The following is a 56,710-nucleotide window of genomic DNA, read 5'->3' as shown; positions in this document are numbered from 1 at the left end:
CAGCCTGCACGTGCTCGGCTACAGCGTGCCGGTGTCGGCGACCATGCCGCTGGCGGAGCTGCGCGCACATCTGCACACCCTGCCGGACCACCCGTCCTGGGTGCCGTACCGCACGAGTTACTACCAGCCGGAGTGGGGGTTCTGCCTGGCCCAGGAGACCCTGGACGCGCTGCCGGACGGCGAGTACGAGGTGCGCATCGACTCCACGCTCGCCGACGGCCACCTCACCTACGCCGAGCACGTGGTCCCCGGGCAGGTCACCGACGAGGTGATCGTCTCCTGCCACGTCTGCCACCCGTCCCTGGCCAACGACAACCTGGCCGGCATCGCGGTGGCGACGTTCCTGGCCCGGGCGCTGGCGGAGGAAACGCCGTACTACACCTACCGGTTCATCTACGCGCCCGGCACCATCGGGGCGATCACCTGGCTGGCCCGCAACGCGGAGCGGGTGGACCGGGTCAAGCACGGGCTGGTGCTGGCCTGCGCCGGCGACCCGGGCCGGCTGACGTACAAGCGGAGCAGGCGCGGCGACGCGGAGATCGACCGGGTGATGCGGCACGTGCTGACCGCCTCCGAACGCCCGCACCACATCACCGAGTTCACTCCGTACGGCTACGACGAGCGGCAGTACTGCTCGCCCGGGTTCGATCTCAGCGTGGGCTCGCTCAGCCGGACCCCGTACGCCGGTTACCCCGAGTACCACACCTCGGCGGACAACCTGGACCTCGTCTCCCCGGAGGCGATGGCGGACACGCTCGCCGTCTGCCGCGAGGCATTCGCCGTGCTCGACCGCAACCGGCGGTACGTCAACCTCAGCCCCTACGGCGAGCCGCAGCTGGGCCGGCGTGGGCTGTACGACTCGCTCGGCGGCCGCAGCGACGCCAAGCAGGCCCAGATGGCCATGCTCTGGGTGCTCAGCCTCGCCGACGGGGAGCACAGTCTGCTGGACGTCGCCGAGCGGGCCGGGCTGCCGTTCGACACCGTCGCCGCCGCGGCCGGTGCCCTGCGCGGCGCCGAGCTGATCGAGGCCTGACGCGCATGACCACCGAGGGGGAGAAGACGACGGCGGCGGCCCCGGGCGGGCACGCCCGGCGGACCGGCAAGCGGGCCATGGCCGGCCGGCTGTCCTGGGGTCTGGCCGACCAGGCGGCCTCCAGCATCAGCAACTTCGCGGTGGGGATCTACGTGGCGCGCTCGCTGGGGGTGACCGCGTTCGGCGTGTTCAGCCTGGCCTGGGTGACCTACGGCGTGGTGCTCAACGTCTCCCGGGGGCTGGCCAGCGACCCGCTCGTGGTGCGCTTCAGCGGCGTGCCGGAGGCGTCCTGGCGCGGGGCGGCGGCCCGGGCGTCGGGTACCGCGCTCGGCGTGGGTGCGGCCATCGGCGCGGCGTGCCTGGTGATCGGCCTCGCTCTCGGCGGTCGGCTGGGGCCCGCGTTCGCCTGCCTCGGCGTCCTGCTGCCGGGGCTGCTGCTGCAGGACGCCTGGCGGTTCTCGTTCTTCGCCGCCGGTGCCGGGCGGAAGGCGTTCGTCAACGACCTCGTGTGGTGCGCCGCGCTCGTCCCGGCCCTGGTGGTGGCGGCCCGCGTGGGCAGCGTGGCCGCCTTCGTGCTCGCCTGGGGCGCGTCCGCCGCGGTGGCCGCCGCGTACGGCTGCCTCCAGTCCGGCATCCGGCCCCGGGTGACCGGGGCCCGCGGCTGGCTGCGCGAGCAGCGCGACCTCGGCTACCGGTACCTGGTCGAGAACGTCAGTCTCAGCGGTGCGAGCCAGCTGCGGGCGTACGGGCTCGGCGCGATCGCCGGGGTCGGCGCGGTGGGCGCGGTGCGGGGCGCGGAGCTCCTGATGGGCCCGTTCCTCGCCGTACTGATGGGACTGTCCCTGGTCACCGTCCCGGAGGCGGCACGGGTGCTGCGGCAGGCCCCGCGGCGGCTCGCAAAGTTCTGCCTCCTCCTCGGCGGCGGGCAGGCCGCCGCCGCCCTGCTCTGGGGCGGGGCGCTGCTGCTGCTGCCCGACCGGCTCGGGAAGTTCGCGCTCGGAGGGGTCTGGCACTCCGCCGCCGAGCTCATCGTGCCGATCACCCTCGGTGTCGCGGGCGCGGGCCTCGGCACCGGCGCGGCGGCCGGGCTGCGCGCGCTCGGCGCGGCCCGGCGCAGCCTGCGCTGCCAGCTGTTCGCCTCCGCCTGCTACGTCGGCGGCGGGCTCGGCGGGGCGGCCGCCGCCGGCACGGTCGGCTCGGCCTGGGGCGTCGCCGCCGCGACCGTCAGCGGCTCGGCCGTGTGGTGGCTGCAACTGCGGTCCGCCCTGCGCGAGCACCGCCGGAATCCCATCCCCGAAGTGAGGACCTCATGACCGACCGCCCCAGGCTGAGCATCGGCCTGCCCGTGTACAACGGCGAGGAGTACCTGGCCGAATCGCTCGACGCCCTGCTCGGCCAGACCTACGAGGACTTCGAGCTGGTCGTCTCCGACAACGCCTCGACCGACGGGACCCAGGACGTCTGCCGCCGGTACGCCGCGAAGGACTCGCGCATCCGGTACATCCGGCTGCCCCGGAACATCGGCGCGACACCGAACCACAACCATGTGCTCGCCGAGGCCCGCGGCGAGCTGTTCAAGTGGGCCTCGCACGACGACCTGTACGGCCGGGACCTGCTGAAGCGCTGCGTGGAGGCACTGGACGAACGGCCGGAGATGATCCTCGCGCACACCGGCCAGGCGGTCGTCGACGGCGACGGCAAGGTGAAGGTCCCCTACGAGTACACGCTCGCCACCGACTCGCCGCACGCGCCGGAGCGCTTCCGCAGTCTGCTGTTCGAGCCGGGCGGCGACGACTTCTACGGGGTGATGCGGACCGACGTGCTGCGCCGGGTGAAACCGATGGACAGCTACCACCACGCGGACCGCACCTACGTCGCCGAGATCACCCTGCACGGGCCCTTCCACCAGGTGCCGGAGCTGCTGTACTTCCGCCGCGACCACCCCACCCGCGCCGAACGGGCGAACCCGTCCAAGCGCGCCCGGTGCGTCAACCTGGACCCGCGCCGGGCCGGCCCGCTGCACCCGACGCCCCGGCTGCTCGCCGAGTACGTCTGGGGCTTCGTCTCGGCGATCCGGCGGGCGCCGTTGTCCGCGGCCGACCGGCGCGCGTGCTACCGCCACCTGGCCGCGTGGATGACCAGCCGGGCCCGGCCGGGCGCCGGCGAGCGGGTCGAGGACCGCGCCCCCGTCGAACCCGGCCTGCTCACCGTCTCCGTCGACGCCCTGGTCGCCGGCCGTGAGGGTCGTGCCGGGGGGCAGGCATGACGTCCGCGCACGGGAACCCGGTGCGCGTCGGGGTGTTCGGCCTGCTCGGCTCCGGCAACCTCGGCAACGACGGGTCGCTGGAGGCCGTGCTCGGGTACCTCCGCGCCGAGCACCCGGAGGCGGTCGTGGACGCGCTGTGCGGCGGACCCGAGGCCGTCACGGCCCGGTACGGGATCCCCGCGACGCGGCTGCACTGGTACCGCGGGGAGTACCGGACCGCGTCGCGTGCGGGCGCGATCGCGGCCAAGGGTCTGGGCAAACTGGTCGACGTCGTCCGCACCGCCGCCTGGGTGCGCCGGCACGACGTGGTGATCGTGCCGGGCATGGGCGTCCTGGAGGCCACGCTGCCGCTGCGGCCGTGGGGCTTCCCGTACTCGCTGTTCCTGCTCTGCGCGAGCGGCCGGCTGCTGCGCACCCGGGTCGCGCTGGTCAGCGTCGGCGCCGCGGTGATCGGCAACCGGCCGACCCGCGCCCTGGTGCGCTGGTCGGCGCGGCTGGCCGCCTACCGGTCCTACCGGGACGCCCAGTCCCGGGACGCGATGCGGGCGATGGGCGTGGACACCGCGCGCGACGAGGTCTACCCGGACCTGGCGTTCGCCCTGCCGACGCCGCCGGGCGCCCCCTCGGGACCGCCGGGCCTGGTCTGCGTCGGCGTCATGGCCTTCCACGGCGGCGACGACGACCGTGCCCGGGCCGAGGAGATCCACCGGCGCTATCTCGACGGGACGATCCGCTTCGTCCGCGCGCTGGCCGAGGACGGCAGGCCGGTCCGGCTGCTCACCGGCGACGGGGTCGACGCGCCGGTGGTCGCCGCGATCCTCGACGCGGTGGACTCGCCGCTGGTCAGCGCGGCCGAGGCGGCCTCCCTGGCCGACCTGATGAAGGAGATGGCGGCTGCCGGCACCGTGGTGGCGATCCGCTACCACAACCTGATCTGCGCACTGAAGACCGGGACGCCGGTGCTCGCACTCAGCTACGCGGCGAAGAGCGACGCGCTCATGGACCGGATGGGGCTTGCCGGGTACTGCCACCCGGCGCGCGAGGTCGACGCCGACCGGCTGCTGGAGCAGTTCCGGGCGCTGGAGAAGCGTGCACCGGAGCTGCGGCGGACGCTCGTCGAGCGGAACCGGGACGCCGCCCGGCAACTCGATCTGCAGTTCGCCGCCTTGACCGCGGCCCTGTTCCCGGCGACCGACCGCACTCCCGCCCACGCCCGCCAGGAGACTCCATGAAAGCGACCGAGGTCCCGGAGATCGCCGGCGCGTACCTGTTCGAGCCGACGCCGTACGCCGACGAGCGCGGCTTCTTCTGCCGCACCTTCGACGCCGACGTGGTCCGCTCGGTGGGCCTCGACCCGGACGCCTTCGTCCAGGACAGCCTGTCCCGTTCGGTCCGGGGCGTGCTGCGCGGCCTGCACCTGCGCTCGGGCGCCGGCGAGGCCAAGCTGGTGCGCTGCTCGTACGGGAGGATCTTCGACGTCGTCGTGGATCTGCGGACCGACTCGCCGACCTACCGCAACCGGGCCTTCTTCGAACTGTCCGGCGAGACGCAGGCGACCCTGTACATCCCGGCGGGGTGCGCGCACGGCTTCCAGGCGCTGACCGGGACCGCCGACACCTCGTACCGGATCGACCGCCCGCACGATCCGTCGGAGGACGTGACGATCGCCTTCGACGACCCGGAGCTCGCCATTCCCTGGCCGCTCCCGGTCGGTTCGATGTCCCGGCGGGACCGGGAGGCGCCGAGCCTCGCCGAGGTCCTGAAGCACCGAGAACGTCAGGAAAGCAAGGAAAGCTGAGGTCGACGTGGACACCGAAGACACCGCAGAGCGCCCTCTGCCCCGGTCGCGGAGGGCGAACGAGCGGCTGCACGCCCTGATCCCCGGGGGTGCGCACACCTACGCCAAGGGGGACGACCAGTACCCCGAGGACCTGGCCCCGGTCATCAGTCACGGCCGCGGCGCCCATGTGTGGGACGTCGACGGCAACCGCTACGTCGAGTACGGCTCCGGCCTGCGGTCGGTCAGTCTCGGGCACGCCCATCCCCGCGTGGTCGAGGCGGTGCGGCGGGAACTCGAGCGCGGCAGCAACTTCGTCCGGCCGTCCATCGTGGAGGTCGACGCCGCGGAACGCTTCCTGGCCACGGTGCCGACCGCCGAGATGGTGAAGTTCGCGAAGAACGGCTCCGACGCCACCACCGCCGCGGTGCGCCTGGCCCGCGCCGCCACCGGCCGCCCGCGGGTGGCCCTCTGCGCCGACCATCCGTTCTTCTCCGTGGACGACTGGTTCATCGGCACCACGCCGATGTCCGCCGGCGTTCCGGCGGCGACCGACGAGCTCACCGTGACGTTCCCGTACGGGGACCTGGCCGCCACGGAGGAACTGCTCACCCGGTACGAGAACGAGGTCGCGTGTCTGATCCTCGAACCGGCCACCCACACCGAGCCGCCGCCCGGCTACCTGGCCGGACTGCGCGAGCTGGCCGACCGGCACGGCTGCGTGCTGGTCTTCGATGAGATGATCACCGGCTTCCGCTGGTCCGAGGCGGGCGCCCAGGGCCTGTACGGCGTCGTCCCCGACCTCTCCACGTTCGGCAAGGCGCTGGGCAACGGATGCGCCGTCTCCGCGCTGGCCGGGCGCCGTGAGCTGATGGAGCGGGGCGGGCTGCGTCACTCCGGCGACCGGGTGTTCCTGCTGTCCACCACGCACGGTGCGGAGACGCACTCCCTGGCGGCCGCGATGGCCGTGCTCACCACCTACGCCGAGGAGGGTGTCACCGCACGGCTGCACGCCCTCGGCGAGCGGCTGGCGGCCGGGGTCCGCGACGCCGCGGCGAGCATGGGCGTCGGCGGCCACCTCGTCGTCCGGGGCCGGGCCAGCAACCTGGTCTTCGCCACCCTCGACGAGAACGGGCAGCCGTCGCAGGAGTACCGCACCCTGTTCCTGCGCCGGCTCCTAGCGGGCGGGGTGCTGGCCCCGTCGTTCGTGGTGAGCAGCGCGCTCAGCGACGCCGACATCGATCACACCGTCGACGTGGTGGCCCAGGCGTGTGCGGTGTACCGGAAGGCACTGGACGCCGCCGACCCCACCCCCTGGCTGGGCGGACGGCCGGTGAAGCCCGTGTTCCGCCGCCTGGCGTGACGTGACGTGACGTCAGGGACGTTCCCGCAGGCCGGCGTCGGCCGTCCGGTCGGCCGTCCGGTCGGCCGTCCGGTCGACCAGCCACGCGGTCGCCGGTGTCACCGCCAGCGCGGTGCACCAGCCGCCGAGGACGTCGGTCGGGTAGTGCGCGCCCAGGGCGACCTGCGCCCATCCCATGGCGGCGCCGGCGACCAGCGCCGCGGCGAGCACGAGTGACGCGCCGGCCGTCCTGCCGAGGCCGAGCCGGCCCGTCGCGAGCAGCGCCACCACGAGGGCGAGCGCGGTGAGGAAGGCGGTGTGCCCGCTCGGGTACGACAGGTTCCCGTCGCCGTGGATGGTGCGTCCCGCCACGTGCTTGAGCAGCGTCGCCGTCGCCACGGTCGTGCCGGCGCCCGCCACGACGAGCACCGCCGCGCGAGGACGCCGAAGCAGCAGACAGCCCGTCACGGTGGCCACGACCAGCGTCGCCGCTCCCGCGGGCTCCCCCAGGAAGTCCGTGGCCAGAGCGATGTCCCGCCACGGCGGCCCCACACCGTCCGCCGCCGCCCCGATCCGCGCGTCCACCCTGCCGGGCCCGCTGTCGCCGGCGTACAGGACCCCGAGCACGACGACCACCAGTGCGGCGAGGGCCGCCGTCAGCCCGGCCCACCCGCGCAGCGACGGGGGCAGCACCGCGGGTGCCGGCCTCCCTCCGACCGCCTCGCGTGAGCCCGACGCCCTCAAGAGACCACGCCCTTCGCCGACGTCACGCGGCGTGCCCGCGGTCCGGGGAGGATCCTGGACGACCCGGCGGTCCTGGAGAGTGCATGAGAAAAACCTAACGCGGCACGGTCCTCGACGTGGGCGAAAGGCCCATGTGCGCAGGTCAGAGCCGTCTGAAAGGGAACGCCGGCCCGTGGGAACGGCGGGTGGGGTCCCCGCCGGTCAGCTGCCGGCGGCGGCCAGGGGGGTGGACCGGACGTGGGAGCAGGTCCCGTGCACGGGCGCCCTGCGGATGCGCATCCGGCGCAGCAGATCGCGGGTGAAGCGGGTCTCGAGGGTGGTGCGCCAGGTGACGCCGGGGTACCGGGAGCGCAGGTGCGACAGCGCCCTCGTGCCCAGCCCGCAGTCGCGGAACGGCTCGTCCAGGACGACCTCGGTGATCACGCCCTCGGCGCACTCGTCGCACGCCCGGTAGGTGACCCGTCCGACCACTTTGCGGATGTGCACCAGCAGCAGACATTCCTCGCCGGCCCCCTCCGGGGAGGAGGACGGCAGCAGCTCGACGTCGCGGTAGGCCAGGAGCCTGCGATGCCGGCGTCCTCCTCGTCGTCCGGTGCGCCGATGCCTTCCCTCGGCCCGGCGGGGTGAGGCGGCCGACCGGAGTCCGGGCCGTCCGTGCGCGTCGCTCATGACATGCGTCTGGTTTCCCTGCATGCCGTCGCGGGTGCCCGGTACGGCGGGCCCCATGTCCCGGCGCCGGCACCGCGTCGCCCGCGCGCGCTCCGCGCTCAGCCGGCCAGGGCCTCTTCGACGGTCGCGCGGCAGGGCACGAGGGTTCGACGCCCACGAGTTCCAGGACGTGCCGGACGGAGTCCCGCACGCCGGCCAGGCGCAGCCGGCCCCCGGCGTCCTCGGCGGCCCGGTGGGCGGCGATGAGCACGTTGATGCCGCTGGAGTCCGGCTGCGTCCCCACCCATCCGATGGGAACCGACCTGGGCCTTCCCGTGACCCTGTGCCGGGAACAGCTGGAGCCCGGCGACCAGCTCCTGCTGTACACCGACGGCATCACCGAAGCCCGTGACGCCGCCGGGCACGAGTTCGGCCGCGACCACTTCGTCGACTTCGTCATCCGTCACCAGGCCGACGGCCTGGCCGCTCCCGAAACGCTGCGCAGGCTGATCCGCGCCGTGCTGGAGCACCACGACGGGCACCTCAACGACGACGCCACCGTCCTGCTGTGCGCATGGCACGGCGGCGCCGGGACGGCCTCGGCGCCGCACCACCCCGGGTGACGAACGCCGCCGCGGGGGCCGGGGGCTGCCGTGGGTCCGCGCCGGACCTCAGCCGGTCAGGTGGCGCTCCAGCCAGTCCGCGGCCGCCAGGCGGAACAGCCGCCGGTTGTCCGCGCGCAGGAAGTCGTGGCCCTCTTCGCGCAGGGTGAGGAGCTCGGCGGGGACGCCGCGTTCACGGGCGGCCCGCACGAACTGCTCGGACTCGCCCGGCGGCACGTTGGTGTCGTGTTCGCCGTGGACGGCGAGCACAGGGACGCGCAGCGCGTCGATGCGGGTCATCGGCGAGAGCCGGCGCAGCAGTTCGCGGTCGCGCTCGGGGTGGCCGTACTTGTGGGCCGCCGACTCCGCGAGCCAGGGCTCCGTACCGGCGAAGAAGGTCGAGAAGTCGGACATGCCGCAGACGGCGACCCCGGTACGGAACAGGTCCGGGTGCCATACCAGGGAGGCGAAGGTCAGGTACCCGCCGTACGAGCGTCCCATGACCGCCAGCCGGGTCGGATCGGCGGGGCCCGCCGGTACCGCGTGGGCCGCGCAGTCCGCGACGTCGTCCAGCGCGGCGAAGCGGCCGGTGCCGAGGTCGGCGTCGACGAACGTCCTGCCGTGCCCCGAGGAGCCTCGGACGTCGGGGGCGAAGACGTCGAGGCCGCGGCCGGTCAGTTCGTGGTAGAGCGGGTTGAAGACGGGGCGTTCCTGTTCCTCCGGACCGCCGTGCAGGTGGATCACGCAGGGTGCCGGCTCGCCCGGAGCCCGGCCCGGCGCCCTGTAGTACCAGCCGCTCAGGGGCAGCCCGTCACGGGCGGTGAGCCGCTGGAGTACGGGCCGCACGGGGGGCCGGCCGGGCGGGGCCGCGTCCTCGTCGCGGGAGGACCAGGGGGTGCGCAGCAGGGACCCGTCCGCGGAGGCCCACCACACCCCGGGCCGGCGCTGCGACCCCGACAGCGCCGACAGCAGGCGCCGGGGGCCGGCCGCCACGAGGCGTGTGACGACCTCGTGGGGCAGGGGAACGGGGGTGGTCGGCAGGGGGCCGCCGGGTGCCTGGTGCGCCGGGGCGGTCTCGGCGAGTTCGAGCCGGCTCGCGCCCCGAGCGTTCCAGGACAGCGCGGCCGTGCGGCCGTCGTGCGACAGCTCCAGGAGATCGAGGTCGCTGTCCTGGCGCTCCGCCACGACGGACACACCCTGCGGCCGGCCGTCGGTGCCGAGGGAGACGGCGAGGAGCGCCGCGTACTCGCGGCCGGCGTCGCTGCGCAGCCACAGCGTCCGCCCGTCGGGCGAGAACCGTCCGATCCACGGGTCGCCGTCGGCGACCGGAAACGTGCACGTCGTCGCCGAGTCGGCGGTGCGCCGGACGACCGCCTCCCGCCGTCCGCGCGGGCCCCGGCGCAGCAGCACGAGTCCGCCGTCGCGGCTCATGTCGCACACCCGCAGGGTCGCGGCGTGCGTCTCGGTGGCGAGCAGGACGGGGGACGCGAGACCGTCGGGATCGATCAGGTAGGCCGACAGACCACCGTCGGCCCGCACCGCCGGCACACCGGCGGCCACGTCCCCGACCGCCCCCGCCGGACGCTGCCCCGCCGCCACCAGGGGCTCCCCCGCCCCCGCCGCAGGCTGCCCCGCCGCCGCCCATGACTGCCCCGTCGCCGCCACGGGCTCCCCCGGCGCCACCGGGGGTTCCCCCGCCCCCACCAAGGACTGCCCCACCCCAACCAGGGGCTCCCCCGTTCCCGCTGCGGGCTGCCCCGTCCCCGCCAGGGGCTGCCCGGGCGTCGTCGCCGTTTCGTACGGGGTGCCGCCCAGCAGGGTGGCGTGGCCGTCGCGGTCGGCCCAGGACGGCGGCGGCACGCCGTCGCCGTGCGTCGGGCCCGCCCCGTCCGTGAGCTGAGGGGCGGCCGGTGCGGACAGGGTGACGGCGACGGCGGAACCGTCGTGCGCCCAGCGGCCGAGGTGGGCGGTGCTGCCCGGGTCGGCCCCGGCCAGGACGCGGCGGCCGGTGCCGTCGGGACGTACGCAGAGCACGCGGGTGTGCTCACCGCCGCCCGGTGCGGTGGTGTAGGCGATCCAGCGGCCGTCGGGAGACCAGGCCACCTCCTTGACGGGATCCGGGGAGGAGTCGAGCAGGCGCACCTCGGCACCGTCCACGGGCCCGGCCCACAGCTGGGGAACGCCGCCCCGGTCGCAGATGAAGGCCACCTCGGAACCGTCGGCGTCGGCGGAGGGATACCAGCAGCCGTGAACCCGCAGACGGGTCACGGCGTCCCGCGGACCGCTCGCCTCCGGCAGGGGGACCGGCGCGGGCGCCGGGGCGGCGGCGGGGGCAGGGCCGTGCGCGTCCGCCGGCCGGGTGCCGGGGGGCGGCGGGGCGAGCGGGGCGCTGCCGGGCCGGGGGCGGGCGTCGAGGTACGGCGAGGTGGACGCCGCGCCGGACGGGGCGGCCGGGGTGCTCCGCGCGTCGGTCATGTGATCCCGTGCGTCTGCAGCCATATCTCCAACAACGCTACCTGCCACAGGGCGTTCGCTCCCCGTCTGGTGCGGTGCTGATCGGGCGCCGCGAGGAGCTCGGACACGTACGACTCCCGGAAGAGGCCGCGCCCCCTCGCCTCGGGCGCCTCGAGGGCCTCCCGCACCCTCTTGAGGACCGGACCCGCCATGTTCTTGACGGCCGGCACCGGGAAATAGCCCTTGGGGCGGTCGACGACCTCGCGGGGCAGCAGCCCGCGGCCCGCCGCCTTCAGCACGCCCTTGCCTCCGTCGGCCAGTTTGAGTCCGGGCGGGCAGGCCGCCGCCAGCTCGACCAGGTCGTGGTCGAGGAACGGCACCCGGGCCTCCAGTCCCCAGGCCATGGTCATGTTGTCGACCCGCTTGACCGGGTCGTCGACGAGCATCACGTGCGTGTCCAGACGCAGGGCCGCGTCCAGGGCCGTCTCGGCCCCCGGGGCCGCCATGTGCTCCCGGACGAAACGGCCCGAGACGTCGGTGCCGGGCAGCATGCCGGGCTCCAGCATCCGGGCGAGGTCGGCGTGCGGCCGGTCGAAGTACGTCTCGGCGTACCGCTCGGCGGCGTCCGCGCGGGCGACTTCGGCGAGCCGCGGGTACCAGTGGTAGCCCGCGAGCACCTCGTCGGCGCCCTGTCCGCTCTGCACGACCTTCACCTCCTTGGACACCTGCTCGGACAGCAGATAGAAGGCGACCACGTCGTGGCTGGTCATCGGTTCGCTCATCGCCGCGACGGCACCGTCCACGGCCGTCGACACCCGGTCGGAGGGAATCATCAGGCGACGGTGGTCGGTGCCGAACTCCCGGGCCACCACGTCCGAGTACCGGAACTCGTCGCCCTCCTCCCCGCCCTCCGACTCGAACCCCACGCTGAACGTCATCAGGTCCCGTTGTCCCTGCTGCGCCAGCAGCGCGACGATCAGGCTGGAGTCGAGACCGCCGGAGAGCAGGACACCGACCGGGACGTCGGAGACCATGCGCCGGCGCACCGCCGTGCGCAGTGCCTCCAGCAGGGCGTCCCGCCACGCGTGCGCGTCCATCCCCGCGTACTCGGCCCGGCGCGTGTACGACGGCTGCCAGTAGCGGTGGTCGTGGTGGGTGCCGTCGGGTTCCACGACCCGCACGGTGGCCGGCGGGAGCTTGCGCACGCCGGTCAGGACGGTGCGCGGGGCCGCGACGGTGGCGTGCCAGCTCAGGTACTGGTGGAGGGCCACCGGATCGAGTGAGGTGTCGACGTCTCCGGCGGCGAGCAGGGCGGGGAGGGAGGACGCGAACCGGAGGCGGCCCGGCGTCCCGGCCAGGTACAGGGGCTTGATGCCGAGCCGGTCACGGCCCAGCACCACGCGCCCGGACCGGTGCTCGACCAGGGCGAAGGCGAACATGCCGCGGAAGCGCTCCACGCAGGCGGGGCCCCACTGCCGGTAGGCCTTCAGCACCACCTCGGTGTCGGACGTCGAGGTGAAGCGGTGTCCGAGGCGCCGCAGTTCCTCGCGCAGCTCCCGGTAGTTGTACACACAGCCGTTGAAGACTCCGGTGATCTGGCCGCGGGGGTCGGTCATCGGCTGTGCTCCGAGATCCGACAGGTCGATGATCTTCAGTCGCCGGTGCCCCAGCGCCACCGCGCCCCGCGTCCAGGTTCCCCGGCCGTCGGGGCCGCGGTCCGCGAGCCGGTCGTTCATGCGCTCGACGGCCGCGAGATCGGGCCTGCGACCGTCGAAGCGGATCTCCCCGCTCAGACCGCACATGCCGTGCCGCCTCCCATCCGTTGGGCGTGGCCCGGCCGCCTCGGCGCGGCGGCCGGATCCTCTGCGTAGGGGGACAGAATGTCGGTGCCCATGGCGTTCACCTGCGGGTCAGGGGTTGCACGGACCGGGTCGCGGAGCCTGGCGCGCCGGCCGTGGGCGGAAGGTCCTTGCGTCGGGCGGGGTCGGTGCGGCGTACGCGTTCCCCCCGGGTCTCGGCGATCAGCAGGTCCGCACAGGCCAGCAGGTCCTCCTCCTGCGCGATCCGGCGGATGCGGCGGGCGGCGCTGCCCTCGGCGAGGGCCGCCTCCGCCAGCGCGCCGACGGTCTGCCAGTCGCCGTGCGCCTCCAGGGCGGGACGCAGTCGCGTGAGCAGCTTGCGCACGACCTGCCCGGCGGGCGCCTCCCGGTGGGTCTCGGGGTCCACCAGGCCGCCTTCGAGCCCGGACCGTGCGGCCCGCCAGGAGGCGCCGCGCAGCCATTCGTGCCGGCCCGTGCAGTCCGGGGCCCGGCCCGTCCCCAGCCGCTCGCAGGCCTCGGTCACCAGGGCGCGGAACAGTCCGGCGACGAGCACGACGGTCTCGGCGCGCGGGCAGGAGTCGCAGATGCGCAGTTCCAGCGTCTTGAGGTGCGCGGACGGGCGGAGGTCGTAGTAGATCATCCCCGCGTCGCTGATGATCCCGGTCTGCACGAGGTCGCGGACCGTGGCGTCGTACTCGTCCGCGTCCGCGAAGCAGCCGACCGGGCCCGCGGTGGGCCAGCGCTGCCAGAGCATGGTGCGCCAGCTCGCGTAGCCGGTGTCGGACCCCTGCCAGAACGGCGAGCTCGCGGAGAGGGCGAGGAGCACGGGCAGCCAGGGCGAGACCGCGCACATGACCCGTACCGCCGTGTCGCGGTCGGGTATGTCGACATGGACCTGGGCGCCGCAGATGAGCTGCTCGTCGGCGACCGTGCGGTAGTCCTCGACCATGTGGCGGTAGCGCGCGCCGGCGGTGGGGTGCGCGGCCGCGGCGGGCGCGAGCGGCGCCGTCCCGGCGGCCACGACCGCGAGGCCCAGCGAGGAGGCGGCCGCGTCGAGCCGCCGTCTCGTTCCGGCGAGGTCGGCGTAGAGATCGTCGAGGGACGCGTGCACCTCGCTGTTGGTCTCCACGGTGGACTGGTGCAGTTCCGTCGTGAAGGTACGGCGCGGGAGGCGTCGCAGGAGGGGGTCGGCGCGCGGCACGAGCAGCCCGCTCTCCACCTCCAGGACGTGAAACTCCTCCTCCACTCCGATACGAACGCTCACGGTCACTCCTCGGGGCGATGCGGAACGGCTGCCCGCCGTCGTGGTGAACGGCGCCTCACCGGCGGGCAGGACCGCGGGTGAGGACATCCGAGTCACCAGGACGCCGTTTTCCAACCCCACGCCGCCCACGTGACCCAGGCGACACTCGGATGAGCGGCCGCTGCGCGGGCCCCGGACCCGGTGCCGGCGGCGGACCGGGGCGGGGCCCCGGCCCGGGCGTCTCCTATAATTTGGCTCCGAACGATCGAAGGAGCGTGCCTGTGCCCGGCCACCGGTCCATCACCGAAGCGGAGAAGCTGGCAGCGGCGAAGCTCGGCGGGATACCGATCCGGCGCGAGCAGATGGCGGTCGTCGCCAACATCTACCGCGCCGCCTCGGCCGTCCGGCAGCACCTGGAGAACTCGGTGCTGCGCGGCGCCGATCTCACCTGGACGGCGTTCGTCGTGCTGTGGGTGGTGTGGGTCTGGGGCGAGTCGGAGACCCGGCATGTCGCCGAGGAGGCGGGGATCTCCAAGGGGACGCTCACCGGGGTGGCGCGGACGCTGGAGGGGCGGGGGCTGCTCGAGCGGGCCGGTCACCCCTCGGACGGCAGGCTCGTGTTGCTGAGCCTCACCGACGAGGGGGAGGCGCTGATGCGGCGGCTGTTCCCGGAGTTCAACCAGGAGGAGGCGTTCGTCGCCGCCCGGCTCAGCGACGAGGAGTGCCGGAGCGTCGCGGAGGGGCTGCGGCAGGTCGTGCGGCAGGTCGAGGAACTGGGCGAGGAGCGCCGGCTGGCCCTCCTCGACGGAGCCGAGCCGGCCCCGCGCCGCAGTGGCCGGCGGCCGAAGGGCTGAGGACCCGCCGCCCGCACAGCGGCGCCGCACCGGCACGACCCAGGAGGTCGCCCGGTGCGGCGCCGCTGTGCGGGGCAGGGGATCAGTGCCGGGGCGGACGGACGCCGCGGAACTCCCAGTCGCCGCCGAGGGCGGTGGAGAGGACTTCCTCGGACTCGGTGGGCTGGGCGCCGACGTCGGCGCGGATCGGGGTGGGACCGGTGACGATGTGGTTGGTGAGCCTGCCGAGGCCCTCGACCTCGACCTCGACGACGTCACCGGGCCGGACCGGGCGGGAGTTGGCCGGGGTGCCCGAGAGCAGGACGTCGCCGGGGTGGAGGGTGATGGTGCGGGCGATGTCGGCGACGAGGTAGTGCATGTCCCACTTCATCTCGTCGGTCGAGCCGTCCTGCACCACACGGCCGTTGACGTACGTGCGCAGGCTCTTGCCGTGGAAGTCCCAGTCGGTGACCAGGCCGGGACCCAGGGGGCACAGGGTGTCGGAGCCCTTGACCCGGAGCATGGAGCCGGCGTCGGTGTCGCGGAAGTCGTGCAGGCCGTAGTCGTTGGCGATCGTGTAGCCGGCGATGTACTCCCCCGCCTCCCGCGGGGACACGTTCCGCGCGGTCCTGCCGATGACGATGGCGACCTCGCCCTCGTAGTTGAGCCAGGAGCAGCCCTCGGGACGGACGATCGCGCCCTTGTGGGAGTTGAGGGCGGAGGTCGGCTTGTGGAAGTACGTGGGCGTGTCGGGCAGGTCGATCCCGAACTCGTCGACGCGGCTCTGGTGGTTGAGGTGGACGGCGATCACCTTGGACGGGACGACCGGGGGCAGGTGCTGCGCCTCCTCGGTCTTCACCCTGCGGCCGTCCCCGGCGACGAGTTCGTCCCCGTCGACGGTGACCTGGACGGCGGCGCCGTCGAGGAGGATGCGGCGGTACTCAGGCATGCGCGGACTCCTGTGACTCCTGTACGGGGATGTGGGATGCCGTCCAGCCGTCGGCGGGGCGGTCGAACCAGAGGTGGACCTGACCGGTGCCGACGGAGTTCTCGTACTCGCCGTACTGGCGTGCCCGGGCGACGCAGGCCTGCTCGCCGAGGGCGCCGGCCATCATCAGGTAGTGGAAGAACTTCGCCTCGGGCTTGTACGTCCAGAACTCGTCCATGGTGGCGAGCACCTTGTCGTGACGGCCCTCCTTGAACCAGGCGATGCGCCGGTGGTCGGCCTCGCGGGCCTCCGGCGTGCGGATGTGCACCGGGTCGCTCGCCTCGTGGTCGCGGATCTCGCGCAGCGGCCAGAAGGAGTGCGACAGCGCGCCCGACGCGATGAGGAGCACCCGGCGTCCGGGGGTGGCGGCGATGCCGTCCGCGAGCGCGCGGCCCAGGCGCAGATGGTCCTCCATGTCACCGGTCTGGCAGACCCCGATGGTCACCCACCGCTTGTCCGGCAGCCCCTCGCCGAGGAACTTCCAGAGGTTGATGGTCGCGTAGTAGACCGGGAGGTACTCGTCGTCGATCGGGGTGATCCAGGTGCCGTGCTTGTCGGCGAACGAGGCGATGTTGTGGGCGAGTTCGGGGTCGCCGGGGTAGTCGTACGGCATCCGGCACATGCCGCGCGGCAGCTCTTCGGAGGTGAAGAGCCCGGCCCGGCGGTGCTGCGCGGTGACGACGAACTCGACGGTCGTGGCCCAGTGCGAGTCGAGGACGACCACGGTGTCGTAGTCGTCGCTCTCGAAGACGTCCTCGCGGAGCCGGTGGAGTCCGGTGACGAGGGTGATCTCCTTGCCCTCGTTGAGCTCGAGCCGGTCCTCCTTCGGGAGCACGATGGTGGGGACGTGGGCGAGCAGGCCCGCCCCGACGATCTCACCCATGGTTGGTCCATCCGTTCGGTGCGGTCACGGTGTTCTTCAGGTCGCAGTAGAAGTCGAAGCTCCAGGTGCCGCCCTCACGACCGACGCCGGACTCGCGGGAGCCGCCGAAGGGTGCCTGCAGGTCGCGTACGAAGAAGCAGTTGACCCAGACGGTGCCCGCGACGAGCCGCGAGGTGACGCGTGCGGCGCGCTCGGGATCGCCGGTGGCGACGGTGGCGGCCAGGCCGAAGCGGGTGTCGTTGGCGAGACGGACGGCCTCCTCCTCGGTGCCGAAGGTCTGCAGGGTGAGGACCGGGCCGAAGACCTCCTCCTGGACGATCTCCGAGTCCTGCGCGACATCGGTGAGCAGGGTCGGCGCGTAGTACTGGCCGTCCTTGCGGTGCCCGCCGACGACGACGCGCGCCCCCGCCGCGACCGCGCGCCGCACGAAGCCGTCGATCTTCTCCAGCTGGCGCGGATGGATGGTGGGCCCGATGTCGGTGGCCTCGTCCCGAGGGTCGCCCTGCGTGAGCCGGCCGGCCTTCTCCACGAACCGGCGCGTGAACTCCTCGGCGACCGCGTCCTCGACCAGGAAGCGCGTCGCGGCCAGGCACACCTGCCCGGCGTTGTCGTACTGCTCGACGGCGAGGTCGACGGCGAGGTCCAGGTCGGCGTCGGCGAAGACCAGCAGCGGGGACTTGCCGCCGAGTTCGAGGCTGAGCGGGGTGAGGTGGGCGGCGGCCGACGCGGCGATCCGCCGGGCCGTGGGGACCGAGCCGGTGAAGCTGATCCGGCGTACGTCCGGGTGCGAGGTGAGGGTGTCGCCGATCTCGGAGCCGTAGCCCTGGACCACGTTCAGCACCCCGGCGGGCAGCCCGGCCTCCGCGGCGATGTCCGCGAGCAGGGAGGCGGTCAGCGGGGACCACTCGGCGGGCTTGAGGACGACGGTGTTGCCCGCCGCCAGCGCCGGGGCGACCTTCCAGGTGGCGAGCATCAGCGGGGCGTTCCACGGGGTGATCAGCACGCAGGGGCCCGCCGGGTCCCAGGAGACGTGGTTGGTGTGTCCCCGGGTCTCGAAGTCCTCGTGGTCCAGCTTCAGCAGCCAGTCCGCGAAGAAGCGGAAGTTGTGCGCCACCCGGGGCATCACACCGCGGCGGTGGGAGCGCAGCAGGGCGCCGTTGTCGGCGGTCTCGACCTGGGCGAGGTCCTCGAGCCGCTTCTCCACGCCGTCGGCGACGGCGTGCAGGACGCGGGCGCGTTCGGCGCGGGAGGTGGCCGCCCAGGCGGGGAAGGCCGCTGTGGCGGCGGCCACCGCCGCGGCGGCCTCCGCAGCGGTGCCCCGCGCGATCTCGCCGAGGACGCTTCCGTCGATCGGCGAGACATCGGTGAACGTGTCGGCGGAGGCGACACGCTCGCCGCCGATCCAGTGCCGGGTGTCGACGGGGACTCCGGCAACGATGATCTTGTCAGACATGAGAACGGCTCCTGGGGAACGAGGGAACGGCGGCCCACCTGGGGGCGCGGGGAACAGGGCGGGCGACCGCGCGGCACCCGCACGTCGACGGCCTCACCCGGCCTCCGCTCCCGAGGTTCCGGACTCCAGCAGCCGCCCGCCGTCCCACACGACGCCGACCTGCCGGTAGTACGCGGCGATCGGCTCCCGGATCTCCAGTCGGGCCAGCTCCTCCGTGGGCGCCTCGAAGAGCTCCAGCTCCGCCTCTCCGACCCAGGGCTGCCCGCCCTCGAAGGAGGCCGCCCCCGTCTCGATCAGCTCGTCCAGCGCCAGCCCCTTGCCCTTCTCGACGGACGGCAGCCACCGGTGATGGGCCATGGGGTGGGCGTTGACGAACCCGTTGGTCGCGGCCGGCTCCCGCAGGGTGACCACGGCCTGGGCGAGACGCCGGTCCGCGGCGGCCAGCGTGGCGCCGAACCGCGCCCCCGCCTCGATCCGCGGAGCGGGCCCGTAGGGATGCGGACGCGTCTGGTGGATCGACCCGAGCTTCTTCGGGTAGCCCTGGTGCAGCCCGCGCGCGACGGCGAAGTCCTTGTCGACCCAGATGTAGACGCACCGCGAGTACGTGCGCCCGCGGAACTTGCAGCGGACGACCGCGAACGCCTCCTTGTACTGGGAGAGCACCGGGTCGAGGAGCTCCTCGCCCGAGCCGGAGCAGGACTGCCAGTCGGCCCAGATCAGCGCGACCGCGCCGGGGTCGTCGTCCGCCGGCTCCAGCGGCTCGGGGAGCAGTTCGCGCACCCGTGCGGGGTCGGTCCGGTACTCGACGGTGAGCAGGTCACCCGAGTACCGCCACGGGGGCGAGGGAATCAGCGAGGAGGCACCACTCGCCGTCTTGGGATGGAAGTAACCACGGACAGGGGGCATGACGGGTTTCCTTACGCGGTGGGAGCGGGCGACTTGAGCAGCTGGGCGCGGTAGCCGACGGCGCCTCGCGCGGCGGCCTGGCCGCCGAGCGCGACCACGCCGACCAGCCGGCCGTCGCGGTGACAGCCGACCAGGACGTCACCGTCCGGGTCGCCGTCGAGGACCCGGACGTCCCCGAGGCCGAGGACGGGCGCGCCGAACGACTGCAACCGGAAGTCGTGCTGGTCGCTCCAGAAGGTGGGCAGCGGGGCGAAGGGCGCCTGGTCGGCCTCGGCACCGGTCAGACGGGCGGTGAGCGTGCGCGCGGCGTGCCGGGCGGTGTCGGTGGGGATGGACCAGTGCTCGACCCGGCGCGGGACGCCGTCGTAGCGGGCGTTGGGGAAGCGCGCGACGTCGCCGACCGCGACCACGTCCGGCCGTCCGCCGACCCGCAGCTGCTCGTCGGTGAGCACCCCGTCGGAGAGGTCGAGCCCGTTGCCCTCCAGCCACTCGACGTTGGCGACCGAACCGACGGACTCCACCACCACGTCGGCCGCGAGGACGGTCCCGTCGTCGAGGACGACGCCGGTCACCCGGTCGTCCCCGGCGAATCCGGCGACGCCCGCGCCGAGCGCGAAGCGCACCCCGCGCTCCTCGTGCCGCTTCAGCAGCGCGCGGCCCAGCAGCTCGCCGAGCGGCCGGACCATGGGCAGCGGCAGCGGATCGACGACGGTCACCTCGCGGACGCCGAGTCCCACGGCGGTGGCGGCGACCTCGCAGCCGATGAAGCCGGCGCCCACCACGACCACCCGGACGCCCGGCCTGGTCAGCGCGTCGCGCAGGCCCTGGGCGTCGGCGAGGGTGCGGACCGTGTGGCGGCCGGCGAGCGGGCCGGGGCAGCGCAGCCTGCGGGGGCGCATGCCGGTGGCGACGACCAGTCCGTCGTACCGGAGCTCCGTCCCGTCGTCGAGTGCCACGGTCCGTTCGCCGAGGCGCGCGGCGACGACCCTGGTGCCCAGCCGCCACTCCACGTCGGCGGCGGCCGGCTTCGGGGTGAGGGCGAGCGACGCGAAGGAGGCCTTGCCGGCCAGGACCTCCTTGGACAGCGGAGGCCGGTTGTAGGGCATGTGCGGCTCGTCGCCGACGACCGTGATCGCCCCGGTCCAGCCCGCGGCCCGCAGCTGCTCGGCGGCGCGCAGACCGCCCATCGAGGCGCCCGCGACCACTACGCGTCCCGTCATGGAGCTCAGCCCTCGATCCGGATGGCCTGCAGCGGGCACACGTCGGCGGCCTCCTCGACCTCGTCGCGCAGCGCGTCGTCGGGGTCGGGGACGAAGGCCAGGCGGCCGTCGTCGTCCATCGAGAAGACGTCCGGGGCCGCGAAGACGCACTGGCCGTGGTCCTGGCACTTGTTCATGTCGACGACGACCTTCATGGCCGGTCCTCCTGAGGGGTGAGGGCGTCGGAGCGGTGGAGAGGGGGGAGAAGGACCGGCCCGGATGCGACCGGGCCGGTCCCTCGGCCAAAGGGGTGCGGAGCACCGCACCCCAACTCGTTTGGCGTCAAACAACATAGGAAGCCGCCAGGCCCTGGTCAATACCTGTCCACATGGATAAGTTTTTTGCCTCACCCCCTTGCGGGGCGACGACTCCTGTTCATACCGTTCGGGGCCAAACGACCAGCTGCTCCGGGGGAGCCCCCGCCCGTTCCGCTCAAGGAGACATCGGTGAGCGCATCCGACAGCCCAGACATCCACCGGCACAGGGAGCGGCTCGCCGCCGAGGGCGTCGACGTGGTCCGGGTGATCTACCCCGACCTCATCGGCACCGACCGCGCCCGGGACGTCCTGCTGGACCACCTGCCCTCGGCCTGCGAGCACGGCCTGGCCTTCTGCCGCGCCGTGTACCACACCACCCCCGGGGGCGACGTGGTCCCGGTCGCGGGCGGCCTCGACGCCGGCCTGCCGGACGTGTGCGTGCGCCCCGACCTGACCACGGCGGCCCTCCTCCCCTGGGAGCCGGGCGTGGCCACCTGTCTCGGCGAGGTCGTCGACCCGGCGACCGGGGCCCCCGCCCCCGAGTCGCCGCGCGACCTGCTGCGCTCCGTCCTGGCCCGGTGCGCCGAGCAGGGGCTGCGGCCCGTCGTCGGCCCCGAGCTGGAGTACTTCCTGCTGGAGCCCGCCCCCGGCAGCCCCGCCGGCTGGCGCCGCTCTCCCGAGGCCACGGGAGCCGTGTACACCGCCGGGCTGCGCGCCGACCCGGAGAACCACCTGCTGCGCACCCTGCGCCTGCTGCGCGACCTCGGTCTCGGCGTCGTCACCGGCAACCACGAGTTCGACGGCGGCCAGTACGAGATCAACCTGACCCACTCCGACGCCCTCGACGCCGCCGACCGCGCCTTCCGTTTCAAGGCGGCCGTCAAGGAGGTGGCGCGCCGGGAGGGCAAGCTGGCCACCTTCATGGCCAAGCCGTTCGGCGACGCCGGCGGCTCCGGCTTCCACCTCCATCTGTCCTGCGAGGACACCGAGGGCGGCAACGCCTTCGACGACCCGTCCGGCGCCCACGGCCTGTCCGCCACCGCCCGGCACGCCGTCGCCGGCATCCTCGCCCACGCCCCGGCGCTCGCGGCGCTGGCCAACCCGACCGTGAACTCGTACAAGCGCTTCGGCCCGGACACCCTCGCCCCCTGGCTGATCGACTGGGGGCTGGACAACCGCAGCGCCATGCTCCGCATCCCGCCCGAGCGCGGCTCCGGCGCCCGCCTGGAGCTGCGGCTCGGCGACGCGAGCGCCAACCCGTACCTGCTGATCGCCGGAACCCTCGCCGCCGCCCTGCTCGGCGTCCGGGCGGGCGAGGAGCCCCCCGCCCCGCTGGAGGGCTACGGCTACGACACCGCCCGGTCCGCCCTGCTGCCCCGGAGCCTGGCCGCCGCGCTCGACGCGCTGGAGGCGGACACCGCCCTGACCGATCTGCTCGGCAAGGACTTCACCACCGCCTTCCTCACCTACAAGCGGGACGAGGTCGAACGCTTCGGCCGGCACGTCACCGACTGGGAGTTCACCGAGTACGCCTACCACCTGTGAGTGAGTCCGCCGGACGCCCCGCACCCTCGCCGCCCCCGCCCAGGAGAACCACGACCATGACCAGCCCCGCCGTCCCCACCACCCGAGACGAACTGCGTGCCGCCCTCGACGAGCCCCTGCCGCTGGAGCGGGTGGACCTCGCCGACCTCGACCACTTCGCCGACGGCGTCACGCCCTGGCGGATGTTCCACACCCTGCGCCACGAGGACCCGGTGCACTGGCAGCCGGAACAGGCCCCGAACTCCGGTTTCTGGGCGGTGACCCGGCACGCCGACATCGCCCGCGTCGACCGGGACGCGGAGACCTTCACCTCCACCAGGTTCGTCAACCTCGAGGAGCTCGACGACGACCAGATCAAGAAGCGGGCCTCCATCCTGGAACTGGACGGCGTCCGCCACCGCGCGCTGCGCAGCGTGATCCAGCGTCAGTTCGGCGCCGGTGTCATCGCCAGCTACACCGACTTCCTGCGCGGCCTGACCGCCAGGACCCTCGACGCGGCCCTCGCCAAGGGCACCTTCGACTTCGTCGCCGACGTCTCCGCCGACTTCCCCATCAACGTGCTGGCCCGGCTGCTCGACGTGCCGCCGGAGGACAACCAGCAGCTCATCGACTGGGGCAACCGCATCATCGGCAACACCGACCCCGACTACGCGGACGTGCTCCTGCACAGCGAGGAGAGCGAGAAGTACCGGGACCTGCCGTTCCGCTCCCCCGCGTCCGTCGAGGTCTTCGAGTACGGCCGTGAGCTGGCCCGGCAGCGGCGCGGGGGCGACGGCACGGACCTGGTCTCCCGGCTCGTCAACACCACGCCGCGGGACGGCGTCCCGCTCTCCGCCCAGGACTTCGACAACTACTTCCTGCTCCTGGTCGTCGCCGGCAACGAGACCACCCGCCACACCATCTCCCACTCGATGCTGGCCCTCCTCCAGCACCCCGAGCAGCTGGCCCGCCTCAAGGACGACCCGTCCCTGATCCCCGCGGCGGTCGAGGAGTTCCTGCGCTGGGCCTCCCCCGTCTACCACTTCCGCCGCACCGCCACCCGCGACGTCGAACTGGGCGGCAAGCGGATCAGGGAGGGCGACAAGGTCGTCATGTGGTACGCCTCCGGCAACCGCGACGAGGAGGTCTTCGGCAACCCCTACGACTTCGACGTCACCCGGCGGGACAACGACCACGTCACCTTCGGCAAGGGCAGCCCGCACCTGTGCCTGGGCAACCTGCTCGCCCGCACCGAGATCCGCATCATGTTCGAGGAGCTGATCCCGCGGATCGCCGGCATCAGACTGGCCGGCGACGTCCCGCGCGTGCGCTCCAACTTCGTCAACGGCATCAAGAAGCTGCCGGTGGAGGTCACGCTCGCCTGACGGGCCGGCGGCCGCCCCGGCCCGCCGCCGCGCCGCACCGCGCCCGGGGCTCAGCTCCGGGCCGGGGCGAGCACCACGAAGTCCGCGTCGGACGGGTCGAGGCAGACGGCCAGCCGGCCGACGCCCTCCGCCTCCATCGGCCCCATCTGCACCCTGCCGCCGTTGCCCTCGACCTGGGCGACGGCGGCGTCGCAGTCGGCCACGGCGAACACCGGGTGCCAGTACGGGTGTCCGCCGGCCAGGGCGAGATCCTCCTTGCCGACCTCCATGAGACCGCCCTGCATGCGCTCCTCGGGCTGCCCGGCGGGGGTGATCAGGACGTACGTGCCCCCGCCGCCGGGGAGTTCCATGTCGCCGTACCGCCAGCCGAAGACAGCGCCGTAGAACTCCCTGGCGGCCGCCGCGTCGCTCGTGTACAGCTCGGTCCAGGACAGCGAGCCCGGCTCGTCCACCAGCTCGAAGCCCGCGTTGCTCCCCGGCTGCCAGGCGGCGAACTGGCCGCCGAGCGGGTCGCTGAACTGCGCCATCCGGCCCCATTCGCCGAGGTCCCGGGGCGCCACCCGCACGGTGCCGCCCGCGCGCTCCACGGCCTGGGCGGCGGCGTCCGCGTCGGTGACGGTGTAGTAGATCATCCAGGCCGAGCGCGCGCCCTCCTCGGTGAGCCTGCCGAGCCCGGCGACGATCTTGCCGTCCTTCCGGAACATCCCGCCTTCCATGTCCTCCCCCTCGCCGCCCATGGACTCGTACTCCCAGCCGAGCACGGCGCCGTAGAAGTCCGCGGCGGCCCGTACGTCGGGGGCACCGAGGTCGAGCCAACAGGGGGCGCCGGGGGTGAGGTCGGTGGTGATCACGGCATCTTCCCTTCTGCGGGTCCTGGTGATGTCAGCGTGACACCCGGCACGGACGGCCGCGCGGCGGCCGGGTGGCGGCCGCCCCTAGGGGGTGTTGTGAAAGTCCAGTGCGGTGCCCGCGGTGTCCGGTGCGTGCCCTCGGCGTGCCGGACGAAGGCCCTCGTAGCGGAGCTACTTGGGCCTTTGGCCGGTGCGGCGAGGGTGCGTGCCGGGCGCCGCGGGTGCTGTGCGGGACTTTCACAACACCCCCTAGGCGAACGCGGGGAAGCCGGTCGTCTCGTTCAGTTCCGCCCAGACCGTCTTGCCGTGTCGGGCGTGACGGGTGCCCCAGTGTTCGGCGAGCCGGGCGACCAGGAGCAGGCCGCGGCCGCCCTCGTCGTGGGCGCGGGCGCGGCGCTGGTGCGGGGTGGTGCTGCTGCTGTCGGAGACCTCGCACAGGAGGCTGCGGACGGGGGCACCCGCCGGCCCGTCCAGGCTCTGGGGACGGATGAGGCGCAGCCGGATGGGGGGCCGTCCGTAGCGGATGGCGTTGGTGACCAGTTCGCTGACCACCAGTTCGGCGGTGAAGTCGAGGTCGTCCAGGCCCCAGGTGCTCAGCTGCCGGGAGACGCTGGAGCGGGCCCGGGAGACGGCGGCCGGGTCGGGCTCCAGGTCCCAGCCGGCGACCCGGGCGTCCCCGAGGGAGTGCGTGCGGGCCACGAGGAGGGCCACGTCGTCGTCGGGGCGGGCCGGCAGCAGGGTGTCGAGGACGGTGTCGCAGACGGCCTCCAGGGAGGGGGCGGGCCGGGCGAGGGCCTGGCGGAGCAGGGTGAGCCCGGTCTCGGCGTCGTGCTCGCGGGCTTCGATCAGGCCGTTGGTGAAGAGGGCGAGGAGGCTGCCTTCGGGGAGGGTGACCTCCGTCGTCTCGAACGGCAGGCCCCCCAGGCCGAGCGGCGGGCCGGCCGGCAGGTCGAGGGTGTCGGCGGTGCCCTCCCCGGTCGCCACGGCGGGCGGCGGATGGCCGGCGCGGGCGAGGGTGCAGCAGCCGCCGACGGGGTCGTAGACCGCGTACAGGCAGGTGGCGCCGAGTTCGCCGTCGGCCTCCCGGTCCGGGTCGGCGGCGGCTTCGGCGGACAGGCGCAGCACGACGTCGTCCAGGTGGGTGAGGAGTTCGTCGGGCGGCAGGTCGATGTCGGCGAGGGTGCGTACGGCGGTCCGCAGCCGGCCCATGGTGGCGGCGGCGTGGATGCCGTGCCCGACGACGTCGCCCACCACGAGGGCGACCCGGGCGCCGGACAGCGGGATGACGTCGTACCAGTCGCCGCCGACCCCGAGCCGGTCGCCGGCGGGCAGATAGCGGCAGGCGACCTCCACGGCGGACTGCGGTGGCGTGTGCGACGGGAGCAGGCTGCGCTGGAGGCTGAGGGCGGTGGCGCGGGCGTGGGTGTAGCGGCGCGCGTTGTCGACGGCGACGGCCGCTCGGGCGGCGATCTCCTGGGCGAGGAGGAGGTCCTCGTCGTCGTAGCGGTCGGGGGTGCGGTCCCGGCAGAACCGGGCGACGCCCAGGGTGGTACCGCGGGCGCGCAGGGGCACGACCAGCGTCGAGTGGACCGCGGCCGGCTCGCTCGCGCGGCCGGGGCCGGGGCCGGGCGGGCCGTCCGGCTGGTGGCGCGAGGGCCGGCCGCTGGTCAGGGCGCGGACCGGCGGTGAGTCGTCCGGGTAGGTGTGGAGCTGCCCCGGCGCCGGTTCCCGGCCGTCGCCGGACGCCGGCCGCAGGGCGGTCCGGCGCAGGGCGAGCGGTTGATCCGGCGGGGAGTCGGGTTCGTGGAGCGCGGAGTCGAGCAGGTCGACGGTGGCCAGGTCGGCGAAGTGCCCGAAGGCGAGATCGGCCAGTTCCTGGCTGGTGCGGGCGATGTCCAGGGTGGTGCCGATGCGCATGCCCGCCTCGTTGACCATCGACAGCCGCCACCGCAGTCTGCGGTCCCGCTCCTCCTGGAACGCCGTCACGCCCTGCTGGGACGCGCGGTCCACGTATCCGGCCGTCGTCTCGGCGAGCATGCGTGCCGCCGCGCTGATCAGCTCGGGGTCGCTCGTCAGACGGGGGAGCTGGGCGAGCAGCCGGTCGAGGGTGATGCCCTGGGCGAGGCGGTGCGCGCGCAGCATCGCCGTGACGGCGATCCCGTGGCGGGCCAGCCGTCGGGCGCGGTCGACGTCGGCGGCGGGGGGATCGATCAGGCTGGGATCGACGCCGTGCTCGAGCCCGGCCAGACCGCCCACCAGGTGCTCGGTGATGTTGCGCGCGGTGATGCCGGCGATGTCCGGGTGCTGCCAGAGCTCGGGCAGCTCGTCGCGCAGGCACCGCTCCACCTCGGCGATCAGCCCGTCCGCACCACGGCCGAGCTCTTGCGCGGCGCGGGCGACGAGGGTGTCCGCGGTGACGTCCACAGTCTCGACGGTACGCCGAACGGGTCGGTGCGCCCTGCCGACGGTCGGGTGCCCGGTGACCGGCGGGCTGGTTCATTGCTCACTAGTGTGCAATTATCGGGACAGCCCTCCCCGTCGAACGGAGGTCCGACATGACCGGCCCGCACATCCCGAGCGGCGGGCGCCGCAGGACACAGCTCACCCGGGCCCGCATCCTCGAAGCGGCACGTCGGGAACTCGGCCGTGACCCCGAGAGCAGTCTCGGCGACATCGCCGAGGCCGCCGGCGTGGTGCGGCGCACCGTGTACGGGCACTTCGGCGGCCGGTCCGCGCTGGTCGAGGGGCTCGTCACGGACGCCGCGGAGGCCCTGCGGCGCGCTCTGGCGACCGTACGGATCCCCGAACACGACGCCGTCGACGCGCTGACGTGCTTCACCCTGGCGCTGTGGCCCGTCGGCGACCGCTACCGGACGCTGCTGAGACTCGCACCCCAGGACCTGGGCCGCGAGCGGGTGGACGAGGTGCTCGCCCCCGCCCGGGACACGGCCAGAACGATCATCGAGCGGGGGCAGCGGCAGGGCGTCTTCCGCAGCACCCTCCCGCCCGAGCCGCTCAGCCGGGCGGTCGAAGGACTGCTGCTGGCGCTCCTGGACTGCGTGAACACCGGGATCTGGACCGACGACGGCACCCGCGCCGCGACCGCCGCCCTGATCGCGGTGGGCGTGGACGCCGACCTCGCCGTCGCCCGGGTCCGGGCACTCGGCCGGCCCGACCGCGTCGGCGCCTAGAGAACCGTCTCCCCCGAGAGGAACCCATGCGCCGTTTTCGGCACGACGGACAGCCCCCGCCCGCGGAGTCCCCGCCCACGAAGCCCTCGCCCACGAAGCCCTCGCCCCCGGAATCCCTGTCCGCGGAATCCTTGCCCGCGGAATCCTTGCCCGCGGCGCCCTTCCGCCACGCCGCCGCCTCCGCCCGTCGTCCGGCTTCGCGAAGGCGGCGCGGGACGACCGTCGCGGTCGCGTCCGCTGCGGCGCTGCTGGTGGGCGGCGGCGTCGCCGTCGACCGGATCGCCGCCGCCCGCGCGGAGAGCCGTACGGCGGAGGCGTTCCAGGAGGGCATGGGGACCCCGCGGCAGCCCTCGGTGCACGTCAGCGGCTTCCCCGTGCTGACCCAGCTGGCCCACGGCAGCCTGCGGCACGTCGACATCACCGCCCACGACCTCCCCGCCCGCGGCACGGACCGACCGCTGCCCGTCACCGAGCTGACCGTCGGCCTCGACGGCCTCAGGACCGGCGGCGGCGCCGAGGAGGCCCGAGCCCGCGCCGTCCAGGCGACCGCGTTCCTGTCGTACGGGGATCTGTCGGACGCGCTCGGCCCGGGCGTCTCGCGGGGCGACGAGCCGGGCCGGGTCGACGCGACCATCGGCCTGCCGCTCGCCGGGGACGTGACGGTGAGCGCGGCCGTCTCGGCGGCCCCCGGCAACCGCATCGCCTTCACGGACGTCCGCGTCACCCGGGGCGAGCTCTTCCCTCCCGCCAAGGCCCTGCTCGACAAGGCCCTGGCGGAGCCCGTGCCGCTGCGGAACATCCCCGAGGGACTCCATCTGCGGTCGGTCACCGTCACGGACGAGGGGATCAGCGCCCGCTTCAGCGGTGAGGCGGTCACCTTCCGCCCGGACGCGTCGTCCGCCTGAGGCAGACCGGTCAGCCGAGGTCGGGCAGCGGGCGGCGGGCGACGTCGTGGGCGTCCTCGGGCGGGACGCCCAGCATGCGCAGCACCATCTCCGCCAGACGCGAGGCGGCCTCGTCACCGTCCAGGTCGGGCCGGGTGAACCGCAGCTCCACCAGGGACAGCAGTGTGCCGCCGAGCGCGGAGAGCGCGACGACGGGATCGAGGGCGGCGAAGCGGCCGGAGGCGACACCGGCCCCCAGGTCGCGCAGGGCCCGGGGGGCGAGGCCGAACTCCGAGTGGATGTAGCCGAGTCCGCGGCGGCGCAGCACCTGCATGAGCTCCGGGTGGGAGTCGGCCATGCGGGCGCTGAGCCGGAAGCCGGCCGCGACCAGTTCCGCCGGGTCCTCGATCCCGGCGAGGCGGTCGTCGAAGGCCTGGCCGAACTCCTCCAGCGCGTCCACCACCGCCGCGTCGAACAACTCCGCCTTCGACTCGAAGTGGTTGTAGAACGATCCGAACCCGACGTCCGCCCGTTCGGCGATCGCCTGGATGCTGGCGCCGGCGTCCCCGCTCTCGGCGAGGATCTGCCGCGCCGCACGGACCAGCGCCTGACGGGTCTCGGCGCGGCGCCGCTCGAAGCGGTTGCGGGGCGGGGCAGGCGAGGACATGCCCGGAGTCTAGCCACCCGTACACACACATCGGCAATTCTGATGGATCCATCATTTCATAAAGCGCGGGTGGGCGGTGTGCGACGGGCGCGCCATGACGGCGGAAGGGCTCCCGCGAGGACGTCTCACGGGAGCCCTTCACGCCGCCTGCCGGTGAACGGTGAGAAGACGATCACGAGCAGGACGTCTGTGCGGACGCGGACGGGGACACGGACGGGCACGCGGACGCGCACGCGGGCGCGGCCACCGCGTCAGGGCGTCACGGGGCGAGCAGCAGGGCGTCGCCGCGCCCCTTGGCTGCGGAGTACCGCCGGGCCACGTCCTGCCAGTTCACGACCTGCCACATCGCCTCGACGAAGTCGGCCTTCTGGTTCCTGTACTGCAGGTAGAAGGCGTGCTCCCAGGCGTCGAAGACGAGGATCGGGGTGGAGCCCTGACCGACGTTGCCCTGGTGGTCGTAGACCTGCTCGACGATCAGCCGGCCGGAGAGCGGCTCGTAGGCGAGGACACCCCAGCCGGAGCCCTGGGTGGTGGCCGACGCCTTGGACAGCTGCGCCTTGAAACCCGCGAACGAGCCGAAGGACTCGGCGATCGCGTCCGCGAGCTCGCCCACGCCGTCCTCCTCCAGCGGCTCGCCGCCGCCGTCGCCGGTCATGTTGTGCCAGTAGACGCTGTGCAGGACGTGCCCGGACAGATGAAAGGCCAGGCTCTTCTCCAGGCCGTTGACCGCACCCCACGCCTCCTTGTCCCGCGCCTCCGCGAGTTGCTCCAGGGTGTCGTTCGCCCCCTTCACGTACGCCGCGTGGTGCTTGTCGTGGTGCAGTTCGATGATCTCGGGGCTGATCACCGGGGCGAGCGCCGCGTAGTCGTACGGGAGCTCCGGGAGCGTGTACACCGCCATGTCCGTCCCACACCCTTCCAGCTTATTGCGATTGATATGCAACTACAAGCTATCAGCAATAGCGCTTCTCGGTGATCAGGTCGCGTGGGTATGCTCACGGCCATGCCGAACACCGTGACCAGCTACGACTACGAGAAGGACGGCGCGGCGATCTACCGCCAGTCCTTCGCCACCATCCGCGCGGAGGCCGACCTCACGGGCCTGCCCGCCGACGTCGCCCAGGTCGCGGTCCGGATGATCCACGCCTGCGGAATGGTGGACCTCGTACAGGACCTCGCCTACACGCCCGGGGTGGTGGCGCGTGCCCGAGAGGCCCTGCGCGGCGGAGCGCCGATCCTCACCGACGTCCAGATGGTGGCCAGCGGTGTGACCCGCGGGCGGCTGCCCGCCGGCAACGACGTGGTGTGCACGCTCTCCGACCCGGCCGTCCCGGGGCTGGCGGCCGAACTGGGGACGACGCGCAGCGCCGCCGCGCTGGAGCTGTGGCGCGACCGGCTGGCGGGCGCGGTCGTGGCCGTCGGCAACGCGCCCACCGCGCTCTTCCGTCTGCTGGAGATGATCGAGGCGGGCGCCCCGCGGCCCGCCGCCGTGATCGGTGTGCCGGTCGGGTTCGTCGGTGCCGCCGAGTCGAAGGAGGCCCTGGCGGCCGGCCGGTCCGGTCTGGAGTACCTGGTGGTGCGGGGACGCCGGGGCGGCAGCGCGATCGCCGCCGCCGCGCTCAACGCGATCGCCAGCGAGGAGGAGTAGCGGGCGGGCGCCGGGCGCCGGGCAGGACCGGCGGGTTCCGCGCCGGTCCTCAGTCGGCGCGCCGGGAAGCGCCGCCCGGTGCGCGGCGGTCGCGGTGCTCCCCGACCCAGCGGACCGCCCGCTCCGGGTCGGCCACGACGGGCACGCCCTCGGGCACCGGCGGCCGGCGGATCACGACCACCGGCAGGCCGGCCTCACGGGCGGCCGTGAGCTTCGGCGCCGTGGCGGCTCCCCCGCTGTCCTTGGTCACCACGACGTCGACGCGATGGCGGCGCAGCAGCTCGCGCTCGCCGTCGAGGGTGAACGGGCCGCGCTCCAGCAGCGTCTCCGTACGGGCCGGGCGCGGGCCCTCGGGCGCGTCGACGGATCGTACGAGGAACCACAGCTCGTCCAGGTCCGCGAACGCGGCGAGGCCCATCCGGCCGGTCGTGAGGAACACCCGCCGCCCCAGCCCGGGCAGCAGGGCCGCGGCCTCCTCAGGCGAGCCGGCCTCGTGCCAGTCGTCGCCCTCGACGGGAACCCAGCCGGGGCGGCGCAGGGCCAGCAGGGGTACGCCGGTCGCGGCGGCGGCCCCGGCCGCGTGGAAACTCATCGCCCGGGCGAAGGGGTGGGTGGCGTCGACGAGGACGTCCACGGGGTGCGCGCGCAGCCACGCCGTCAGGCCCTCGGGGCCGCCGAAGCCCCCGACACGCACCTCGCCCGGCGGCAGCCGGGGGCTCGCCACCCGCCCGGCGAGGGAGGTGGTCACCGCCACGCCGGGCATGCCGTGGAGCAGCTCGGCGAGCCGGCGGGCCTCCGTGGTCCCGCCGAGTATGAGTACGTGCATGGAGGTCCGGGTCCGTTCATGAGCGGCGAGCCGAGGGCCGGTCGCGCGTGTCCCACTGGGCCCACCACTCAAGCACACCGGCGGCGTTCCGCCCCGCCCACCTACGGCGAGAAGCGGGCCCGGCCCGCCCTGCCCGCAGAAGTGCGGAAGCACGGGTGCACGGCGGCGCCGGGGCGGGGCGGCAGGCGCCAAGGGCGGGCCGCCGCAGCGCCTGGCCGCCCACGGCAAGGCGCCGGCGCGACGGCAGCAGGACACCGGGGCACCGACGGGCAAGCGCCAGTGGCAGGGCACCGGGGCGCCGAGGGCGGGCCGCCGAGCCGCCGGGGCGCCGGACCGACCGCCGGGCCGCCGAGCCGCCGGGGCGCCGGACCGACCGCCGGGGCGCCGGGCCGCCGGTGTGCCGGGCCGCCGCAGCGCCTGGCCGCCCACGGCAAAGCGCCGGCGCGACGGCAGCAGGACACCGGGGCACCGCGCCGTTCAGTTCCCGGCGTGCGCCGGCAGCGTGGGCGCACGTCCCGTCAGCCGTGCGCCGAGGCCTTCTTGATCGCCTCCCGGATCCGGGAGTACGTGCCGCAGCGGCACACGTTCTCGATGCGGTCGATGTCGGCGTCGGTCGGCCGGGCCGTCCGCTTCAGCAGGGCCGCCGCGGCCATGATCTGGCCGGGCTGGCAGAAGCCGCACTGGGCCACGTCGCACTCCAGCCAGGCCTGCTGCACGGGATGCAGCCGGTCGCCGTCGGCCAGGCCCTCGATGGTGGTGACCTCGCGGCCGGCGCAGTCCTCGACCGGCACGACACAGGGCTGGACCTCCGCGCCGTCCAGGTGGCTGGTGCAGGCGCGGCAGACCCCGACCCCGCAGCCGTACTTGGGTCCGGTCACGTTCAGCAGGTCCCGCAGCACCCACAGCAGCGGCATGTCGGCGGGCGCCTCGACGGTGACCGGCTTCCCGTTGAGGACGAAGGAGTAGGACGGCATCGGCACCTTCCAGGCGTCGCGTTGAGAAGTGGGGCGTTCACACGTGGTCGCGGCAGTGGTCGTGTTCAGAAGTTGAGCGGGAAGCGGCGGGGCTTGGTGCCGGTGGCCCGGGCGTAGGCGTTGGCGACGGCGCCCGCCGCGGCCGGGACACCGAGTTCGCCCGCGCCGCCCGGCTCCCCGTGCGAGGGCATGATGTGCGCCTCGAAGCGGAGCGGGGCGTCGCGCTGGCGGGCGTAGTGGAAGTCGGCGTAGCTGCTCTCGCGGACGGCGCCGCGGTCGATGTGCAGACCGGCCGTGAGGACGGTGGAGATGCCGTCGACGGCGGTGCCCATGAGCTGGGCCTCCAGGCCGCGGGGGTTGACGGCGGTGCCGACGTCGGCGGCCATCACCACCCTGGTCACCCGGGGGTGGTGCGGGTCGGTCGCGTCGATCTCCGCGAGGCAGGCCACGCAGGAGCCGTACTCCTCGTGGACGGCGACGCCCTGCGCCCGGCCGGCCGGCAGGGCGCGGCCCCAGTGACCGGCGGCGGCCGCCTTGTCGAGCACCGCTCTGACGGCCTTGTTCCGCAAGGTCGCGCGCCGGAAGGCGACCGGGTCCTTCCCCAGCCGGGCGGCGATCTCGTCGACGACGATCTCCTCCGCCGTCCGTACGGTCCCCGAGTCCACCGACCGCCAGGCGCCCAGCGGTATCGCCAGCTCCACGGAGCCCGAGTCCCCGGACAGACGGCCGAAGTTGTACAGGCCGCTGTCGCTGGGCAGCGGCCCGGCCGCCGACGCGAAGGACGCCGGACGCACGGCGCCCGCCCCCTCGTAGGCCTGGCTCACCGAGGCCGTCGCGTGGGCGAAGGCCACCACCCGGCCGCGCGCGAGGCTGGCGCGGACGCGGTGATGGCCGGCCGGGCGCATCCGGCCGTGCCGGATGTCGTCGGCGCGGCTCCACATCAGCTTGACCGGCCGGCGGGCCGCCTTGGAGATCAGGGCCGCCTCCAGGGCGGCGTCGGAGTCGAGCCGGCGGCCGAACGAGCCGCCGCCGCGCAGGACGTGGACCTTCACCTTCGACGCGGGCAGCCCGACCGCCGAGGCGATGCTGTCGCGCGCGTCCATCGGGGTCTGCGAGGAGAACCAGATCTCGGCCCGGGCGGCCCGGACGTCCGCCACCGCGGTCAGCACCTCCATCGGCGCATGGCCGACGAACGCGAACTCGAACTCGGCCTCCACCTGGGCCGATCCGCCCGGCGGCGTACCGAGGCGGGGTACGGCGGCCCGCAGCCGCCGGCGGATCGCGGCGTCGGACAGCCCCACGAGCGGCCCGGGCGCCCAGGTGATCTCCAGGGCGTCCCGGGCCTTGAAGGCGTGGTGGAACGACTCCGCCACCACGGCGACCCCGCCCGCGACCCGCACCACCGCGTGCACGCCGGGCATCGCCCGCGCCGCCCGGTCGTCGACGGACACCACCGTGCCGCCGAGCGTGGGCGGGCGGGCCACGACCGTCGGCTTGGCCCCGGCGACCGCCAGGTCCCCGGCGTACTTCGCCGCGCCGGTGACGATGTCCCGGGCGTCGATCCGGTTCGTGGGCCGCCCGATCACCCGGTGCCGGGAGGCCGGCTTGGGTGCGGCCGACACCGCGGGCACCCGGATCGCCGCGGCGTATCCCGTCAGGTAGCCGAAGGTGGCCGAGCGGCCGTCCGGCGCGTACACCTTCGTGTCCTTGGTGCGCAGGGCACGCGCGGGGACGTGCCAGAGCCGGGCCGCCGCGGTGACCAGCCTGGCCCGCGCGGTGGCGGCCAGTTCGCGGGCCGGGCCGTACAGGGACCGGACCGAGCTGGAACCGCCGGTGTACTGGTTGCCCTTGGTCCGGGCGTCGGCAAGGGGGATGTCGATGTCGGCGAGCCGGGCGTCCAGTTCCTCGGCGATCATCATTGCGACCGCGGTGGTGACGCCCTGTCCGACCTCGACCCGCGGCAGCCGTACGACGATCCGGTTGGCCTCGGTGACCTCGAGGACCAGCATCTCCTCGTCGGTGCCGGTCACCAGGACGTCGGAGGAGCGGCGGGCGGGCTCGGCGCCCTCCGCGGAGGAGGAGTCGCAGGCGAGGGGGGCCGCGACGATCAGGGTGGACGCCGCGAGGGTGTGGACCATGAACCTGCGGCGGGACAGCTGAGGGGCCACCGGGCACTCCTGTTCGGGTTCCGTGGGGTTCGTCTCCTAGGAGGGGCCGGCGCCCCGCGAGGTTGCCTGCGCGGGGCGAAGTGACGCCCCGCCACCCCGTGCGGGGGGCTGCCGCATCGGTCGAAAGCATTGACGGGGACATGCACGCCCCCTATCTTCTGGCCGAAGTTACGAACTGCGTTCGAAATTACGGACAAGGGACGGTCCTGTATGCCTCGGATGTTTGGTCCGCGCCCCGGCGTGCCGGCAGTGCGCCGCAGACCCTGGCTCGTCTGTGTGCTGGCACTCCTCGTGGCCCTGGTGGCCGCGACCCAGCCGGTGTCCGCGGCGGACGGCCGCCCGTACACCAACCCGCTGAAGTCGGCCAAGGGCGCGGACCCCTGGCTGGAGTACTACGACGGCAACTACTACCTGATCACGACGACGTTCACCGGCGTCCTCGGCATGCGCAAGGCGCCGACCCTGGCGGGCCTCGCCACCGCGCCCAACGTGCAGGTCTGGTCGGACACCACCTCCACCCGCAACACCAACATCTGGGCGCCGGAGATCCACCAGTTCAACGGCCACTGGTATCTCTACTACTCGGCCGGCCAGAGCGGCGTCTCCTGCTGCGACTCCCAGCGCACCCATGTCCTGGAGAGCGCCGGCACCGACCCGCTCGGCCCCTACACCTACAAGGGCTCGCTCACCGGCTCCAACCTCACCCCCGGCGGCTGGCTGATCGACGCGAGCGTGCTCCAGGCGAACGGCAAGCTGTATCTCGTCGGCAGCGGCTTCATCAACGGAAGCAAGCAGAGCCTGGTCATCGCGCCGATGAGCAACCCGTACACGCTGTCCAGCAACACCTTCACGATCATCTCCAGCCCCACCCTGAGCTGGGAGACGTCCGGCGCGGCGGTGAACGAGGGCCCCGAGCCGCTCTACCACGGCGGCCGTACGTTCCTCACGTTCTCCGCGAGTTACTGCACCACGGCCGACTACAAGCTGGGTCTGCTCGAACTCACCGGCTCCGACCCGCTGAGCGCGTCCTCCTGGACGAAGACCCAGACCCCCGTCTTCCAGCGCAGTGACGCCAACGGGGTCTACGGCCCCGGCCACAACGGCTTCTTCAGCTCGCCGGACGGCACGGAGAACTGGATCGTCTACCACGCCAACTCCTCCGCCAGCGGCGGCTGCGGCAACGGCCGTACGACCCGGGCCCAGAAGTTCTCCTGGAAGGCCGACGGCACTCCGGACTTCGGCACTCCGGTCGCGCTCGGCACGAGCCTGCCCGGCCCGTCCGGGGAGTCGGCGGCGACCCCGACGGCGTACACCCTCGTCAACCGCAACAGCGGCAAGTGCCTGGACCTCGAAGGAGGTTCCACGGCCAACGGCACCGACGTCCTCCAGTGGACCTGCAACGGCGGAACCAACCAGAAGTGGAAGGTGGAGGACCTCGGCGACGACACCCACCGGCTGGTGAACGTGGCGTCGGGCGGCGTGATGGACACCGCCGACTGCTCCACCGCCGACGGCGCCGACCTGCGCCAGTGGACCTGGCTGAACAACAAGTGCCAGCGGTTCCGCCTGGTGTTCACCGCGACCGGCGACTACGTCCGGATCGTCAACGAGAACAGCGGCAAGGTCGCCGACGTGGCGGACTGCGGAACGGCGAACGGCACCGACGTGCGGCAGTGGACCTGGCTGAACAACAACTGCCAGCAGTGGCGCCTGGTGCCCACCACCTGACCCCCACCCCCCGCAGCACTCCCCCTCATTGGAGAACCCCCTTGAGACGCAGCGCCGTACGGCTGCTCCTGGCCGTCCTCGTCGCCCTCGCGGCCGCCCTCACCGGCCCGGGCGCGCCCGCCCATGCCGCCGTGCCCGACTCCCCCGCCGTGACGTACACCAACCCGGTCGCGGAGAAGCGGGCCGACCCGCACATCTTCAAACACGCCGACGGCTACTACTACTTCACCGCCACCGTCCCGGAGTACGACCGGATCGTGCTGCGCCGGGCGACGACCATCCAGGGCCTGTCGACGGCCCAGGAGGTCACCATCTGGACCAGGCACAGCAGCGGGATCATGGGCGCGCACATCTGGGCGCCGGAGATCCACTTCATCGACGGCAAGTGGTACGTGTACTTCGCGGCCGGGTCGACGTCCGACGTGTGGGCGATCCGGATGTACGTCCTCGAAGGCACCGGCGCCAACCCGCTGACCGCGACCTGGACCGAGAAGGGCCAGATCAAGACCACTTGGGAGAGCTTCTCCCTGGACGCCACCACCTTCGTGGTGAACGGCGTCCGCTATCTCGCGTGGGCGCAGCACAACCCGTCCGAGGACAACAACACCAGCCTGTTCATCGCGAAGATGGCCAACCCCTGGACGATCTCCGGGACTCCGGCGGAGATCTCGCAGCCGACCCTGTCCTGGGAGACGGTGGGCTACAAGGTCAACGAGGGCCCGGCGGTGATCCAGCACGGCGGCAAGGTCTTCATGACCTACTCGGCGAGCGCCACCGACGCCAACTACTGCCTGGGGATGCTGACCGCGTCCGCGACGGCGGACCTGACCAGCCCGGCGTCCTGGACGAAGGGTGCGCAGCCGGTCTTCAAGTCGAGTGACGCGACCTCGCAGTACGGGCCGGGCCACAACTCCTTCACCGTCTCCGAGGACGGCAGGTCCGACATCGTCGTGTACCACGACCGCAGCTACAAGGACATCTCCGGCGACCCGCTGAACGACCCCAACCGGCGCACCCGGGTGCAGAAGGTGTACTGGAAGGCGGACGGCACCCCGGACTTCGGCATCCCGGTGGCGGACGGGGTCACCCCGCAGCGGTTCTCCTCCTTCAACTACACCGACCGGTTCATCCGCCACTGGGAGTACCGCGCGAAGATCGAGGCGAACGTCAGCCCGCTCGCGGACTCGCAGTTCCGGGTGGTGACCGGGCTCGCGGGGACGGGCACCGTCTCGCTGGAGTCGGCCAACTTCCCCGGCTACTACCTGCGGCACAAGAACTACGAGGTGTGGCTGGAGAAGAACGACGGCACGTCGGCGTTCGCGTCCGACGCCAGCTTCTTCCAGCGGGCCGGGCTCGCCGACTCGGCGGGGGTCTCGTACGAGTCGTACAACTACCCGGGCCGTTACGTCCGGCACTACAACTACCTGCTGTACGTGCGGACACCGAGCACGGCGACGGACCGGGGGGACGCCACTTTCTACGCCCAGTGAGGCGCTGAGGGCACCATCCTGCGACTATACATAGGGTGTATACGCTCTATGTATAGTCGCGGCATGGCTTCTCTGACCAGGAAGATGAAGAAAACGGGGGCCGGGTTGCGTGCCGTCGCCGTCTCGGCGGCGGCCACCTGCCTGGCGGTCGTCCTCAGCGGCTGCGGCGGTCTCGACACCACCGCTCCCAGCGCCGCCCGCGCCCGTCCCGCGGCGACCGCCCAGGCCGCCGCCCGAATGGGCGCGGTCGACTGCCGTGAGGTGAAGTGCATCGCGCTCACCTTCGACGCCGGACCCAGCGAGAACTCCGCCCGCCTGCTGGACATCCTGAAGGAGAGACAGGTCCCGGCGACCTTCTTCCTGCTGGGGAAACGGCACATCGAGAAGTACCCGGAACTCGTCCGCCGCATGGCCGACGAGGGGCACGAGGTGGCCAGCCACACCTGGGACCACCGGATCCTCACGCGGATCGAGCCGGACGAGATACGGGAGGAACTCCGGCGCCCCAACGACGAGATAGAGCGCCTCACCGGCCGCCGGCCCACCCTGATGCGCCCACCGCAGGGCCGTACCAACGACACCGTGCACGAGATCTCCCGCGAGCTGGGACTCGCGGAGGTGCTGTGGACGGTGACCGCCAAGGACTACGCGACGACCGACTCCGCACTGATCCGCGAGCGCGTGCTCGCCCAGGCCGACCGGGACGGCATCATCCTGCTGCACGACCTCTACGACGGCACCGTGCCGGCCGTCCCCGGGATCATCGACGCCCTGAAGGAGCGGGGCTACGTGTTCGTCACCGTGCCGCAGTTGCTCGCACCGGGCACGGCGGAGCCGGGCGAGGTCTACCGCTGACGCAGCGGGCGGGGCGCGGTCGGGCGGGGGCCGGGCCCGGCTCACGGTGCCGTACGGGCGTACGACGGGCACGGGGCTCGGGTGACGCCGGCCCGTGAGCCGCGGCGGAACGCGCCGCCGCGCCGCCCGGACTCCCTACGATCAACGCGTGGTCAACTTCCAGCTCGAACGCACCGCCCCGCTCTCTCTCGAAGAGGCCTGGCGCCGGCTCACCGAGTGGCACCGGCACGGCGAGGTGGTGCCCCTGACCCGCGTCACCGTGGTCACTCCCCCGCCGGCCGGCGAGGGCACCGTGTTCGTGGCGCGCTCGGGGCTCGGCCCGTTCGCCCTCGACGACCGGATGGAGGTCACCGTGTGGCATCCGCCGGCCGACGACGAGCCGGGCCGGTGCCGGCTGGAGAAACGCGGCCGGATGGTCCGGGGCTGGGCCGAGATCGAGGTGTGGCCGGGCCCCGGCGGCCGGACGCGGGTCGTGTGGCGCGAGGAGCTGCGGATCCGCTTCCTCCCCTCGCCCTTCGACCCACTCGTGCGCACCACGGCCCGCGCGGTGTTCGGCCGTGCGGTGAACCGGCTGCTGCGCAGGCGGTGAGGACACCGGCGCCGGCGGCACGCTCAGGCCACCGAGCCGATCCGTCCCGTGGGGGCCGGCGCCGTGTCGTGGTGGATCGGCGTGTGCGCGCCGGTCAGCGGGATGCCGCTGCCGCCACGGCGGGCCGCGACGATCTCGGCGGCGATCGACAGGGCCGTCTCCTCGGGGGTACGGGCTCCCAGGTCGAGGCCGATGGGTGAGCGCAGCCGGGTCAGCTCGAGTTCGGTGACCCCCGCCGCCCGCAGCCGGGCGTCGCGGTCCAGGTGGGTCCTGCGGGAGCCCATCGCGCCGACGTAGGCGACCGGGAGGCGCAGCGCCACCTGGAGCAGGGGCACGTCGAACTTGGCGTCGTGGGTCAGCACGCACAGCACCGTCCGGGCGTCCACCTCCGTGCGCTCCAGGTAGGTGTGCGGCCACTCGACGACGATCTCGTCCGCCTCCGGGAAGCGGGCCGCGGTCGCGAAGACGGGCCGGGCGTCGCACACCGTCACATGGTGGCCGAGGAACTTGCCGACCCGCACCAGCGCCGACGCGAAGTCGATCGCGCCGAACACGATCATGCGGGGCGGCGGGACCGACGACTCGACCAGGACGGTCAGCGGGGTCCCGCAGCGGGAGCCCTGCTCGCCGAGTTCCAGGGTGCCGGTGCGGCCGGCCTGGAGGAAGGCGCCGGCCTCGGCGGCCACCGTGCGGTCCAGTTCGGGACGGCCGCCGAAGCCACCCGTGCACGACCCGTCGGGGCGGACGAGGAGCGCGCGGCCGACGAGGTCGGCCGGCCCCTCGACGACGCGGGCCAGCGCCGACGCCTCGCCGCGCGCGGCGGCGGCCAGCGCGGCCTCGACCACCGGGCGGACCGGGTCACCGGCCCGCACCGGGGTGACGAGGACGTCGATGACGCCGCCGCAGGTGAGGCCCACGGCGAAGGCGTCGTCGTCGCTGTAGCCGAAGCGTTCCAGGACCGGTGCGCCGTCCGCCAGCGCCTGTTGGCACAGGTCGTACACCGCGCTCTCCACACAGCCGCCGGAGACCGAGCCGACCGCCGTGCCGTCGGCGTCCACCGCGAGGGCGGCGCCCGGCCGGCGGGGCGCGCTGCCGCCGACGGCCACCACGGTGGCGACGGCGAAGTCACGGCCCTGCCCGGCCCACCGGTTCAGCTCTTCGGCGATGTCCAGCATGTCTCGGTCTCCTCGAACGGCGGTGATGTGGAATGCGGTCGCGCGGCCGGCGGCACGTTCCCGACAGGCCCTAGGGGGTGTTTCGAAAGTCCTGTGCGGTGCCCGCGGTGTCCGGTGCGGCGAGGGTGCGTGCCGGGCGCCGCGGGTGCTGTGCGGGACTTTCGAAACACCCCCTAACGCACGCCCAGCCAGCTCTCAAGGGGATGGAGGGCGAAATAGACCAGGAAGATGCCTGACAGACCCCACATGAAGGCACCGATGTCCCGGAACCTGCCCTGAGCCGCCTTGATGGCCGTGTACGAGATGACGCCGGCGGCGACGCCCGTGGTGATGGTGTAGGTGAACGGCATCAGGACGACGGTCAGGAACACCGGGATCGCGGTGGCCCTGTCGGTCCAGTCGACGTGCCGTGCGTTGGTCAGCATCATCGCGCCGATGACGACCAGCGCGGCGGACGCGACCTCCTGCGGGACGAGCGCGGTGAGCGGGGTGAAGAACAGGCACGCGGCGAAGAGCAGGCCGGTGACGACCGAGGCGAGACCGGTACGGGCGCCCTCGCCCACGCCGGTCGCCGACTCGATGAAGACCGTCTGGCCGGAGCCGCCCGCCACGCCGCCGATGGCACCGCCGGCGCCGTCGATGAACAGCGCCTTCGACAGGCCCGGCATCCGGCCCTCGTCGTCGGCGAGCTTCGCCTCGGTGCCGACGCCGATGATGGTGGCCATCGCGTCGAAGAAGCCCGCGAGGACGAGCGTGAAGACGATCACGCCCACGGTCATCGCGCCGACCTCGCCCCAGCCGCCGAACTCCACGTTCCCGAAGAGCGAGAAGTCGGGCGTCGACACGGCGCCGCCGTGCAGTTCGGGGGCGCCGGCCGCCCACTGCTTCGCGTCGACGACCCCGGCGGCGTTGAGGATCGCCGCGACGACCGTGCCGCCGGCGATGCCGACGAGGATGGCGCCGGGGACGTTCCGGGCCTGGAGCATGAAGATGAGGAGCAGCGTGCCGGCGAACAACAGCACCGGCCAGCCGGCCAGTTCGCCCGCCGGGCCCAGGGTGACCGGGGTCGCCTCGCCCTGGTGCACGAAGCCGGACTTGTAGAAGCCGATGAGGGCGATGAACAGGCCGATGCCCATCGTGATGCCGTGCTTGAGCGCGAGCGGTATCGCGTTCATGATCATCTCGCGCAGGCCGGTGACGACGAGCAGCATGATGACCGTGCCGTACAGCACGCACATGCCCATCGCCTGCGGCCAGGTCATCTGCGGGGCGACCTGGGAGGACAGCACGCCGGAGACCGAGAGACCGGCGGCGAGGGCGAGGGGCACCTTGCCGAAGAAGCCCATCAGCAGTGTCGTGCAGGCCGCCGCGAGCGCGGTCGCGGTGATCAGCGCCTGCCGGCCGAGGGTGTCCCCGGCCACGTCCTTCCCGGACAGGATCAGGGGGTTGAGCAGGAGGATGTACGCCATCGCCATGAAGGTGGTGACGCCGCCGCGCAGTTCGCGCGCGACCGTGGATCCACGCCGGGAGATGTGGAAGTACCGGTCGAGCCGGGACGGTACGGCCGGGACGCGGGTGCCGTCACCCGCGTCGTCGTCCGTGTTCCCGGGATCCAGTGACTGCTGGGTCATGTGGGCCTACTCCCAAGGTTCACAGGGGCACCCGCGGCAACCGCACCGGCTGCCGCGGGATTTGGGAAGGTGGTGCGGCCGCACGACCCGGGGGACGGCCCGAGACGAACGAGCTGGGTGCCAGTGCCGCGGGGGGGGGGGGGGGGGCCCCGCGGGGGCCCCCCCCCCGCCCCCCCCCCGGGGGGGGCCGGGCGGGGGGGGGGGGCCCCCCGCCCCCCCGCGGGGGGGGGGCGGCCGCCCCCCCCCCCGGGGGGGGGGCGGCGGGCGGGGGGGGGGGGCGGGCCCCCCCCCCCCCGGGGGCCGCCCCCCCCCCCCCCCCCCCCCCCCCCCCCCCCCCCCCCCGGCACTGTGTCACGCGGTGCCGGTGAGGTGCTCCGGACGCACCGGCGTGCGGTCGAGCGCGAGCCCGGTCGCGTTCCGGATGGCCGCGAGGACCGCCGGAGTGGACGACAGGGTCGGGGCCTCGCCGACACCGCGCAGCCCGTACGGGGCGTGATGGTCGGCGAGTTCGAGCACGTCGACCGGAATGGTCGGCGTGTCGAGGATCGTGGGGATGAGGTAGTCGGTGAAGGAGGGGTTCTTCACCTTCGCCGTCTTCGGGTCGACGATGATCTCCTCCATCACCGCCACGCCCAGGCCCTGGGTCGTGCCGCCCTGGATCTGGCCGAGGACGGACAGCGGGTTGAGCGCCTTGCCGACGTCCTGGGCGCAGGCCAGCTCGATCACCTTGACCAGGCCCAGCTCGGTGTCGACCTCGACGACCGCCCGGTGCGCGGCGAAGCTGTACTGCACATGGCCGTTGCCCTGTCCGGTGCGCAGGTCGAAGGGCTCGGTGGGGCGGTGCCGCCACTCCTCCTCGACCTCGACGGCCTCCTCGCCGAGGACGTCCACCAGGTCGGCGAGCACCTCGCCGCCGTCGGTGACCACCTTGCCGCCCTCCAGGAGCAGTTCGGCGGTGGCCCAGGCGGGGTGGTGGGAGCCGAACTTGCGGCGCCCGATCTCCAGGACCTTCTCGCGGACGATCTCACAGGCGTTCTTCACGGCGCCGCCGGTGACGTAGGTCTGCCGCGAGGCCGACGTCGAACCGGCGCTGCCCACCCTGGTGTCGGCCGGGTTGATCGTCACCTGGCCGACGCCCAGCTCGGTGCGGGCGATCTGCGCGTGGACGGTGACACCGCCCTGGCCGACCTCCGCCATCGCGGTGTGCACGGTGGCCACGGGCCGGCCGGCGACGACCTCCATGCGGACCCGGGCGGTGGAGTAGTCGTCGAAGCCCTCGGAGAAGCCGACGTTCTTGATGCCGACCGCGTAGCCGATGCCGCGTACGACGCCCTCGCCGTGGGTGGTGTTGGAGAGGCCGCCGGGCAGCTGCCGTACGTCGGCGCCCTCGCTGCTCTCCCACTGACGCTCGGGCGGCAGCGGCATCGCCTTGACGCGGCGCAGGAGTTCGGCGACCGGCGCCGGGGAGTCGACCGGCTGCCCGGTCGGCATGAGGGTGCCCTGTTCCATGGCGTTGAGCTGCCGGAACTCCACCGGGTCCATGCCGAGTTCCTTCGCCACCTTGTCCATCTGCGCCTCGTAGGCGAAGCACGCCTGGACCGCGCCGAAGCCGCGCATCGCGCCGCAGGGCGGGTTGTTGGTGTAGAGGGCGACGGCCTCGATGTCGACGTCGTCGACGGCGTAGGGACCGATGCCGAGCGAGGCGGCGTTGCCGACCACGGCCGGGCTGGCCGAGGCGTACGCGCCGCCGTCCAGGACGATCCGGCACCTGACGTGGGTCAGCTTGCCCTCGCGGGTGGCGCCGTGTTCGTAGGACAGCTTGGCGGGGTGGCGGTGGACGTGCCCGAAGAAGGACTCGAAGCGGTTGTAGACGATCTTGACGGGCTTGCCGGTGCGCAGGGCCAGCAGGCAGGCGTGGATCTGCATGGACAGGTCCTCGCGGCCGCCGAACGCGCCGCCGACACCGGCCAGCGTCATCCGCACCTTCTCCGGGGGGAGACCGAGCACGGGGGCCATCTGGCGCAGGTCGCTGTGCAGCCACTGGGTGGCGATGTACAGGTGGACGCCGCCGTCCTCCTCGGGCACGGCGAGACCGGACTCGGGGCCGAGGAAGGCCTGGTCCTGCATGCCGAAGGTGTACTCGCCCCGGACGATCACGTCGGCCCGCGCGGCGGCTGCCGCCGCGTCGCCGCGGACGATCGGCTGGCGGTGGAGGACGTTGGGGTGCGGGACGTGGGCGGCGTGGTGATCGGTGCGGTTCTTGTGGACGAGGACCGCGTCGGGGGCGGTCGCGGAGGCCTCGTCGGTGACGACCGGCAGCTCTCGGTACTCGACCTTGATCTTGGCGGCGGCCCGGCGGGCGGTCTCGGGGTGGTCGGCGGCGACGATCGCGACCGGCTCGCCGTGGTGGCGCACCTTGCCGTGGGCGAGGACCGGGGTGTCCTGGATCTCCAGGCCGTAGGTGCGCACATCGGTCGGCAGGTCGTCGTAGGTCATGACGGCGTACACGCCGGGCATGGCGAGGGCCTCGGCGGTGTCGATCGAGACGATCTCGGCGTGGGCGACCGGGGAGCGCAGGATCTGGCCCCAGAGCATGTCCTCGTGCCACAGGTCGGACGAGTACGCGAACTCGCCGGTGACCTTGAGGATGCCGTCCGGGCGGAGGGTCGACTCGCCGATGCCGCCCCGGGTCTGCGAGCCCTGGGTGATCTTGGTGGGAGTGCCGACGGGGGCACTTCCCGCTCGAGCGGAGCCGAGATGGGGGGAGGGCATCGGGATCAGACCGCCTCTGACTGCCGGGCGGCCGCGAGGCGGACCGCGTCCATGATCTTCTCGTAGCCGGTGCAGCGGCACAGGTTGCCCGACAGTGCCTCGCGGATGTCCGCGTCGGTCGGGTTCGGGTGGCGCTCCAGCATCTCGTCTGCGGCGACCAGCAGGCCGGGGGTGCAGAAGCCGCACTGGACCGCGCCGGCGTCGATGAACGCCTGCTGGACCGGTGAGAGTTCGGTGCCGGCGCCGGTCTGGGAGTCGGCGCCCTTGGCCTGCCATCCCCTGGCCTCGTCGAGCGGGGTCCCGCTCGTGGCGCCGCAGGAGCGCTGCTTGGCGTACGCGGCGAGCCCCTCGACGGTCACGACCTCGCGGCCTTCCGCCTGGCCCGCCGCGACCAGGCACGCGCACACCGGTACGCCGTCCAGCCGGACCGTGCACGAGCCGCACTCGCCCTGCTCGCAGGCGTTCTTCGAGCCGGGCAGTCCGAGACGCTCCCGCAGCACGTACAGCAGGGACTCGCCCTCCCACACGTCGTCGGCCTCCTGCGGACGTCCGTTGACGGTGAAGTTGACGCGCATCACGCAGCTCCCTCGGTGTGGCGGCGGGTGCCGCGGTACGACTCCCAGGTCCAGGTCAGCGTGCGGCGGGCCATGACGCCGATCGCGTGGCGGCGGTAGCTCGCGGTGCCCCGGACGTCGTCGATCGGGTTGCAGGCGGCGGAGCACAGGTCCGCGAACTGCCGGGCGACCGACGGGGTGATGATCTTTCCGTTGTCCCAGAACCCGCCCTCCTCCAGGGCCGCGTCGAGGAATTCCTCGGCGGTCTTCGCCCGGACGGGGGTGGGGGCGGCCGAGCCGATGCCGGTACGGACGGTGCGGGTCTCGGGGTGCAGGGCGAGACCGAAGGCGCAGACGGCGATGACCATGGCGTTGCGGGTGCCCACCTTGGAGTACTGCTGCGGGCCGTCGGCCTTCTTGACGTGGACCGCGCGGATCAGTTCGTCCGGGGCGAGCGCGTTGCGCTTCACGCCGGTGTAGAACGCGTCGATGGGGATGCGGCGGCTGCCGCGCACGGACTCGGCCTCGACCTCGGCGCCAGCCGCGAGGAGAGCGGGGTGGGCGTCGCCGGCCGGGGAGGCGGTGCCGAGGTTGCCGCCGACGCCGCCGCGGTTGCGGATCTGCGGGGAGGCCACCGTGTGCGAGGCGAGGGCCAGGCCCGGCAGCTCGGTCCGCAGGTTCTCCATGATCTTGGTGTAGGGCACGGAGGCGCCCAGCCGCACGCTGTCCTCGCCGACCTCCCACTCGTAGAGGTCACCGACCCGGGTGAGGTCGAGGAGGTACTCGGGCCGCCGGTGGTCGAAGTTGATCTCCACCATCACATCGGTGCCACCCGCAATCGGCACGGCGCTGGGGTGCTCGGCCTTGGCGGCGAGCGCCTCCTCCCAGCTGGCGGGGCGAAGGAAGTCCATGACCGGCTCTCTTCTTCGTCTTCGTCGTGGGGTCCGGAATGAGCCAGATCGGTGCGGCGGGCCCGGCTCGTTGATGTGGTGTTCACGCGGAACGGGGCCAGTACACAGCGCTGTGCTCCGAGCGGGTCAGTCACGGAAACCATGAAGGAGTTGGCTGGCCAGCACGGGCATCTTGTAGATTCGTATGAACGGAGGCCACCGGAAACCTCCTCGTTTTCCTCTGGAAACACCACAGGGCCCCCGCCCCATCGGTCCCTCAGAGATTCATCGTAGTTTCGAGACAGAAGAACGGCGGCGACGAGATGCGGCTGCGCGCACTGCTGGACACCGATGCGCTGGGGCTGCGGCTGCTCGGCGGCGAAGAGGAACTCGACCGCGCCGTGCGCGGTGTGATGACCACCGACCTGCGGGACCCCAGCCGCTACCTCTCCGGTGGTGAGCTGGTGCTGACCGGCCTGGCCTGGCGCCGGAGCGCCGCCGACTCCGAGCCGTTCGTACGGATCCTGGTACAGGCCGGCGTGGCCGCGCTGGCGGCCGGCGAGGCCGAGCTGGGGGACGTGCCCGACGATCTGGTGGTGGCATGCGCCCGGCACCGGCTGCCGCTGTTCGCGGTGCACGAGTCGGTGGCGTTCGCGACGATCACCGAGCATGTCGTACGGCAGGTCAGCGGCGAGCGGGCCGGGGACCTCGCGGCCGTGGTCGACCGGCACCGGCGGATGATGACCGCGGGCCCGGCGGGCGGCGGACCGGACGTGGTCCTGGACCTGCTCGGCTCCGACCTGGACCTGCGGGCCTGGGTCCTCTCCCCCGCCGGCCGGCTGATCGCGGGCTCGAAGGTGGCGGGCCCGGCGCTGCCGGCCGAGGTGTGCGCGCGGCTCGCCGGGGAGCATCTGGCGGCCGTCCGCACCGGCCGGCGCGGACCCTACCGGGTGGCGGTCGGCGGGACGACGTACTCGCTGTTCCCGATCCGCAGCAGCGGGCGGGCGGCGCAGGGCCCGCGGGGTGCGCGGGATGTGCGCGAGAGCCTGCTGTCGGACTGGCTGCTGGCCGTGGAGGCGGACGCCGGGGACTGGCCGGGGGAACGGCTGGACCTGCTGCAGGGGGTCACCCAGCTGATCGCGGTGGAGCGCGACCGGCGGGACGCGGCGCGCACGGTGCGCCGGCGGCTCGCGCAGGAGGTGCTGGAGCTGGTGCAGACGGGCGCGGCCCCGGCGGAGATCGCGGCCCGGCTGCGGGTGGCAGCGCCGGTGCTGCTGCCGGGCCTGGGGGCCGCCCCGCACTGGCAGGTGGTCGTGGCGCGCGTCGAGTGGGACCGCACCGACGGCGAGGCCCCGCAGGCCGGTCCGCTCACCCAGTCCCTGCTGGAGGAGATCCTGGTCGACCCCCTCGCGACCGGCCCGGAGCCGTCCGACCGGATCGCCGTGGCGCACACCGGCGACGAGGCCGTCGCCCTCGTCCCGCTGCCGGCGGTCTCCAGTGAGCACGACGGCTCCGAGGCGGGCGTCCTCGCCGACACGCTGCTGGCGGCCGTACGGGAGCCGCTGTCGGCGGGCCTCGACGGCGACGGGCGGCTCACGCTCGGCGTCAGCGCGGCCGTGCACTCGGCGGAGGGGCTGCGCGGGGCGCTGGAGGAGGCGCGGCACGCGCGGCGGGTGGCGGCGGCCCGGCCCGGCCGGGTCTGCGCGGCGGGCCATCAGGAGCTCGCCTCGCACGTGCTGCTGCTCCCGTTCGTGCCGGACGACGTGCGCAGGGCGTTCACGGCCCGGCTGCTGGATCCCCTGCGCGACTACGACCGGCGGCACCGCGCCGAGCTGATCCCGACGCTGGAGGCGTTCCTGGACTGCGACGGCTCGTGGACGCGCTGCGCCTCCCGGCTGCACCTGCACGTCAACACGCTGCGCTACCGGGTCGGCCGGATCGAGCAGTTGACGAGTCGTGACCTGTCGCGGCTGGAGGACAAGCTGGATTTCTTCCTGGCACTGCGCATGAGCTGACCCGGGGCGCCGCGCGGGCGAAACCTCGGGGGGCGGACAGTCCCACGACTTTGTGAAATCCTTCACCCGCCCCCTTGGCCCGGCGCCGCGATTCGTGCTGAGATGCGGCCACCACTCACTCAAGGCTCGACGGCGCGCTCGGGGAGGGCAACGTGGCGTACTCCGCCATGTCTGGTACCGGAACGACCGCAGGTGACGACCCTCTCCAGACCGCGGTGTGGCGGTTGCGCTCGCGGGCCTGCTGGGCGGACGCGGCGGCCCTGCTGCCGCAGGACACGGCGGCGGGCGCGATCCAGCGGGCCGCGCTGCTCGTCGAGCGCTGTCTCTACACCGAGCAGGGCTGGCAGGACGCCGAGGACGCGCTGCGCATGGCGGAGGCGCTGGCGCACGGCGACGAGGAGCGGGGGGCGGCCGCCTGCGAACGGGGGCAACTCGCCTACGCGGCCACGCTGCACGGGGTGCGCGACCGGGTCGACGAGGCCCGGGCGGCCCTGGGCCGGGCGGCGGCGCTGATCCCGCCGGACGCGGCCGGGCGGGGGCTGCTGGACTTCCGGCGGGGGCTGCTCGCCGAGAACATCGCGCGGTCCCCGCAGGCGGCGCGGGCCGCGTACCGGCGCGCCCACACGGCGGCCGCGGCCCACTCGGACTCCCTGCTGCTGTCGTTCACCTGGCGCCATCTCGCCGGACTGGCCCTGCGGGACGGGGAGGTGGCGGAGGCGCGGCACGGCTTCGCCGAATCCCTGCGGATCCGGGAGGAGTTGGGCTATCTGGTGGGGACGGCTCCGGCACTCGCCTCCCTCGCGGACGCCGAGGTCGAGCCGGAGGCCTCGCGGTTGCGGGAGGAGGCGCGGCGGCTGTTCCGGCTGCTGGGCGGCGTACCGACCTGGCTGGCCCGGCAGTTGGCGCCCCCGGCCGCCACCGCCTAGGTCGTGTCGTCACCTTCCCGTACGACGCGCCGCTCAGGCCGCGCCCGCCGTGCCGGGCGTCGCGCGGCAGGCGCCCCTTGCGCACCGGGTCCCGGCGGGCGGGTGTGACGGCTGACAGCCGGCCGTGCCGCTCAGGCCGCGCCCGCGCAGTGCTTGCGCACCAGCGCCTGCACGGTGTCCGGCTCGCCCGCCGACAGGGCGTCCAGCAGCGCGATGTGCTGCCTCGCGTCGGCGACGAGGTCGGCACGCCCCGCGGAGGCGGCCCCGCCGACCAGCGGCCACTGGGCGCGCCGGTGCAGGTCCTCGGCGATGGCGACCAGTTGCTCGTTGCCGGCCAGGGCGAGCAGGGCGCGGTGGAAGAGGCGGTCCGCCTCGGCGTACGTCGCCCGGCAGCCGGACGCCGCCGCCCGTACCGTCGCCTCCGCCAGGGGCCGCAGCTCCGCCCAGCGCTCGGGCGGCACCGTGCGGGCCAGCCGCAGCAGCACCGGCACCTCGATCAGCGCCCGTACCTCGGCCAGCTCGGCGAGCTCCCGCGCGCCCCGCTCGACCACCCGGAACCCCCGGTTGGGCACGACCTCGACGGCGCCCTCCATCGCGAGCTGCTGCATCGCCTCGCGCACCGGGGTCGCCGAGACACCGAAGCGCTCGCCGAGGACCGGCGCCGAGTACACCTCGCCCGGCCGCAGCTCGCCGGAGACCAGCGCGGTGCGCAGCGCGTCGAGGATCTGTCCGCGGACGGACGCCCGCTGGACGACGGTCCGTGGCCGGGGGATCGGCGTCTCGCTGTGGGTGTGCTCCCCGCGTGCGGCACCCCGCGGCCCGCAGCGCTCCCCTTCGAGTTCCTGGGAGGAGACGGCCCGCTGCTGCTCCGGCACCCGGGCCCGGGCCGGTTCCTCCCGGGGGATCCCCGTCCCGGCGGAGCCCTGCGTGCCCTGCTTCACGGGTCCTCCTGGCGGACGTGTCGGTACTTGGGGAGATTACGGCGGGTTGTTACTCGCCCGTCAAGCACCTTAGGCGTAGTGGCCGTCAGTTCAAATCCGTAAAGCAGCGGGTAAGGTTAGGCTTACCTTCAATGAAGGGCCCTTCGCTCCCTCGTCGCCCCTTCCGTCACTCCCGAAACGGTGGTCCCGGCATGCCCTCAGTCCCGTCGGTCACAGCCGAGTCGTACGCCCGCCTCATGGAGGCCTTCCCGGGCCTGACCGTCATGGAGCTGGCGCCGGGCGGACCGGCTCCGCGGGGCGGCGGCTGGGTCGCCGCGACGGACCTCGCCGCGGGCGGGGCGGCCCTGGACGCCTTCCTGGCCTGGGACGACGCCCAGGTCGTACGGGACTACGGGCAGCAGGCGCGCCCGGACGTCATCGCGAGCTTCGGACTGCACCGCTACGCCTGGCCGGCCTGTCTGCTGATCACCGTGCCCTGGTTCCTGCACCGCCGGGTGCCGCGCTATCCCGTGACGCACGTCTCGTACGACCGCACCGGCGAGGGCATGCGGATGGCCGTACGCCCGCCGTCGTCGTTCGCCTGCCTGCCGGGCGATCCGGCGGCGGCCCTGCCCGGCGCCCGGGTGGTCCCGGACGAGGAGGCGCTGCGGGCCGAGGTGCGGGCGGCGGTGGCCGAGCACCACGAGCCGGTGCTCGCCGGCTTCGGGCCGCGCGCACGGCGGCGCGGGCGCGCCCTGTGGGGCATGGTGACCGACGAGATCGTCGAGGGCCTCTGGTACGTCGCGCACCTGTTCGGCGAGGGCGAGCAGGAACGGGCCCGCCACGAACTGGAACTGCTGCTGCCGGGCGCCACGAAGCCCTACGTCGGCTCGGCGGCCTTCCGTGAACTGACGGGTCCGGACGGCCAGTCGCTGCCCACCCGGGACCGGGCGAGCTGCTGCATGTTCTACACGGTGCGCCCCGAGGACACCTGCGCCACCTGCCCGCGCACCTGCGACGCCGACCGGGTCGGCAAGCTCACGGCGTCCGCCGCCAGTTGAGTTCCCCTCAGACACCCCCGGCGACCGGACGGCCGTAGGGATCACGTAAGATCACCCCGGACGGGACTCCCCCTACGGTTACAGCTGTTTCACATATTCCTCACTCGTCACGGGAACTTTCCGTGGAACCACCCGTACGGGTAGTCTTATTCGAACTCAACTCCCGCCCCTCAAGCGGCAGTTCGAGCAGAACGTCGCCCTGGGCATCCCCTTGCACTTCCTTGGCGGCCTCTTGCCCCGAAACCCCCTGAGGGACGGCGGGATTGGGCCACTATGGCGGGCGTTACGCCCTATCCCAATGCAAGGGACCCCAGATGAGACTGACCGACATATCGCTGAACTGGCTGCTTCCGGGCGCCGTACTGCTCCTGGGCATGCTGGCGGCGGTGGCGGTGCTCGCGCGCGGCAAGCGCTCCTCCGGGGAGAACGCGAGCGCGGACGACTCGTGGGAGCGCAGCGAGGAGCGCCGCAGGCGCAAGGAGGCCATATACGGCACCGCCTCCTACGTCCTTCTGTTCTGCTGTGCGGCCGTGGCCGCCGCCCTCTCCTTCCACGGCCTGGTCGGCTTCGGCGAACAGAACCTCGGCCTCTCCGGGGGCTGGGAGTACCTGGTGCCGTTCGGCCTGGACGGGGCGGCGATGTTCTGTTCCGTCCTCGCGGTGCGCGAGGCGTCCCACGGTGACGCGGCGCTCGGCTCCCGGATACTCGTGTGGACCTTCGCCGGTGCCGCCGCCTGGTTCAACTGGGTGCACGCGCCCAGGGGTCTGGGTCACGCGGGCGCCCCGCACTTCTTCGCCGGCATGTCCCTGTCGGCGGCGGTGCTGTTCGACCGGGCGCTGAAGCAGACCCGCCGCGCCGCGCTGCGCGAGCAGGGCCTGGTGCCCCGTCCGCTGCCGCAGATCCGCGTGGTGCGCTGGGTGCGGGCCCCCCGCGAGACCTACAAGGCGTGGTCGCTGATGCTCCTGGAGGGTGTGCGCAGCCTGGACGAGGCCGTCGAGGAGGTCCGTGAGGACAAGGCCCGCAAGGAGGAGACCAAGCTGCGCCGCCGCGAGCAGCAGCGGGTCGAGCGGGCCCAGCTGAAGGCGATCAGCCGCGGCCACGGCCGCTTCCCCGGCCGGGGCGGCGGCGGTGGCGGTGGCCGTCAGGTGGAGGCCCAGGCGGCCCTGGAGCGGGCGACCGCCGAGCGTGTTTCCGCGGAGCCTGCCATAGCGAACTCGGCGGAGCAGCTGCCGGTGCGCTCACGGCCGTCCCTGCAGCCCGTTCGCCAGTCCTCCGAGTCGCACACCGTCGACCTCACGGCGGAGGACGACACCATGGCCCTGCCGCGGCTCGACTCCCTGGAGCGCAAGCTCAAGGACCTGGAGCAGCAGTTCGGCTGACGGCCGGCCAGTGACATCACGGGAAGGGGGCGCGACCGCCGAGGTCGCGCCCCCTTCCCGTGTCCGTTCCCGGTTCAGGCCGCTCCGGCGGCCAGCTCGAACCAGACGACCTTCCCGGCCCCCTGCACCCGGACCCCCCAGGAGTCCGCGAGGGACTGCACCAGGACCAGGCCCCGCCCGTGCGTGCCGTCGCCCGTGTTCGGGACGCACGGCCGCGGGCGGCCCGGCACCGAGTCCCGCACCTCCACCCTGAGGCCGGCCGGTGACACGGTGGCCGTCAGGACCGCTTCGTCGTCGGTGTGCACGAGCGCGTTGGTGACGAGCTCGCTGGTGAGCAGTTCCGCCGTCTCGGAGCGGCCGGGCTTGCCCCAGCCCCGCAACAGCTCGCGCAGCGCTCGGCGCGCCTCGGGCACCGCCCGCAGGTCCGCCCGTCCGAGTCTGCGGTTGAGCTGTGCGTCTACGGTGTCGTCCCCCTCCGCGGTCTCCATGTGCCGCTCTGCCGCCGAGGTGCCCGCGATCACCGTCGGACCGCTGCCTCGTGCCTGCCTCTTCATGACCCCCGCCCGCGTGCCGATGTCGGTTTCCCTCCTGCTCGAACACGTTCACGGGGATCCATGCCCGATGGGCACGGCGCCAGTCATCTCCGCTCGCCCACGCCCGGGTGTTCGGCCATGTTCGGCGGGCCCTCGGGGGCGCACCCGGGGGCCTGTACGGGTCGCGCGGCACGGTCCGGACCGGCGAGGAGGACGTCCGCGCCACGTCCGTACCCCGCCGGACACCGGTACGAAGCCCGTGGCGCGACCGCGGCACCCGTCCCGGACCCGATTCCGGCCGGAGGCACGGCTGTTCGACGGCACGGACGCCCGTCGAAGGGGCGTGCGCCCGCGCACCTGCGTCATCCGGCGAAGTTGGCCGGAATCCGGTGGGTCGTGGCGGCGTCCCGGCCCCCGGCCCTCCGCTCCCGAGCGCCGCCGGCGGACCACCGCGCTCCTGGCACGCCTCCGCGCGACCGCCCTCCGCGCGACGACGGGAAGGTGACGACCTAGGGACGCGGCACGTTGCGGAGGTTGGAGCGGGCCATCTGGAGCATCCGGCCGACGCCGCCGTCCAGAACGATCTTCGAGGCGGACAGGGCGAACCCCGTCACCATCTCGGCGCTGATCTTCGGCGGGATGGACAGGGCGTTGGGGTCGGTGACGACGTCGACGAGAGCCGGACCCTTGTGCCGGAAGGCGGACTTCAGCGCGCCGGCGAGGTGCTTGGGCTTCTCCACGCGCAGCGCGAAGACGCCGCAGGCACGGGCGACCTCGGCGAAGTCCGGGTTCTTGTTGGTGATGCCGTACGAGGGCAGTCCCGCGACCAGCATCTCCAACTCGACCATGCTCAGGGCGGAGTTGTTGAACAGGACGACCTTCACCGGCAGGTCGTACTGCACCAGCGTCAGGAAGTCGCCCATCAGCATGGTGAAACCGCCGTCGCCGGACATCGACACGACCTGGCGGCGGCGGTCGGTGAACTGGGCTCCGATCGCCATGGGCAGCGCGTTCGCCATGGAGCCGTGCGAGAACGAACCGATCACCCGCCGGCGCCCGTTGGGGGTGAGGTAGCGGGCCGCCCACACGTTGCACATCCCGGTGTCGACCGTGAACACCGCGTCGTCGTCCGCGAGTTCGTCGACGACGGCGGCGACGTACTCGGGATGCAGGGGAACGTGCTTCTCGGCCTTCCGCGTGTACGCCCTCACCACCCCCTCCAGCGCGTCCGCGTGCTTCTTCAGCATCCGGTCGAGGAACCGCCGGTCGTCCTTGGGCCGCACCCTCGGGATGAGACAGCGCAGCGTCTCGCGCACGTCGCCCCACACGGCGAGGTCCAGCCGGGAGCGGCGGCCCAGGTGTTCGGGCCGGACGTCGACCTGGGCGATCCGTACGTCGTCGGGAAGGAAGGCGTTGTACGGGAAGTCGGTGCCGAGCAGGATCAGCAGGTCGCACTCGTGGGTCGCCTCATAGGCGGCGCCGTACCCGAGGAGCCCGCTCATCCCGACGTCGTACGGGTTGTCGTACTGGATGAACTCCTTGCCGCGCAGGGCGTGTCCCACCGGCGACTTGATCTTCCCGGCGAACTCCATGACCTCGGCGTGCGCGCCGGCCGTGCCGCTGCCGCAGAACAGGGTGACCCTTCCGGCCTCGTCGATCATCCGGACCAGTGCGTCGATCTCGGCGTCGCCGGGGCGCACGGTGGGCCGGGTGGTGACGAGTGCGGACTTGGCGGCCTTCTCGGGCGCGGGTGCGGCGGCGATGTCACCGGGGAGGGAGACCACGCTGACGCCGCCGCGGCCGACCGCGTTCTGGATGGCGGTGTGCAGCAGCCGCGGCATCTGCTTGGGGCTGGAGATCAGTTCGCAGTAGTGGCTGCACTCGCGGAACAGCTGGTCGGGATGGGTCTCCTGGAAGTAGCCCAGGCCGATCTCGGCGGAGGGGATGTGGGAGGCGAGGGCGAGGACCGGGGCCATGGAACGGTGGGCGTCGTAGAGACCGTTGATGAGGTGCAGGTTGCCGGGGCCGCAGGAGCCCGCGCAGGCCGCCAGCCGGCCGGTGATCTGCGCCTCGGCGCCGGCCGCGAAGGCGGCGGTCTCCTCGTGGCGTACCTGGATCCACTCGACGGCGGAGTTGCGGCGCACCGCGTCCACCACGGGGTTGAGGCTGTCCCCGACCACGCCGTACAGGCGTCTGACCCCGGCGCGGGCGAGGGTGTCCACGAACTGTTCGGCGATGGTCTGCTTGGCCATGGATGGACGCACCCCTTCGGTCTCCTCGGGTCCATCCCTCCACAGTGGCCGCGGCGGTGCGGTTACGCCTCCCAGACGGCCGCCGCCGTACGGTCGTCGGCGTAGCCCTTGACCCGCACCTGGGTGTCGGCGAGGAACGCGGCCAGACCGGGCGGGGTGGGGTCCGACCAGCGCTCCCCGAGGTGGGCGGAGAGTTCGGGCTCGCCGCGCAGCGGGTCGGCGAGCCCGCCCGTGCACATCAGCAGGGTGTCACCCGGCCGGGCTACGGAGGCGCGGAAGCGGAAGGGGGCACGGGGCGGCTCGGGCGGCGGGTCGTAGGGGCTCGGCGGGGTCGGGATGCCGAGGTCCATGGTGAGCCGGTCGCCCTCGGGTGCCTCGGCGGGCAGCCCCCCGAACCCGACGACGGGCTCCCCGGCGATCTCACCGGGCTGCGGCTCGATGTCCTGCCACTCGCCGCCGCGCAGCCGGAACAGCCCGCCGTCGCCCACCCCGAAGAAGACGCGCGTACGGCACTCGGGGTCGGCGGGCAGCAGCAGACAGCGCAGGGTGGCCGTGTACTCCTCGGGCTCCAGGCCCTGTTCGGCGGCGCTGGCCCGGAGCCGGCCGAGGCTGCGGTCGGTCAGACGGTGCAGGCCGGACTTCAGGTCGCCGCGCCGGGCGGCCCTGATGTCCTGCGCCAGCCGGAGGTGACTGCGGCCCACGGCCCGCCCGATCCACCGGCACGCCTCGGCGGCCGCCCGGTGCGCGCCCCGCGTGGCCCGCGCGCCGGTCGCCATCGCGACCAGCAGCAGCGCCTCCTCACCCGTGCCGAAACGGGCGGTGAGCAGGGCGTCCCGGCGCGGCTCGCCCCGGTACCGCGCGGAATCGCCCCGCACGGACGCGGCACGCAGCGCACAGGCCCCGTACCGGGCCCCGTCCAGCACGGTGTCGGCGACCAGGTCGTCGAGTCGGTCCGGGTCGGCGGGCGGGAGGGCGGTGGGCTCGGCGTCGTAGGTGGGCGGACGGGAGCCGACGTAGGCCCCGTCCGGCAGGGCGGGGAGGCCGGGGGCGGCGCCGGTCCGGGCCGCGCGGGGCGCGGGGGACGTGAGGGGGGCCGGAGGGGCGGCGGAGGCGGAGCCGGAGGGGGCGTCGGCCGACGGTGACTTGGGCGGGGGGCCCGCGGGGGGCTGGTGCGTGAAGCCCTGGGGCAGCGGGCCGGGCGGCACGGTCGTGGGTACGGGGGGTGTGCCGGGCGGGAAGGCCGTTGCTGCGGGGGGTCTGCCGGGCGGGGGCTCCGCGGGGGCGCCGGGGCGGCTCGGCCGGCCGGGGGCGGGA

47 protein-coding genes and 2 pseudogenes (2 of these 49 running past the window's edge) are annotated in these 56,710 nt (G+C 73.6%); 21 read left to right on the top strand and 28 right to left on the bottom strand.

Annotated elements, in window-relative coordinates; all coding sequences use genetic code 11:
• The 6 genes in view from ACFY2L_RS30065 to ACFY2L_RS30040 are tightly spaced (at most 7 nt apart) and all read left to right on the top strand, a layout consistent with a single transcriptional unit that may run on beyond the window.
• A protein-coding gene (locus tag ACFY2L_RS30065) for a DUF4910 domain-containing protein (protein ID WP_390823955.1) crosses the window boundary here: on the top strand, positions 1–1,033 show its 3' portion. The gene continues 251 nt to the left of window position 1, outside the view; the window shows 1,033 of its 1,284 coding nt (coding positions 252–1,284); its start codon lies off the left edge, out of view; the stop codon is at positions 1,031–1,033.
• Positions 1,034–1,038: 5 nt separating this feature from the next.
• Positions 1,039–2,346 (top strand): hypothetical protein, encoded by a 1,308-nt coding sequence (locus ACFY2L_RS30060; RefSeq protein ID WP_390658938.1) that lies wholly within the window; start codon positions 1,039–1,041, stop codon positions 2,344–2,346.
• The gene (locus tag ACFY2L_RS30055) at positions 2,343–3,299 is read left to right on the top strand and encodes a glycosyltransferase family 2 protein (RefSeq protein WP_390823954.1); all 957 of its coding nucleotides are present in this window, start codon (positions 2,343–2,345) and stop codon (positions 3,297–3,299) included. The genes ACFY2L_RS30060 and ACFY2L_RS30055 overlap by 4 nt, the downstream gene beginning before the upstream one ends.
• A complete protein-coding gene (locus ACFY2L_RS30050) occupies positions 3,296–4,531 on the top strand; it encodes a polysaccharide pyruvyl transferase family protein (RefSeq protein WP_390658940.1) in 1,236 nt (411 codons plus the stop codon). The genes ACFY2L_RS30055 and ACFY2L_RS30050 overlap by 4 nt, the downstream gene beginning before the upstream one ends.
• Complete coding sequence (locus ACFY2L_RS30045) at positions 4,528–5,097, top strand: dTDP-4-dehydrorhamnose 3,5-epimerase family protein (RefSeq protein ID WP_390658941.1); 570 nt, start codon at positions 4,528–4,530, stop codon at positions 5,095–5,097. Before ACFY2L_RS30050 ends, ACFY2L_RS30045 begins: the two co-directional genes overlap by 4 nt.
• A 7-nt stretch (positions 5,098–5,104) precedes the next feature.
• Entirely contained in the window at positions 5,105–6,439 is a 1,335-nt protein-coding gene (locus ACFY2L_RS30040; protein ID WP_390658942.1) for a glutamate-1-semialdehyde 2,1-aminomutase, read from the top strand.
• A 12-nt stretch (positions 6,440–6,451) separates the two neighbouring features.
• Here ACFY2L_RS30040 and ACFY2L_RS30035 read toward each other — a convergent pair whose 3' ends face one another.
• From ACFY2L_RS30035 to ACFY2L_RS30025, 3 genes and pseudogenes are all read right to left on the bottom strand, one after another.
• Positions 6,452–7,111 carry a phosphatase PAP2 family protein gene (locus ACFY2L_RS30035; RefSeq protein WP_390823953.1) on the bottom strand — a complete coding sequence of 220 codons (660 nt, stop codon included), beginning with the start codon at positions 7,109–7,111 and terminating at the stop codon, positions 6,452–6,454.
• Positions 7,112–7,363: 252 nt separating this feature from the next.
• Positions 7,364–7,831, bottom strand: coding sequence for a hypothetical protein (locus tag ACFY2L_RS30030; protein ID WP_390823952.1), 468 nt, complete (start codon positions 7,829–7,831; stop codon positions 7,364–7,366).
• 199 nt (positions 7,832–8,030) lie between these two features.
• A pseudogene (locus tag ACFY2L_RS30025) lies at positions 8,031–8,081 on the bottom strand (hypothetical protein); the annotation flags it as partial.
• Positions 8,082–8,103: 22 nt separating this feature from the next.
• Between ACFY2L_RS30025 and ACFY2L_RS30020 the strand changes: the two are divergent.
• A pseudogene (locus ACFY2L_RS30020) lies at positions 8,104–8,433 on the top strand (PP2C family protein-serine/threonine phosphatase); the annotation flags it as partial.
• A 48-nt stretch (positions 8,434–8,481) separates the two neighbouring features.
• On the opposite strand, the gene ACFY2L_RS30015 reads toward ACFY2L_RS30020, so the two are convergent.
• From ACFY2L_RS30015 to ACFY2L_RS30005, 3 genes are all read right to left on the bottom strand, one after another.
• The gene (locus tag ACFY2L_RS30015) at positions 8,482–10,887 is read right to left on the bottom strand and encodes a S9 family peptidase (protein ID WP_390823951.1); all 2,406 of its coding nucleotides are present in this window, start codon (positions 10,885–10,887) and stop codon (positions 8,482–8,484) included.
• On the bottom strand, positions 10,884–12,668 hold the full coding sequence (locus tag ACFY2L_RS30010; protein ID WP_390823950.1) for an N-acetylglutaminylglutamine amidotransferase: 1,785 nt from the start codon (positions 12,666–12,668) through the stop codon (positions 10,884–10,886). Before ACFY2L_RS30010 ends, ACFY2L_RS30015 begins: the two co-directional genes overlap by 4 nt.
• A gap of 97 nt (positions 12,669–12,765) precedes the next feature.
• On the bottom strand, positions 12,766–13,950 hold the full coding sequence (locus tag ACFY2L_RS30005) for a glutamate--cysteine ligase (protein ID WP_390823949.1): 1,185 nt from the start codon (positions 13,948–13,950) through the stop codon (positions 12,766–12,768).
• Between the two features lie 260 nt (positions 13,951–14,210).
• Between ACFY2L_RS30005 and ACFY2L_RS30000 the strand changes: the two genes are divergently transcribed.
• Positions 14,211–14,783: a MarR family winged helix-turn-helix transcriptional regulator gene (locus tag ACFY2L_RS30000; RefSeq protein WP_390658950.1), complete on the top strand. Its 573-nt coding sequence runs from the start codon at positions 14,211–14,213 to the stop codon at positions 14,781–14,783.
• An 82-nt stretch (positions 14,784–14,865) separates the two neighbouring features.
• On the opposite strand, the gene ACFY2L_RS29995 is transcribed toward ACFY2L_RS30000, so the two are convergent.
• From ACFY2L_RS29995 to ACFY2L_RS29970, 6 genes are all read right to left on the bottom strand, one after another.
• Positions 14,866–15,711, bottom strand: coding sequence for a fumarylacetoacetate hydrolase family protein (locus ACFY2L_RS29995; RefSeq protein WP_390823948.1), 846 nt, complete (start codon positions 15,709–15,711; stop codon positions 14,866–14,868).
• Positions 15,704–16,633 (bottom strand): 3,4-dihydroxyphenylacetate 2,3-dioxygenase, encoded by a 930-nt coding sequence (locus ACFY2L_RS29990; protein ID WP_390823947.1) that lies wholly within the window; start codon positions 16,631–16,633, stop codon positions 15,704–15,706. The genes ACFY2L_RS29995 and ACFY2L_RS29990 overlap by 8 nt, the downstream gene beginning before the upstream one ends.
• Complete coding sequence (locus ACFY2L_RS29985; protein ID WP_390658953.1) at positions 16,626–18,086, bottom strand: aldehyde dehydrogenase; 1,461 nt, start codon at positions 18,084–18,086, stop codon at positions 16,626–16,628. The genes ACFY2L_RS29990 and ACFY2L_RS29985 overlap by 8 nt, the downstream gene beginning before the upstream one ends.
• Before the next feature lie 93 nt (positions 18,087–18,179).
• Complete coding sequence (locus ACFY2L_RS29980) at positions 18,180–18,992, bottom strand: acetoacetate decarboxylase family protein (RefSeq protein WP_390658954.1); 813 nt, start codon at positions 18,990–18,992, stop codon at positions 18,180–18,182.
• 11 nt (positions 18,993–19,003) lie between these two features.
• The gene (locus ACFY2L_RS29975) at positions 19,004–20,212 is read right to left on the bottom strand and encodes an NAD(P)/FAD-dependent oxidoreductase (protein ID WP_390658955.1); all 1,209 of its coding nucleotides are present in this window, start codon (positions 20,210–20,212) and stop codon (positions 19,004–19,006) included.
• A gap of 5 nt (positions 20,213–20,217) precedes the next feature.
• Complete coding sequence (locus ACFY2L_RS29970) at positions 20,218–20,406, bottom strand: ferredoxin (RefSeq protein ID WP_390658956.1); 189 nt, start codon at positions 20,404–20,406, stop codon at positions 20,218–20,220.
• Positions 20,407–20,697: 291 nt separating this feature from the next.
• On the opposite strand from ACFY2L_RS29970, the gene ACFY2L_RS29965 reads away from it, so the two are divergent.
• Positions 20,698–22,053 carry a glutamine synthetase family protein gene (locus ACFY2L_RS29965; RefSeq protein ID WP_390658957.1) on the top strand — a complete coding sequence of 452 codons (1,356 nt, stop codon included), beginning with the start codon at positions 20,698–20,700 and terminating at the stop codon, positions 22,051–22,053.
• Positions 22,054–22,109: 56 nt separating this feature from the next.
• Complete coding sequence (locus tag ACFY2L_RS29960; protein WP_390658958.1) at positions 22,110–23,417, top strand: cytochrome P450; 1,308 nt, start codon at positions 22,110–22,112, stop codon at positions 23,415–23,417.
• Between the two features lie 50 nt (positions 23,418–23,467).
• Here the strand turns inward: ACFY2L_RS29960 and ACFY2L_RS29955 are convergent, their stop codons facing one another.
• Positions 23,468–24,268: a VOC family protein gene (locus ACFY2L_RS29955; protein ID WP_390823946.1), complete on the bottom strand. Its 801-nt coding sequence runs from the start codon at positions 24,266–24,268 to the stop codon at positions 23,468–23,470.
• A 249-nt stretch (positions 24,269–24,517) separates the two neighbouring features.
• Entirely contained in the window at positions 24,518–26,692 is a 2,175-nt protein-coding gene (locus ACFY2L_RS29950; protein ID WP_390823945.1) for a SpoIIE family protein phosphatase, read from the bottom strand.
• Positions 26,693–26,823: 131 nt separating this feature from the next.
• Here ACFY2L_RS29950 and ACFY2L_RS29945 point away from each other — a divergent pair, with 131 nt between their 5' ends.
• Together ACFY2L_RS29945 and ACFY2L_RS29940 are read left to right on the top strand one after the other, a co-directional pair.
• Positions 26,824–27,459, top strand: a complete 636-nt coding sequence (locus tag ACFY2L_RS29945) for a TetR/AcrR family transcriptional regulator (protein ID WP_390658960.1) — start codon at positions 26,824–26,826, stop codon at positions 27,457–27,459.
• A 146-nt stretch (positions 27,460–27,605) separates the two neighbouring features.
• The gene (locus ACFY2L_RS29940; RefSeq protein WP_390823944.1) at positions 27,606–28,364 is read left to right on the top strand and encodes a DUF2993 domain-containing protein; all 759 of its coding nucleotides are present in this window, start codon (positions 27,606–27,608) and stop codon (positions 28,362–28,364) included.
• A gap of 10 nt (positions 28,365–28,374) precedes the next feature.
• Here the strand turns inward: ACFY2L_RS29940 and ACFY2L_RS29935 are convergent, their stop codons facing one another.
• Together ACFY2L_RS29935 and ACFY2L_RS29930 are read right to left on the bottom strand one after the other, a co-directional pair.
• Positions 28,375–29,010, bottom strand: a complete 636-nt coding sequence (locus tag ACFY2L_RS29935) for a TetR/AcrR family transcriptional regulator (RefSeq protein WP_390823943.1) — start codon at positions 29,008–29,010, stop codon at positions 28,375–28,377.
• Between the two features lie 259 nt (positions 29,011–29,269).
• Entirely contained in the window at positions 29,270–29,911 is a 642-nt protein-coding gene (locus ACFY2L_RS29930) for a superoxide dismutase (RefSeq protein ID WP_390658963.1), read from the bottom strand.
• 102 nt (positions 29,912–30,013) lie between these two features.
• On the opposite strand from ACFY2L_RS29930, the gene ACFY2L_RS29925 reads away from it, so the two are divergent.
• Entirely contained in the window at positions 30,014–30,658 is a 645-nt protein-coding gene (locus tag ACFY2L_RS29925; protein WP_390658964.1) for a precorrin-8X methylmutase, read from the top strand.
• A 49-nt stretch (positions 30,659–30,707) separates the two neighbouring features.
• On the opposite strand, the gene ACFY2L_RS29920 is transcribed toward ACFY2L_RS29925, so the two are convergent.
• The 3 genes from ACFY2L_RS29920 to ACFY2L_RS29910 all read right to left on the bottom strand — a co-directional run bounded on the left by ACFY2L_RS29920 (position 30,708) and on the right by ACFY2L_RS29910 (position 34,596).
• Positions 30,708–31,484 carry a cobalt-precorrin-6A reductase gene (locus ACFY2L_RS29920; RefSeq protein WP_390823942.1) on the bottom strand — a complete coding sequence of 259 codons (777 nt, stop codon included), beginning with the start codon at positions 31,482–31,484 and terminating at the stop codon, positions 30,708–30,710.
• A 518-nt stretch (positions 31,485–32,002) separates the two neighbouring features.
• On the bottom strand, positions 32,003–32,458 hold the full coding sequence (locus tag ACFY2L_RS29915) for a (2Fe-2S)-binding protein (RefSeq protein WP_390658966.1): 456 nt from the start codon (positions 32,456–32,458) through the stop codon (positions 32,003–32,005).
• Positions 32,459–32,523: 65 nt separating this feature from the next.
• Positions 32,524–34,596: a molybdopterin cofactor-binding domain-containing protein gene (locus tag ACFY2L_RS29910; protein WP_390824005.1), complete on the bottom strand. Its 2,073-nt coding sequence runs from the start codon at positions 34,594–34,596 to the stop codon at positions 32,524–32,526.
• Positions 34,597–34,836: 240 nt separating this feature from the next.
• Between ACFY2L_RS29910 and ACFY2L_RS29905 the strand changes: the two genes are divergently transcribed.
• From ACFY2L_RS29905 to ACFY2L_RS29890, 4 genes are all read left to right on the top strand, one after another.
• Positions 34,837–36,354 carry a family 43 glycosylhydrolase gene (locus tag ACFY2L_RS29905; protein WP_390658967.1) on the top strand — a complete coding sequence of 506 codons (1,518 nt, stop codon included), beginning with the start codon at positions 34,837–34,839 and terminating at the stop codon, positions 36,352–36,354.
• 41 nt (positions 36,355–36,395) lie between these two features.
• The gene (locus ACFY2L_RS29900) at positions 36,396–37,844 is read left to right on the top strand and encodes a family 43 glycosylhydrolase (protein ID WP_390823941.1); all 1,449 of its coding nucleotides are present in this window, start codon (positions 36,396–36,398) and stop codon (positions 37,842–37,844) included.
• 63 nt (positions 37,845–37,907) lie between these two features.
• The gene (locus tag ACFY2L_RS29895) at positions 37,908–38,699 is read left to right on the top strand and encodes a polysaccharide deacetylase family protein (protein ID WP_390658969.1); all 792 of its coding nucleotides are present in this window, start codon (positions 37,908–37,910) and stop codon (positions 38,697–38,699) included.
• 148 nt (positions 38,700–38,847) lie between these two features.
• Entirely contained in the window at positions 38,848–39,288 is a 441-nt protein-coding gene (locus tag ACFY2L_RS29890) for an SRPBCC family protein (RefSeq protein ID WP_390658970.1), read from the top strand.
• A gap of 23 nt (positions 39,289–39,311) precedes the next feature.
• Here the strand turns inward: ACFY2L_RS29890 and ACFY2L_RS29885 are convergent, their stop codons facing one another.
• From ACFY2L_RS29885 to ACFY2L_RS29865, 5 genes are all read right to left on the bottom strand, one after another.
• Positions 39,312–40,463: an XdhC family protein gene (locus tag ACFY2L_RS29885; RefSeq protein ID WP_390823940.1), complete on the bottom strand. Its 1,152-nt coding sequence runs from the start codon at positions 40,461–40,463 to the stop codon at positions 39,312–39,314.
• A gap of 173 nt (positions 40,464–40,636) precedes the next feature.
• Positions 40,637–42,094 (bottom strand): NCS2 family permease, encoded by a 1,458-nt coding sequence (locus ACFY2L_RS29880; protein ID WP_390658972.1) that lies wholly within the window; start codon positions 42,092–42,094, stop codon positions 40,637–40,639.
• A gap of 351 nt (positions 42,095–42,445) precedes the next feature.
• On the bottom strand, positions 42,446–44,866 hold the full coding sequence (locus ACFY2L_RS29875; protein WP_390823939.1) for a xanthine dehydrogenase family protein molybdopterin-binding subunit: 2,421 nt from the start codon (positions 44,864–44,866) through the stop codon (positions 42,446–42,448).
• A 5-nt stretch (positions 44,867–44,871) separates the two neighbouring features.
• A complete protein-coding gene (locus ACFY2L_RS29870) occupies positions 44,872–45,441 on the bottom strand; it encodes a (2Fe-2S)-binding protein (protein ID WP_390662486.1) in 570 nt (189 codons plus the stop codon).
• Positions 45,441–46,331 (bottom strand): FAD binding domain-containing protein, encoded by an 891-nt coding sequence (locus ACFY2L_RS29865; protein WP_390662487.1) that lies wholly within the window; start codon positions 46,329–46,331, stop codon positions 45,441–45,443. The genes ACFY2L_RS29870 and ACFY2L_RS29865 overlap by 1 nt, the downstream gene beginning before the upstream one ends.
• 302 nt (positions 46,332–46,633) lie before the next feature.
• Between ACFY2L_RS29865 and ACFY2L_RS29860 the strand changes: the two genes are divergently transcribed.
• On the top strand, positions 46,634–48,325 hold the full coding sequence (locus ACFY2L_RS29860) for a PucR family transcriptional regulator (RefSeq protein ID WP_390662488.1): 1,692 nt from the start codon (positions 46,634–46,636) through the stop codon (positions 48,323–48,325).
• Positions 48,326–48,477: 152 nt separating this feature from the next.
• Complete coding sequence (locus tag ACFY2L_RS29855; RefSeq protein WP_390662489.1) at positions 48,478–49,251, top strand: hypothetical protein; 774 nt, start codon at positions 48,478–48,480, stop codon at positions 49,249–49,251.
• Between the two features lie 131 nt (positions 49,252–49,382).
• Here the strand turns inward: ACFY2L_RS29855 and ACFY2L_RS29850 are convergent, their stop codons facing one another.
• Positions 49,383–50,192 (bottom strand): GntR family transcriptional regulator, encoded by an 810-nt coding sequence (locus tag ACFY2L_RS29850; RefSeq protein ID WP_390662490.1) that lies wholly within the window; start codon positions 50,190–50,192, stop codon positions 49,383–49,385.
• Positions 50,193–50,383: 191 nt separating this feature from the next.
• Here ACFY2L_RS29850 and ACFY2L_RS29845 point away from each other — a divergent pair, with 191 nt between their 5' ends.
• Entirely contained in the window at positions 50,384–51,232 is an 849-nt protein-coding gene (locus ACFY2L_RS29845) for a (2Fe-2S)-binding protein (RefSeq protein ID WP_390662491.1), read from the top strand.
• Positions 51,233–51,546: 314 nt separating this feature from the next.
• Entirely contained in the window at positions 51,547–52,611 is a 1,065-nt protein-coding gene (locus ACFY2L_RS29840) for a DUF2637 domain-containing protein (protein WP_390662492.1), read from the top strand.
• Between the two features lie 74 nt (positions 52,612–52,685).
• On the opposite strand, the gene ACFY2L_RS29835 is transcribed toward ACFY2L_RS29840, so the two are convergent.
• The 3 genes from ACFY2L_RS29835 to ACFY2L_RS29825 all read right to left on the bottom strand — a co-directional run.
• Positions 52,686–53,099: an ATP-binding protein gene (locus ACFY2L_RS29835; protein WP_390662539.1), complete on the bottom strand. Its 414-nt coding sequence runs from the start codon at positions 53,097–53,099 to the stop codon at positions 52,686–52,688.
• A 554-nt stretch (positions 53,100–53,653) separates the two neighbouring features.
• Positions 53,654–55,396 carry a pyruvate dehydrogenase gene (locus tag ACFY2L_RS29830; protein WP_390823938.1) on the bottom strand — a complete coding sequence of 581 codons (1,743 nt, stop codon included), beginning with the start codon at positions 55,394–55,396 and terminating at the stop codon, positions 53,654–53,656.
• A gap of 62 nt (positions 55,397–55,458) precedes the next feature.
• A protein-coding gene (locus tag ACFY2L_RS29825; protein WP_390823937.1) for a protein phosphatase 2C domain-containing protein crosses the window boundary here: on the bottom strand, positions 55,459–56,710 show its 3' portion. Its footprint extends 509 nt past the window's final position; only the last 1,252 of its 1,761 coding nucleotides appear in the window; the start codon falls outside the window, past its right edge — the gene reads right to left on this strand; the stop codon is at positions 55,459–55,461.

The organism is Streptomyces sp. NPDC001381, assembly GCF_042895685.1.
Lineage (GTDB): Bacteria > Actinomycetota > Actinomycetes > Streptomycetales > Streptomycetaceae > Streptomyces.
Note: the sequence above shows the minus strand (reverse complement) of the source record. Positions and strands in the feature narration are given on the sequence as shown.

Excerpts from the sequence above, each read along its gene's own strand:
- ACFY2L_RS30015 (WP_390823951.1), bottom strand. The coding sequence starts at position 10,887 with ATGACCGACGCGCGGAGCACCCCGGCCGCCCCGTCCGGCGCGGCGTCC.
- ACFY2L_RS29915 (WP_390658966.1), bottom strand. The coding sequence starts at position 32,458 with ATGCCGTCCTACTCCTTCGTCCTCAACGGGAAGCCGGTCACCGTCGAG.
- ACFY2L_RS29935 (WP_390823943.1), bottom strand. The coding sequence starts at position 29,010 with ATGTCCTCGCCTGCCCCGCCCCGCAACCGCTTCGAGCGGCGCCGCGCC.
- ACFY2L_RS29875 (WP_390823939.1), bottom strand. The coding sequence starts at position 44,866 with ATGCCCTCCCCCCATCTCGGCTCCGCTCGAGCGGGAAGTGCCCCCGTC.
- ACFY2L_RS29930 (WP_390658963.1), bottom strand. The coding sequence starts at position 29,911 with ATGGCGGTGTACACGCTCCCGGAGCTCCCGTACGACTACGCGGCGCTC.
- ACFY2L_RS29945 (WP_390658960.1), top strand. The coding sequence starts at position 26,824 with ATGACCGGCCCGCACATCCCGAGCGGCGGGCGCCGCAGGACACAGCTC.
- ACFY2L_RS29905 (WP_390658967.1), top strand. The coding sequence starts at position 34,837 with ATGCCTCGGATGTTTGGTCCGCGCCCCGGCGTGCCGGCAGTGCGCCGC.
- ACFY2L_RS30045 (WP_390658941.1), top strand. The coding sequence starts at position 4,528 with ATGAAAGCGACCGAGGTCCCGGAGATCGCCGGCGCGTACCTGTTCGAG.
- ACFY2L_RS30010 (WP_390823950.1), bottom strand. The coding sequence starts at position 12,668 with ATGTGCGGTCTGAGCGGGGAGATCCGCTTCGACGGTCGCAGGCCCGAT.
- ACFY2L_RS30050 (WP_390658940.1), top strand. The coding sequence starts at position 3,296 with ATGACGTCCGCGCACGGGAACCCGGTGCGCGTCGGGGTGTTCGGCCTG.
- ACFY2L_RS30030 (WP_390823952.1), bottom strand. The coding sequence starts at position 7,831 with ATGAGCGACGCGCACGGACGGCCCGGACTCCGGTCGGCCGCCTCACCC.
- ACFY2L_RS29995 (WP_390823948.1), bottom strand. The coding sequence starts at position 15,711 with ATGCCTGAGTACCGCCGCATCCTCCTCGACGGCGCCGCCGTCCAGGTC.
- ACFY2L_RS29865 (WP_390662487.1), bottom strand. The coding sequence starts at position 46,331 with ATGGACTTCCTTCGCCCCGCCAGCTGGGAGGAGGCGCTCGCCGCCAAG.
- ACFY2L_RS29845 (WP_390662491.1), top strand. The coding sequence starts at position 50,384 with ATGCCCTCAGTCCCGTCGGTCACAGCCGAGTCGTACGCCCGCCTCATG.
- ACFY2L_RS29860 (WP_390662488.1), top strand. The coding sequence starts at position 46,634 with ATGCGGCTGCGCGCACTGCTGGACACCGATGCGCTGGGGCTGCGGCTG.
- ACFY2L_RS29920 (WP_390823942.1), bottom strand. The coding sequence starts at position 31,484 with ATGCACGTACTCATACTCGGCGGGACCACGGAGGCCCGCCGGCTCGCC.
- ACFY2L_RS30060 (WP_390658938.1), top strand. The coding sequence starts at position 1,039 with ATGACCACCGAGGGGGAGAAGACGACGGCGGCGGCCCCGGGCGGGCAC.
- ACFY2L_RS29970 (WP_390658956.1), bottom strand. The coding sequence starts at position 20,406 with ATGAAGGTCGTCGTCGACATGAACAAGTGCCAGGACCACGGCCAGTGC.
- ACFY2L_RS29975 (WP_390658955.1), bottom strand. The coding sequence starts at position 20,212 with ATGACGGGACGCGTAGTGGTCGCGGGCGCCTCGATGGGCGGTCTGCGC.
- ACFY2L_RS29835 (WP_390662539.1), bottom strand. The coding sequence starts at position 53,099 with ATGGAGACCGCGGAGGGGGACGACACCGTAGACGCACAGCTCAACCGC.
- ACFY2L_RS29885 (WP_390823940.1), bottom strand. The coding sequence starts at position 40,463 with ATGCTGGACATCGCCGAAGAGCTGAACCGGTGGGCCGGGCAGGGCCGT.
- ACFY2L_RS29985 (WP_390658953.1), bottom strand. The coding sequence starts at position 18,086 with ATGTCTGACAAGATCATCGTTGCCGGAGTCCCCGTCGACACCCGGCAC.
- ACFY2L_RS29840 (WP_390662492.1), top strand. The coding sequence starts at position 51,547 with ATGAGACTGACCGACATATCGCTGAACTGGCTGCTTCCGGGCGCCGTA.
- ACFY2L_RS29910 (WP_390824005.1), bottom strand. The coding sequence starts at position 34,596 with ATGGTCCACACCCTCGCGGCGTCCACCCTGATCGTCGCGGCCCCCCTC.
- ACFY2L_RS30055 (WP_390823954.1), top strand. The coding sequence starts at position 2,343 with ATGACCGACCGCCCCAGGCTGAGCATCGGCCTGCCCGTGTACAACGGC.
- ACFY2L_RS29880 (WP_390658972.1), bottom strand. The coding sequence starts at position 42,094 with ATGACCCAGCAGTCACTGGATCCCGGGAACACGGACGACGACGCGGGT.
- ACFY2L_RS29870 (WP_390662486.1), bottom strand. The coding sequence starts at position 45,441 with ATGCGCGTCAACTTCACCGTCAACGGACGTCCGCAGGAGGCCGACGAC.
- ACFY2L_RS29830 (WP_390823938.1), bottom strand. The coding sequence starts at position 55,396 with ATGGCCAAGCAGACCATCGCCGAACAGTTCGTGGACACCCTCGCCCGC.
- ACFY2L_RS29960 (WP_390658958.1), top strand. The coding sequence starts at position 22,110 with ATGACCAGCCCCGCCGTCCCCACCACCCGAGACGAACTGCGTGCCGCC.
- ACFY2L_RS29980 (WP_390658954.1), bottom strand. The coding sequence starts at position 18,992 with ATGCCCCCTGTCCGTGGTTACTTCCATCCCAAGACGGCGAGTGGTGCC.
- ACFY2L_RS29990 (WP_390823947.1), bottom strand. The coding sequence starts at position 16,633 with ATGGGTGAGATCGTCGGGGCGGGCCTGCTCGCCCACGTCCCCACCATC.
- ACFY2L_RS29895 (WP_390658969.1), top strand. The coding sequence starts at position 37,908 with ATGGCTTCTCTGACCAGGAAGATGAAGAAAACGGGGGCCGGGTTGCGT.
- ACFY2L_RS29925 (WP_390658964.1), top strand. The coding sequence starts at position 30,014 with ATGCCGAACACCGTGACCAGCTACGACTACGAGAAGGACGGCGCGGCG.